This window comes from Streptomyces olivochromogenes (genome assembly GCF_021538895.1).
GTDB classification, from domain to species: Bacteria; Actinomycetota; Actinomycetes; order Streptomycetales; family Streptomycetaceae; genus Streptomyces; species Streptomyces olivochromogenes_A.
Window position 1 is genome coordinate 1 of sequence record NZ_JADDRL010000063.1, and the last position, 55,970, is coordinate 55,970.

At 72.1% G+C, this 55,970-nt stretch carries 52 protein-coding genes and 1 pseudogene; 32 read left to right on the top strand and 21 right to left on the bottom strand.

What is annotated here, in order from left to right:
* The coding region (locus tag IPZ69_RS28085; protein WP_235457367.1) for a glycerate kinase at positions 1 to 315 on the top strand (315 nt) is incomplete at its 5' end.
* A gap of 972 nt (positions 316 to 1,287) precedes the next feature.
* Here IPZ69_RS28085 and pssA read toward each other — a convergent pair.
* The 9 genes from pssA to IPZ69_RS28130 form a co-directional block, all read right to left on the bottom strand.
* Positions 1,288 to 2,109: a CDP-diacylglycerol--serine O-phosphatidyltransferase gene (gene pssA, locus IPZ69_RS28090; RefSeq protein WP_235457424.1), complete on the bottom strand. Its 822-nt coding sequence runs from the start codon at positions 2,107 to 2,109 to the stop codon at positions 1,288 to 1,290.
* Positions 2,110 to 2,131: 22 nt separating this feature from the next.
* The gene (locus tag IPZ69_RS28095) at positions 2,132 to 2,788 is read right to left on the bottom strand and encodes a phosphatidylserine decarboxylase (RefSeq protein ID WP_235457368.1); all 657 of its coding nucleotides are present in this window, start codon (positions 2,786 to 2,788) and stop codon (positions 2,132 to 2,134) included.
* A 170-nt stretch (positions 2,789 to 2,958) separates the two neighbouring features.
* Positions 2,959 to 4,164 (bottom strand): acyl-CoA dehydrogenase family protein, encoded by a 1,206-nt coding sequence (locus IPZ69_RS28100; RefSeq protein ID WP_235457369.1) that lies wholly within the window; start codon positions 4,162 to 4,164, stop codon positions 2,959 to 2,961.
* On the bottom strand, positions 4,164 to 4,691 hold the full coding sequence (locus tag IPZ69_RS28105; RefSeq protein ID WP_235457370.1) for a MaoC family dehydratase: 528 nt from the start codon (positions 4,689 to 4,691) through the stop codon (positions 4,164 to 4,166). Before IPZ69_RS28105 ends, IPZ69_RS28100 begins: the two co-directional genes overlap by 1 nt.
* Positions 4,692 to 4,706: 15 nt before the next feature.
* Positions 4,707 to 5,672 (bottom strand): HpcH/HpaI aldolase/citrate lyase family protein, encoded by a 966-nt coding sequence (locus IPZ69_RS28110; RefSeq protein ID WP_235457371.1) that lies wholly within the window; start codon positions 5,670 to 5,672, stop codon positions 4,707 to 4,709.
* Complete coding sequence (locus IPZ69_RS28115) at positions 5,669 to 7,735, bottom strand: protein meaA (protein WP_268835133.1); 2,067 nt, start codon at positions 7,733 to 7,735, stop codon at positions 5,669 to 5,671. The genes IPZ69_RS28110 and IPZ69_RS28115 overlap by 4 nt, the downstream gene beginning before the upstream one ends.
* A 133-nt stretch (positions 7,736 to 7,868) precedes the next feature.
* On the bottom strand, positions 7,869 to 9,206 hold the full coding sequence (ccrA, locus tag IPZ69_RS28120) for a crotonyl-CoA carboxylase/reductase (protein WP_374294098.1): 1,338 nt from the start codon (positions 9,204 to 9,206) through the stop codon (positions 7,869 to 7,871).
* Positions 9,207 to 9,649: 443 nt separating this feature from the next.
* Complete coding sequence (locus IPZ69_RS28125) at positions 9,650 to 10,486, bottom strand: TetR family transcriptional regulator (protein ID WP_235457374.1); 837 nt, start codon at positions 10,484 to 10,486, stop codon at positions 9,650 to 9,652.
* A gap of 118 nt (positions 10,487 to 10,604) precedes the next feature.
* Positions 10,605 to 12,410 carry a 3-hydroxyacyl-CoA dehydrogenase family protein gene (locus IPZ69_RS28130; RefSeq protein ID WP_235457376.1) on the bottom strand — a complete coding sequence of 602 codons (1,806 nt, stop codon included), beginning with the start codon at positions 12,408 to 12,410 and terminating at the stop codon, positions 10,605 to 10,607.
* A gap of 395 nt (positions 12,411 to 12,805) precedes the next feature.
* Between IPZ69_RS28130 and IPZ69_RS28135 the strand changes: the two genes are divergently transcribed.
* Complete coding sequence (locus IPZ69_RS28135; RefSeq protein WP_235457377.1) at positions 12,806 to 13,381, top strand: adenylosuccinate lyase; 576 nt, start codon at positions 12,806 to 12,808, stop codon at positions 13,379 to 13,381.
* 4 nt (positions 13,382 to 13,385) lie between these two features.
* Here the strand turns inward: IPZ69_RS28135 and IPZ69_RS28140 are convergent, their stop codons facing one another.
* The 4 genes from IPZ69_RS28140 to IPZ69_RS28155 form a co-directional block, all read right to left on the bottom strand.
* Positions 13,386 to 13,907, bottom strand: coding sequence for a GNAT family N-acetyltransferase (locus tag IPZ69_RS28140; RefSeq protein ID WP_235457378.1), 522 nt, complete (start codon positions 13,905 to 13,907; stop codon positions 13,386 to 13,388).
* Positions 13,904 to 14,302, bottom strand: a complete 399-nt coding sequence (locus tag IPZ69_RS28145) for a RidA family protein (RefSeq protein WP_235457379.1) — start codon at positions 14,300 to 14,302, stop codon at positions 13,904 to 13,906. Before IPZ69_RS28145 ends, IPZ69_RS28140 begins: the two co-directional genes overlap by 4 nt.
* 86 nt (positions 14,303 to 14,388) lie before the next feature.
* The gene (locus IPZ69_RS28150; protein WP_235457380.1) at positions 14,389 to 15,981 is read right to left on the bottom strand and encodes an alpha/beta hydrolase; all 1,593 of its coding nucleotides are present in this window, start codon (positions 15,979 to 15,981) and stop codon (positions 14,389 to 14,391) included.
* 134 nt (positions 15,982 to 16,115) lie between these two features.
* Entirely contained in the window at positions 16,116 to 17,195 is a 1,080-nt protein-coding gene (locus IPZ69_RS28155; RefSeq protein ID WP_235457381.1) for an Rv2578c family radical SAM protein, read from the bottom strand.
* Between the two features lie 134 nt (positions 17,196 to 17,329).
* Here IPZ69_RS28155 and IPZ69_RS28160 point away from each other — a divergent pair, with 134 nt between their 5' ends.
* From IPZ69_RS28160 to IPZ69_RS28200, 9 genes are all read left to right on the top strand, one after another.
* Positions 17,330 to 17,773 (top strand): SRPBCC family protein, encoded by a 444-nt coding sequence (locus IPZ69_RS28160; protein ID WP_235457382.1) that lies wholly within the window; start codon positions 17,330 to 17,332, stop codon positions 17,771 to 17,773.
* Between the two features lie 172 nt (positions 17,774 to 17,945).
* Complete coding sequence (locus IPZ69_RS28165; RefSeq protein WP_235457383.1) at positions 17,946 to 20,378, top strand: MFS transporter; 2,433 nt, start codon at positions 17,946 to 17,948, stop codon at positions 20,376 to 20,378.
* 173 nt (positions 20,379 to 20,551) lie between these two features.
* On the top strand, positions 20,552 to 23,029 hold the full coding sequence (locus IPZ69_RS28170) for a SpoIIE family protein phosphatase (RefSeq protein WP_235457425.1): 2,478 nt from the start codon (positions 20,552 to 20,554) through the stop codon (positions 23,027 to 23,029).
* A 136-nt stretch (positions 23,030 to 23,165) separates the two neighbouring features.
* Positions 23,166 to 23,909: a class I SAM-dependent methyltransferase gene (locus IPZ69_RS28175; RefSeq protein WP_235457385.1), complete on the top strand. Its 744-nt coding sequence runs from the start codon at positions 23,166 to 23,168 to the stop codon at positions 23,907 to 23,909.
* 64 nt (positions 23,910 to 23,973) lie between these two features.
* Positions 23,974 to 24,807, top strand: a complete 834-nt coding sequence (locus IPZ69_RS28180; RefSeq protein WP_235457387.1) for a M55 family metallopeptidase — start codon at positions 23,974 to 23,976, stop codon at positions 24,805 to 24,807.
* Positions 24,800 to 26,104 (top strand): M20/M25/M40 family metallo-hydrolase, encoded by a 1,305-nt coding sequence (locus IPZ69_RS28185; RefSeq protein WP_235457389.1) that lies wholly within the window; start codon positions 24,800 to 24,802, stop codon positions 26,102 to 26,104. Before IPZ69_RS28180 ends, IPZ69_RS28185 begins: the two co-directional genes overlap by 8 nt.
* Positions 26,105 to 26,208: 104 nt before the next feature.
* Entirely contained in the window at positions 26,209 to 28,161 is a 1,953-nt protein-coding gene (locus IPZ69_RS28190) for a dipeptidyl-peptidase 5 (RefSeq protein ID WP_235457391.1), read from the top strand.
* Positions 28,158 to 29,084, top strand: coding sequence for a S66 peptidase family protein (locus IPZ69_RS28195; RefSeq protein WP_235457392.1), 927 nt, complete (start codon positions 28,158 to 28,160; stop codon positions 29,082 to 29,084). Before IPZ69_RS28190 ends, IPZ69_RS28195 begins: the two co-directional genes overlap by 4 nt.
* Before the next feature lie 41 nt (positions 29,085 to 29,125).
* Positions 29,126 to 29,671, top strand: a complete 546-nt coding sequence (locus IPZ69_RS28200; RefSeq protein ID WP_235457393.1) for a GNAT family N-acetyltransferase — start codon at positions 29,126 to 29,128, stop codon at positions 29,669 to 29,671.
* On the opposite strand, the gene IPZ69_RS28205 is transcribed toward IPZ69_RS28200, so the two are convergent.
* Positions 29,649 to 29,996 (bottom strand): DUF6204 family protein, encoded by a 348-nt coding sequence (locus IPZ69_RS28205; protein ID WP_235457394.1) that lies wholly within the window; start codon positions 29,994 to 29,996, stop codon positions 29,649 to 29,651. The two genes, IPZ69_RS28200 and IPZ69_RS28205, sit on opposite strands and share 23 nt — an antisense overlap.
* 201 nt (positions 29,997 to 30,197) lie before the next feature.
* On the opposite strand from IPZ69_RS28205, the gene IPZ69_RS28210 reads away from it, so the two are divergent.
* Both IPZ69_RS28210 and IPZ69_RS28215 read left to right on the top strand, forming a co-directional pair.
* Positions 30,198 to 32,159: a DUF5107 domain-containing protein gene (locus IPZ69_RS28210; protein WP_235457395.1), complete on the top strand. Its 1,962-nt coding sequence runs from the start codon at positions 30,198 to 30,200 to the stop codon at positions 32,157 to 32,159.
* A gap of 119 nt (positions 32,160 to 32,278) precedes the next feature.
* A complete protein-coding gene (locus IPZ69_RS28215; RefSeq protein WP_235457396.1) occupies positions 32,279 to 33,511 on the top strand; it encodes a M48 family metallopeptidase in 1,233 nt (410 codons plus the stop codon).
* Between the two features lie 11 nt (positions 33,512 to 33,522).
* Here the strand turns inward: IPZ69_RS28215 and IPZ69_RS28220 are convergent, their stop codons facing one another.
* Positions 33,523 to 33,870 (bottom strand): VOC family protein, encoded by a 348-nt coding sequence (locus IPZ69_RS28220; protein ID WP_235457397.1) that lies wholly within the window; start codon positions 33,868 to 33,870, stop codon positions 33,523 to 33,525.
* A gap of 98 nt (positions 33,871 to 33,968) precedes the next feature.
* Here IPZ69_RS28220 and IPZ69_RS28225 point away from each other — a divergent pair, with 98 nt between their 5' ends.
* The 13 genes from IPZ69_RS28225 (at position 33,969) to IPZ69_RS28285 (ending at position 43,295) form a co-directional block, all read left to right on the top strand.
* Positions 33,969 to 34,403 (top strand): phage holin family protein, encoded by a 435-nt coding sequence (locus tag IPZ69_RS28225; protein WP_235457398.1) that lies wholly within the window; start codon positions 33,969 to 33,971, stop codon positions 34,401 to 34,403.
* A 167-nt stretch (positions 34,404 to 34,570) separates the two neighbouring features.
* A complete protein-coding gene (locus IPZ69_RS28230; RefSeq protein WP_235457399.1) occupies positions 34,571 to 35,980 on the top strand; it encodes an NAD(P)/FAD-dependent oxidoreductase in 1,410 nt (469 codons plus the stop codon).
* A complete protein-coding gene (locus IPZ69_RS28235; RefSeq protein WP_235457401.1) occupies positions 35,977 to 37,824 on the top strand; it encodes a transketolase in 1,848 nt (615 codons plus the stop codon). The genes IPZ69_RS28230 and IPZ69_RS28235 overlap by 4 nt, the downstream gene beginning before the upstream one ends.
* Positions 37,825 to 37,941: 117 nt before the next feature.
* The gene (locus tag IPZ69_RS28240; protein WP_235457402.1) at positions 37,942 to 38,334 is read left to right on the top strand and encodes a gas vesicle protein GvpO; all 393 of its coding nucleotides are present in this window, start codon (positions 37,942 to 37,944) and stop codon (positions 38,332 to 38,334) included.
* A 61-nt stretch (positions 38,335 to 38,395) separates the two neighbouring features.
* Positions 38,396 to 38,815, top strand: a complete 420-nt coding sequence (locus IPZ69_RS28245) for a gas vesicle structural protein GvpA (RefSeq protein ID WP_235457403.1) — start codon at positions 38,396 to 38,398, stop codon at positions 38,813 to 38,815.
* Positions 38,812 to 39,588 (top strand): GvpL/GvpF family gas vesicle protein, encoded by a 777-nt coding sequence (locus tag IPZ69_RS28250; RefSeq protein ID WP_235457404.1) that lies wholly within the window; start codon positions 38,812 to 38,814, stop codon positions 39,586 to 39,588. Before IPZ69_RS28245 ends, IPZ69_RS28250 begins: the two co-directional genes overlap by 4 nt.
* A 1-nt stretch (position 39,589) precedes the next feature.
* On the top strand, positions 39,590 to 39,850 hold the full coding sequence (locus tag IPZ69_RS28255) for a gas vesicle protein GvpG (RefSeq protein WP_235457405.1): 261 nt from the start codon (positions 39,590 to 39,592) through the stop codon (positions 39,848 to 39,850).
* Positions 39,851 to 39,853: 3 nt separating this feature from the next.
* Positions 39,854 to 40,489, top strand: a complete 636-nt coding sequence (locus IPZ69_RS28260) for a DNA primase (protein ID WP_235457406.1) — start codon at positions 39,854 to 39,856, stop codon at positions 40,487 to 40,489.
* Positions 40,486 to 41,646, top strand: a complete 1,161-nt coding sequence (locus IPZ69_RS28265) for an SRPBCC family protein (protein WP_235457407.1) — start codon at positions 40,486 to 40,488, stop codon at positions 41,644 to 41,646. Before IPZ69_RS28260 ends, IPZ69_RS28265 begins: the two co-directional genes overlap by 4 nt.
* The gene (locus IPZ69_RS28270) at positions 41,643 to 41,996 is read left to right on the top strand and encodes a gas vesicle protein (protein WP_235457408.1); all 354 of its coding nucleotides are present in this window, start codon (positions 41,643 to 41,645) and stop codon (positions 41,994 to 41,996) included. The genes IPZ69_RS28265 and IPZ69_RS28270 overlap by 4 nt, the downstream gene beginning before the upstream one ends.
* A 5-nt stretch (positions 41,997 to 42,001) precedes the next feature.
* Complete coding sequence (locus tag IPZ69_RS28275) at positions 42,002 to 42,814, top strand: GvpL/GvpF family gas vesicle protein (protein WP_235457426.1); 813 nt, start codon at positions 42,002 to 42,004, stop codon at positions 42,812 to 42,814.
* Positions 42,811 to 43,014: a gas vesicle protein gene (locus IPZ69_RS28280; RefSeq protein WP_235457409.1), complete on the top strand. Its 204-nt coding sequence runs from the start codon at positions 42,811 to 42,813 to the stop codon at positions 43,012 to 43,014. Before IPZ69_RS28275 ends, IPZ69_RS28280 begins: the two co-directional genes overlap by 4 nt.
* Positions 43,011 to 43,295 (top strand): gas vesicle protein K, encoded by a 285-nt coding sequence (locus tag IPZ69_RS28285; RefSeq protein WP_235457410.1) that lies wholly within the window; start codon positions 43,011 to 43,013, stop codon positions 43,293 to 43,295. Before IPZ69_RS28280 ends, IPZ69_RS28285 begins: the two co-directional genes overlap by 4 nt.
* Before the next feature lie 2 nt (positions 43,296 to 43,297).
* On the opposite strand, the gene IPZ69_RS28290 is transcribed toward IPZ69_RS28285, so the two are convergent.
* The 3 genes from IPZ69_RS28290 to IPZ69_RS28300 all read right to left on the bottom strand — a co-directional run bounded on the left by IPZ69_RS28290 (position 43,298) and on the right by IPZ69_RS28300 (position 45,980).
* Complete coding sequence (locus IPZ69_RS28290) at positions 43,298 to 43,468, bottom strand: hydrophobic protein (protein WP_235457411.1); 171 nt, start codon at positions 43,466 to 43,468, stop codon at positions 43,298 to 43,300.
* Between the two features lie 42 nt (positions 43,469 to 43,510).
* A complete protein-coding gene (locus tag IPZ69_RS28295) occupies positions 43,511 to 44,332 on the bottom strand; it encodes a methyltransferase domain-containing protein (protein WP_235457412.1) in 822 nt (273 codons plus the stop codon).
* Between the two features lie 154 nt (positions 44,333 to 44,486).
* Entirely contained in the window at positions 44,487 to 45,980 is a 1,494-nt protein-coding gene (locus tag IPZ69_RS28300) for a bifunctional phosphatase PAP2/diacylglycerol kinase family protein (protein ID WP_235457413.1), read from the bottom strand.
* A 71-nt stretch (positions 45,981 to 46,051) separates the two neighbouring features.
* On the opposite strand from IPZ69_RS28300, the gene IPZ69_RS28305 reads away from it, so the two are divergent.
* The 3 genes and pseudogenes from IPZ69_RS28305 (at position 46,052) to IPZ69_RS28315 (ending at position 48,762) form a co-directional block, all read left to right on the top strand.
* Positions 46,052 to 46,765 (top strand): histidine phosphatase family protein, encoded by a 714-nt coding sequence (locus IPZ69_RS28305; protein WP_235457414.1) that lies wholly within the window; start codon positions 46,052 to 46,054, stop codon positions 46,763 to 46,765.
* A gap of 50 nt (positions 46,766 to 46,815) precedes the next feature.
* Entirely contained in the window at positions 46,816 to 48,435 is a 1,620-nt protein-coding gene (locus IPZ69_RS28310) for an ABC-F family ATP-binding cassette domain-containing protein (protein ID WP_235457415.1), read from the top strand.
* 28 nt (positions 48,436 to 48,463) lie between these two features.
* Positions 48,464 to 48,762 (top strand): annotated as a pseudogene (locus IPZ69_RS28315) (DUF6158 family protein).
* Positions 48,763 to 49,003: 241 nt separating this feature from the next.
* Here the strand turns inward: IPZ69_RS28315 and IPZ69_RS28320 are convergent.
* From IPZ69_RS28320 to IPZ69_RS28330, 3 genes are all read right to left on the bottom strand, one after another.
* Complete coding sequence (locus IPZ69_RS28320; RefSeq protein WP_235457417.1) at positions 49,004 to 49,384, bottom strand: DUF2795 domain-containing protein; 381 nt, start codon at positions 49,382 to 49,384, stop codon at positions 49,004 to 49,006.
* Between the two features lie 131 nt (positions 49,385 to 49,515).
* Positions 49,516 to 51,738, bottom strand: coding sequence for a catalase/peroxidase HPI (gene katG / locus IPZ69_RS28325; RefSeq protein WP_235457418.1), 2,223 nt, complete (start codon positions 51,736 to 51,738; stop codon positions 49,516 to 49,518).
* 49 nt (positions 51,739 to 51,787) lie between these two features.
* A complete protein-coding gene (locus IPZ69_RS28330) occupies positions 51,788 to 52,225 on the bottom strand; it encodes a Fur family transcriptional regulator (RefSeq protein ID WP_235457419.1) in 438 nt (145 codons plus the stop codon).
* A 377-nt stretch (positions 52,226 to 52,602) separates the two neighbouring features.
* Here IPZ69_RS28330 and IPZ69_RS28335 point away from each other — a divergent pair, with 377 nt between their 5' ends.
* The 3 genes from IPZ69_RS28335 to IPZ69_RS28345 all read left to right on the top strand — a co-directional run bounded on the left by IPZ69_RS28335 (position 52,603) and on the right by IPZ69_RS28345 (position 55,797).
* Positions 52,603 to 53,394: an RNA polymerase sigma factor SigF gene (locus tag IPZ69_RS28335; RefSeq protein ID WP_235457421.1), complete on the top strand. Its 792-nt coding sequence runs from the start codon at positions 52,603 to 52,605 to the stop codon at positions 53,392 to 53,394.
* A gap of 198 nt (positions 53,395 to 53,592) precedes the next feature.
* A complete protein-coding gene (locus IPZ69_RS28340) occupies positions 53,593 to 54,378 on the top strand; it encodes a hypothetical protein (protein WP_235457422.1) in 786 nt (261 codons plus the stop codon).
* Positions 54,379 to 54,510: 132 nt separating this feature from the next.
* Positions 54,511 to 55,797 (top strand): aminotransferase class I/II-fold pyridoxal phosphate-dependent enzyme, encoded by a 1,287-nt coding sequence (locus IPZ69_RS28345; protein WP_235457423.1) that lies wholly within the window; start codon positions 54,511 to 54,513, stop codon positions 55,795 to 55,797.
* The last annotated feature ends 173 nt before the right edge of the window (positions 55,798 to 55,970 follow it).

The window sequence follows — 55,970 nt, forward strand, 5'->3', positions numbered from 1 at the left end:
ATGCTGGACGTGCTCGGCTTCGCGCCGGCGCTGGAGCGGGCCGATCTGGTGATCACCGGTGAGGGGTCGCTGGACGAGCAGACGCTGCACGGGAAGGCTCCGGCGGGGGTCGCCGCGGCGGCTCGGGCCGCGGGCAAGGAGGTCGTCGCGGTGTGCGGGCGGCTGGCGCTGTCCGCGGAGGCGTTGGAGCGGGCCGGGATCGGGCGGGCGTACCCGCTCACCTCGGTCGAGCCGGACGTCGCCAAGTGCATCGCGGATGCGGGACCGATCCTCGAACGCGTCGCCACCCACATAGCCGAGGACCACTTGGTCTGAGGCTCACCCTTTCCCATCCACCCACCCACCTCGGCCACCTGACAAGCGACCGTCGGGTGGGGACTCGACCCGCGGCCCCAGAGGCATCCGGGACCTGTCGCATCTTCAGTGGACCCGCGTGGCGGGATCGCCGCCCCGGCGGTCTCCGGACGGATCCTTCCGGAGATCCGCCGGATCGTTCCGGGCGTCTGCTTGGTGGCGGGTCACTCTGCGCGTTCGCCGGGCCGTTGCGGGTATCCGCAGGTTCGCGGGTCGCTCCGCGAGCCCGCGGGGCCGTTTCGGATGTGCGTTGGGCCGCGGGTCCTTCCACGTGTTCGCCGGGCTGTTCCGTGTCGCCGCGGGGTCGCGGTCGGTCCGTGCGCCTGCCGGGCTGTTTCGTGCATCCGCAGGTTCGTGGGTCCTTTCGCGCGTCCACCGAATCGTTCCGCGCAACCACAGGGCCGCGGATCCGCTTGCGCCTCCGCCGGGCTGTTCCGTGCCGGCACGGGGTCGCGGTCGGTCCGTGCGCCTGCCGGGCTGTTTCGTGCATCCGCAGGTTCGTGGGTCCTTTCGCGCGTCCACCGAATCGTTCCGCACATCCACAGGGCCGCGGATCCGCTCGCGCCTCCGCCGGGCTGCTCCGTGCCGGCACGGGGTCGCGGTCGGTCCGTGCGCCTGCCGGGCTGTTTCGTGCATCCGCAGGTTCGTGGGTCCTTTCGCGCGTCCACCGAACCGTTCCGCACATCCACAGGGCCGCGGATCCGCTTGCGCCTCCGCCGGGCTGCTCCGTGCCGCTACGGGGTCGCGGTCGCTCCGCCGTACGCAGGACCGTTTCGGACAGCCGCAGGCTCGCGGATCCCCCGGCCGCCCGCCGGACCGTTCCGACCGTCCGCGCATCCGTAAGGCCGCGGAGCACCCCGTACATCCGAAAGGGGCCCCGGACCGTTCCCGGTCCGGGGCCCCTTTCGGATGTTGTGCTCGCAGCGGCCGGCGTTACGGCAGCTGTGCGGCCCGCGCCTCGCGGCGGTTGTCGCGGAAGTTGTTCACTCGGCGGGCCGTGGCGAACAGGGGGATCACCGCGCCCATGACCAGCTGCAGGGCGCAGCCGGTCTGGAGGAGGAGCTGTCCGCTGGGGGCGTCGAAGGCCCAGGCGGCCAGGAGGCCCATGGACAGGACGATCCAGGCGAGCATCGCCCCGGCGAGCCGGCCCCGCGGCTTCGGGTACTCGACCCGGCTGACCATCAGCCACGCCGTGCCCAGGATCGCCAGGAGCGTCGCCACGAAGGGAAGCTCAAGGAGCACGATGGAGACCACCGTCAGCGCTCCGAACGGGCTCGGCATGCCCTGGAACATGCCGTTGGTCGGTGTCACGCAGGAGAAGCGCGCCAGACGCAGGACGACGGCCAAGAGCACCACGATTGCCCCGAGCGCCGCCATTCTCTGGTGTGCGTCGTCCGCCACCATGCCGTAGACCAGGACGAAGTACGCGGGCGCCAGCCCGAAGCTGATCAGGTCGGACAGGTTGTCCAGCTCCGCGCCCATCGGCGAGCTGCGCAGCTTGCGCGCCACCAGGCCGTCGAACAGGTCGAAGACCGCCGCGCAGAGCATCAGGATGACCGCGGTGGCGGCCGAGTGGCGGGCCATGCCGGCCGACTCGTCGTCGCCCGTGAGGTGCGGGATCAGGATGCCGGTGGTCGTGAAGTACACCGCCATGAAGCCGCACGTGGCGTTGCCGAGGGTGAGGGTGTCGGCTATTGAGAGGCGGAGAGAGAGGGGCATCTCCTCCTCGTCGTCCACCTCGTCGGCCTCGGGCACCCAGCCCGCCTGTGTCTCCGGATCAATCACGGTCAATGCGAGTCACCCCAGCCACGGTCTTCTGACCGACCTCGACCGCGACCTCCACGCCCTCGGGCAGGTAGAGGTCGACACGCGAGCCGAAGCGGATCAGACCGATTCGGTCGCCCTGCTCGACCTTCGTGCCCTGGGGGATGTAGGGCACGATGCGGCGGGCCACCGCGCCGGCGATCTGGATCATCTCGATGTCGCCGAGTTCGGTGTCGAAATGCCAGACTACGCGCTCGTTGTTCTCGCTCTCCTTGTTGAACGCGGGAACGAAGCCACCGGGGATGTGTTCGACGGACGTCACGGTGCCCGCGAGGGGCGCCCGGTTGACGTGGACGTTGAGCGGGCTCATGAAGATCGCGACGCGGGTGCGGCCGTCCTTCCACGGCATGATGCTCTGCACCACACCGTCGGCGGGCGAGATGACCCGGCCCGTGGCGATCTCGCGCTCGGGGTCGCGGAAGAACCACAGCATGCCCGCCGCGAGCGCGGTGGCGGGCACGGCGACGGCCTTGGCCGCGCCGGAGCGGCGTGCGCGGGCCAGGCTGAGGGCTGCGGTGGCGACGGTCGGGAGAAGCCACGGCGATGCTCCGCGCGCGAGGCGTACGCCGACCCGGCTGTCTCGTGGTGCAGAGGTTTGGCTGTGGGGCATGGATGACCTTCGTAGCGGATGATGCCGCGCAATGACGGGGGACGGCGGCTTTCCCGGGATCGTACCGGTCGCGGGCCGCAACTCGGCAAGCCAGGAAGCCGAGTCGGAAGCCGAAACGTGCCTACGGGGTGTGATCTTCTTCTCGAAGAAAACACCCCGTATCCACACAATCAGCCCTGGAACCGATACTCTTCGAGCAGCCGGCGCCCGATGATCATTTTCTGGATCTCGGCGGTACCTTCACCGATCAGCAGCATCGGTGCCTCGCGGTAGAGGCGCTCGATCTCGTACTCCTTGGAGAAGCCGTAGCCGCCGTGGATCCTGAAGGCATCTTCCACGACCTCCTTGCAGTACTCGGAGGCGAGGTACTTCGCCATCCCCGCTTCGAGGTCGTTTCGTTCCCCGGAATCCTTTTTGCGAGCCGCGTTGACCATCATGGCATGCGCGGCCTCGACCTTGGTGGCCATCTCCGCGAGCTTGAACTGGATGGCCTGGTGCTGGGCGATCGGCTTGCCGAAAGTGTGACGTTGCTGGGCGTACTGGACGCCGAGCTCGAACGCACGCTGCGCGACACCGCAGCCACGGGCCGCCACGTTGACCCGGCCGACCTCCACGCCGTCCATCATTTGGTAAAAACCTCGGCCGGTGACGCCGCCGAGCACCCGGTCGGCCGGAATGCGCAGGCCGTCCATGATGAGCTCGGTGGTGTCGACACCCTTGTAGCCCATCTTGTCGATCTTGCCGGGGATGGTCAGACCCGGGCGGACCTCGCCGAAGCCGGGCTCCTTCTCCACCAGGAAGGTCGTCATGGACTTGTGCGGGGCCGTGCCCTCGGGGTGTCCTTCGTCACTTCGGACCAGAACGGCCACCAGTGACGAGGTGCCGCCGTTGGTCAGCCACATCTTCTGACCGTTCAGGACGTACTCGTCGCCGTCCTTGACCGCCTTCGACGTGATCGCCGACACGTCCGAGCCGAGGCCCGGCTCCGACATCGAGAAGGCGCCGCGGATGTCGCCGGCCGCCATGCGGGGCAGGAAGTGGTCCTTCTGCTCCTGCGTGCCGTGCTGCTTGAGCATGTACGCCACGATGAAGTGCGTGTTGATGATGCCGGAGACCGACATCCAGCCACGGGCGATCTCCTCGACGCACAGGGCGTAGGTGAGGAGCGACTCGCCCAGGCCCCCGTACTCCTCGGGGATCATCAGACCGAAGAGGCCGAGTTCCTTCAGGCCGTCCACGATCTGCTGCGGGTACTCGTCGCGGTGCTCCAGTCCGGTCGCGACCGGAATGATCTCCTTGTCGACAAAGTCCCGAACGGTGGAGATGATCTCCTGCTGGACGTCGGTCAGACCGGCGGTCTGGGCGAGGCGCGCCATTACTTCTCCGTCTTCTTTTCCGCAGGTGCGGTCAGCTCCGGGCGGCCGGGCTGCTCGCCGCCGCGCTCCTTGATGTACGTCTCGGTGGGCACCATGACCTTGCGGCGGAAGACGCACACCAGGGTGCCGTCCTGCTTGTAGCCCTTGGTCTCGACGTAGACGATGCCGCGGTCGTTCTTCGACTTCGACGGCCACTTGTCCAGCACCGTCGTCTGACCGTAGATCGTGTCGCCGTGGAAGGTCGGCGCCACGTGCTTGAGCGACTCGATCTCCAGGTTGGCGATCGCCTTGCCCGAGATGTCCGGCACGGACATGCCGAGCAGGAGGGAGTAGATGTAGTTCCCTACGACGACGTTCTTGCCGAAGTCCGTCGTCTTCTCCGCATAGTTGGTGTCCATGTGGAGCGGGTGGTGGTTCATCGTGAGGAGACAGAACAGGTGGTCGTCGTACTCGGTGACCGTCTTGCCGGGCCAGTGCTTGTACGTCGCCCCGACCTCGAACTCCTCGTAGGTGCGTCCGAACTGCATCGCGCTCAGGGCTCCTTAGTTGGCGGGGGTCTCGAACGTGCTGGTGCGCTGCATGCCGGCGGCCCGGCCCTTGCCGGAGATGACCAGGGCCATCTTGCGGCTGGCCTCGTCGATCATCTCGTCGCCGAGCATCGCGGAGCCCTTCTTGCCGCCCGCCTCGGACGTGTAGTACTCGTACGCGTCCAGGATCAGCTCGGCGTGGTCGTAGTCCTCCTGGGAGGGCGAGAAGATCTCGTTGGACGCCTCGACCTGGCCCGGGTGCAGCACCCACTTGCCGTCGAAACCGAGCGCGGCGGCGCGCTGGGCGACCGCGCGGTACCCGTCGATGTTGCGGATCTGCAGGTAGGGACCGTCGATCGCCTGGAGGTTGTTGGCGCGGGCGGCCATCAGGATCTTCATCAGGATGTAGTGGTAGGCGTCCGCCGGGTAGCCGGGCGGCTGCTCGCCCACGACCAGCGACTTCATGTTGATGGACGCCATGAAGTCGGCCGGGCCGAAGATGATCGTCTCGACGCGCGGGGAGGCCTGGGCGATCGCGTTGACGTTGTTGAGGCCCTGCGCGTTCTCGATCTGCGCCTCGATGCCGATCTTGCCGACCTCGAAGCCCATCGTCTTCTCGATCTGCGTCAGCAGCAGGTCCAGGGCGACGATCTGCTCGGCGTTCTGGACCTTCGGCAGCATGATGCAGTCGAGGTTCTGGCCGGCGCCCTCGACCACCGTCACGACGTCGCGGTACGTCCACTCGGTCGTCCAGTCGTTGACGCGCACGACGCGCGTCTTGCCCGTCCAGTCACCCTCGTTGAGGAACTTGACGATGGTGTGCCGCGCCTCGGGCTTGGCCAGCGGCGCGCACGCGTCCTCCAGGTCCAGGAAGACCTGGTCGGCGGGGAGGCCCTGCGCCTTCTCCAGGAAGCGGGGGTTGCTTCCCGGGACCGCGAGGCAGGAGCGTCGCGGACGCAGACGGTTGACGGGCGTGGTCATGCGGGGACCTCCAGGGGGTCGAGCTTGTTCGCTTTCCGGATCTCGTCGACGATGCGCCCGATGATGCCGGTGATGTCGAAGTCCTTCGGGGTGAAGACCGCGGCGACTCCGGCGGCCCGCAGCTCTTCGGCGTCGCCATTCGGGATGATGCCACCGGCGATCACCGGTATATCTGTGGCACCCGCCACACGGAGGCGTTCCAGCACGTCCGGCACGAGCTGGGCGTGCGAGCCGGAGAGGATGGACAGGCCGACCGCGTGCACGTCCTCGGCGAGGGCCGCGTCCACGATCTGCTCGGGCGTCAGCCGGATGCCCTGGTAGACCACTTCGAAGCCGGCGTCACGGGCCCGCACGGCGATCTGCTCGGCGCCGTTGGAGTGCCCGTCAAGACCGGGCTTGCCGACCAGGAAGCGCAGCTTGCCGGTGCCCAGGTCGCGGGCGGTGGCGTCCACCTTGGCGCGGACCTCGGCCAGCGCCGAGCCCGCCTCCACCGGGACGGCGATCGGCGCGGACGACACGCCCGTCGGAGCACGGAACTCGCCGAACACCTCCCGCAGCGCGCCCGCCCATTCGCCGGTCGTGACACCGGCGCGGGCGCACTCCAGGGTGGCCTCCATGAGGTTGTCGGTGCCCTTGGCGGCCTCCTTCAGCCGGTCCAGCGCCTTGCACGGGCGCGGGTGGTTGAAGGGCGGCTGGTAGCGCGTGTCGCGCCAGCGGCCGATCGCCTCGACGACCTGCGCCTCCACGGCCGGGTCGACGGTCTGGATCGCGGTGTCCAGGTCGGCGGTCAGCGGGTTCGGCTCGGTCGTCTCGAAGATGTTGACGCCGACGATCTTCTCCTGGCCGGACTCGATACGACCCCGGCGCTCGGCGTGCGAGGAGACCAGCTGCGACTTGAGGTAGCCGGACTCGACGGCGGCCATCGCGCCGCCCATCTCCTGGATGCGGTCGATCTCCGCGAGGGACTCCTCGACCAGCTCGGCCACCTTCGCCTCGATGACGTGGGAGCCCTCGAAGATGTCCTCGTACTCCAGCAGGTCGCTCTCGTGCGCCAGCACCTGCTGGATGCGCAGGGACCACTGCTGGTCCCAGGGGCGCGGCAGGCCGAGGGCCTCGTTCCAGGCGGGCAGCTGGACGGCACGCGCGCGTGCGTCCTTCGACAGCGTCACGGCCAGCATCTCCAGGACGATGCGCTGGACGTTGTTCTCCGGCTGCGCCTCGGTCAGCCCGAGGGAGTTGACCTGGACGCCGTACCGGAAGCGGCGCTGCTTGGGGTTCTCGATGCCGTACCGCTCGCGGGTGATCTTGTCCCAGATGCGGCCGAACGCCCGCATCTTGCACATCTCCTCGACGAAGCGGACGCCCGCGTTCACGAAGAAGGAGATCCGGGCGACGACGTCGCCCATGCGCTCCTGCGGCACCTGGCCGCTGTCGCGCACCGCGTCGAGGACGGCGACGGCGGTGGACATCGCGTACGCGATCTCCTGCACCGGCGTGGCCCCGGCCTCCTGCAGGTGGTAGCTGCAGATGTTGATCGGGTTCCACTTCGGGATGTGGGAGACCGTGTACGCGATCATGTCCGTCGTCAGGCGGAGCGACGGTCCCGGCGGGAACACATGGGTGCCCCGGGACAGGTACTCCTTGACGATGTCGTTCTGGGTCGTGCCCTGGAGCTTGGTGATGTCCGCGCCCTGCTCCTCGGCGACGACCTGGTAGAGCGCCAGCAGCCACATGGCGGTGGCGTTGATCGTCATCGAGGTGTTCATCTGCTCCAGGGGGATGTCCTGGAACAGCCGGCGCATGTCACCGAGGTGCGAGACCGGCACGCCGACCCGGCCGACCTCGCCGCGGGCGAGGATGTGGTCGGGGTCGTAGCCGGTCTGCGTCGGCAGGTCGAACGCGACCGACAGGCCGGTCTGGCCCTTGGCGAGGTTGCGCCGGTACAGCTCGTTGGACGCCTCGGCCGTGGAGTGGCCGGCGTACGTGCGCATGAGCCACGGCCGGTCCTTTTCCCTTTGCGCCTGCGCTTGAGGGCGCTCTGTGCCGACGTCGACGTTCCTCAGCCCGCGGTCGCTACGCTCCCTTGGCTTCGTCTCTTTCGACGTCGACGCGCCCTCATTCGCAGGCGCGGACTCCCGCTTCGCCTCGGCGGGCTGACGCTCAGTCATCTGTGACCTCGGGGTGCTCGGGGGGCGCTCAGATGTTGCGGAAGCGGTTGATGGCGTCGATGTGCTTGGCGCGCAGCTCCTCGTCGCGCACGCCGAGGCCCTCCTCGGGAGCGAGGCACAGCACGCCGACCTTGCCCTGGTGGAGGTTGCGGTGCACGTCGAACGCGGCCTGGCCGGTGTCCTCCAGGGAGTACACCTTCGACAGCGTCGGGTGGATCTTGCCCTTCGCGATGAGGCGGTTGGCCTCCCAGGCCTCACGATAGTTGGCGAAGTGCGAGCCGATGATCCGCTTCAGTGACATCCACAGGTAGCGGTTGTCGTACTCGTGCATGTAGCCCGAGGTCGAGGCGCAGGTGGTGATGGTGCCGCCCTTGCGGGTGACGAAGACGCTCGCGCCGAAGGTCTCGCGGCCGGGGTGCTCGAAGACGATGTCGATGTCCTCGCCGCCGGTGAGCTCCCGGATGCGCTTGCCGAAGCGCTTCCACTCCTTCGGGTCCTGGGTGTTCTCGTCCTTCCAGAACTTGTAGCCCTCGGCGTTGCGGTCGATGATCGCCTCGGCGCCCATCGAGCGGCAGATGTCCGCCTTCTGGTCGCTGGAGACGACACAGATCGGGTTGGCGCCGCCGGCCAGCGCGAACTGGGTGGCGTACGAGCCGAGGCCGCCGCTGGCGCCCCAGATCAGGACGTTGTCGCCCTGCTTCATGCCGGCGCCGTTGCGGGAGACCAGCTGGCGGTAGGCGGTCGAGTTGACCAGGCCCGGGGCGGCGGCCTCCTCCCAGCTGAGGTGGCCGGGCTTCGGCATCAGCTGGTTGGACTTGACCAGGGCGATCTCGGCGAGGCCGCCGAAGTTGGTCTCGAAGCCCCAGATGCGCTGCTCGGGGTCGAGCATCGTGTCGTTGTGGCCGTCGCTGGACTCCAGCTCGACGGACAGGCAGTGCGCGACGACCTCGTCACCGGGCTTCCAGGCGTTGACGCCCGGGCCGGTGCGCAGGACGACGCCCGCGAGGTCGGAGCCGATGATGTGGTACGGCAGGTCGTGACGCTTGGCCAGGTCGTTGGTGCGGCCGTAGCGCTCCAGGAACCCGAAGGTGGACAGCGGCTCGAAGATCGAGGTCCACACCGAGTTGTAGTTGACCGAGGAGGCCATGACGGCCACCAGGGCCTCGCCCGGGCCGAGCTCGGGCACGGGGACCTCGTCGAGGTGGATCGACTTGCGCGGGTCCTTGTCGCGGGTCTGAAGACCCTCGAACATCTCCGTCTCGTCCTTGTGCACGGTGATCGCGCGGTAGGACTCGGGGAGCGGCAGGGCGGCGATGTCGGCCGGCGTCGATTCCGGCGACTGGATCGCGGCGAGGATGTCCTTCACGGTCACGTTGTTGCCTCCGGCGGTGAGCGCCCTGAGGGAGGGGCGCTGAGGGTTGCGTCGGTGCTGCTGAGGGTGGTGATGAAGGTGCCGTCGGTTCGGCTGGGTGGTGCTTCGGCAGCGCTTTGTGGCGCGGGAGGTTGCCTGTGACGCAGGCGTCCGGGCGAGCAGGCCATCGGCTTGCTGGGACAGCCGACGTGCGAATGGTCTCTGCACGCCGGCCGCCCGGACTCCTTCAACGTATGACACCGCGTGTCACCTCGCAAGGCACTGAGTGCCAGAACTTGCTCTCAGGTGAAATCTTTACGTAACAAATGAGCGATGATCGATCGAACAGCCTCTTAAATCTGCTCGAAAAGGTGCTCTGACATGCCAAAACGGCCACCCGGTGGGGTGGCCGTCATCACAGCGGGGCGCAGGGTCGCGCGGGGCGGTCGAGGGGCGTCTCAGCGGTCCTTGAGTGCCTGCTCGATGGTCCGCATCACCTCGTCGAGCGGGGCGTCGGTGCGGGCGACCGTCACCAGTACCTCGCCCATCTCGGAGACCGCCGCCGGGGCGGTCGCCGCCGGCTTGGGGGCCGAGGAGCGCCCGGCGCCGATCCCGTTGCCGAAGGTCTTGCGGACGATCGCGAAGGCGTGGTCGAGCTGCGCCTCCACGTCGCCCTGGCCGCCGGCCCGTAGCCAGCGCCGCAGGACGTGGTTGTGGGCGGTGACCACCGCGGACGCGGCGACCTCGGCCAGCAGCGGGTCGTCGTTGGCGTCGTCGTCGTGGGCGTGCTCGTCGAAGTGGCCGAGGAGGTAGCGGGTGAAGAGGCGCTCGTAGCGGGCCACCGACGCGATCTCGGCCTCGCGCAGGGTGGGCACCTCGCGCGTGAGCTTGTAGCGGGCGACCGAGATCTCCGGCCGGGCCGCGTACATCCGCATGACTTCCTTGATGCCGCGGCACACCGTGTCGAGCGGATGTTCGTGCGCGGGGGCGGCGTTGAGCACGGCCTCCGCCCGGATCAGGGTGTCGTCGTGGTCCGGGAAGATCGCCTCTTCCTTGGAGCGGAAGTGGCGGAAGAAGGTGCGGCGCGCGACCCCGGCCGCCGCCGCGATCTCGTCGACGGTGGTCGCCTCGTACCCCTTGGTAGCGAACAGCTCCATCGCGGCGGCCGCCAGTTCTCGGCGCATCTTGAGCCGCTGGGCGGCGGCGCGACTGCCTGCGGCACTTTCCGGCGCGTCGGGCGTAGCTGGTGTACGGGAGGACTTGGCGGGCTGGGACATGACCCGAACGTACTGCATGTGCGCAGCGTGATGCGCATGTCCAGGGTTTCCCCCGCCCGGGTGGGGCGGGGGTCCGCCGCTGGGGCCGAGCAGCCCGCCCCAGTCCGCGTCGTCGTCGAACCAGTCGCCGGATGCCTCAGCGGCGCGCATATTCGCGGAAGCCGCGGCCGGTCTTGCGGCCGAGGCAGCCCGCGGCCACCAAGTGCTCCAGGAGCGGCGCCGGGGCGAGGCCCGGGTCACGGAACTCGCGGTGCAGGACCTTCTCGATCGCCAGGGAGACGTCGAGCCCGACCACGTCCAGGAGCTCGAACGGGCCCATCGGGTAGCCGCCGCCCAGCTTCATCGCGGCGTCGATGTCGTCGAGGGACGCGTAGTGCTCCTGCACCATCTTGATCGCGTTGTTCAGGTACGGGAACAGCAGCGCGTTCACGATGAACCCGGCCCGGTCGCCGCAGTCGACGGCGTGCTTCTTGATGCGGCCGCAGACCTCGCGGACCGTGGCGTGGACGTCGTCCGCCGTCAGGACCGTGCGGACGACCTCGACCAGCTTCATGGCCGGCGCCGGGTTGAAGAAGTGCATGCCGATCACGTCCTGCGGACGCGAGGTGGCGCGGGCGCAGGCGACGACGGGCAGCGAGGACGTGGTGGTGGCCAGGACCGCGCCCGGCTTGCAGACCTTGTCCAGCGTCGCGAACAGTTGCTGCTTGATCTCCAGGTCCTCGGCCACGGCCTCGACGGCCAGGTCGACATCGGCGAAGGCCTCGTAGGAGCCCGCCGGGGTGACCAGGTCCAGGGTCTGCGCGGCCGCCTCGGCGGTCATCCGGCCCTTGTCCACGGAACGGGCCAGGGACTTGCCGATCCGGGCCTTGGCGGTCTGCGCCTTCTCCTCGCTGCGCGCGGCGAGGACCACCTGGTAGCCGGCCTTGGCGAAGACCTCGGCGATGCCGGAGGCCATCGTGCCGGAACCGGCGACACCGACCGAGCGGACGGTGCGGCCCGGGGTGAGGGAGGTGCCCTCCAGCGGGGTCAGCGCGTCCCGCACGACGGTGGCGCTGCCCGGGGCCTCGTACGAGTAGAAGCCGCGGCCGGACTTGCGGCCCGTCAGGCCCGCCTCGCTGAGCTGCTTGAGGATCGGCGCGGGGGCGTGCAGCCGGTCGCGGGACTCGGCGTACATGGCCTCCAGGACCGTACGGGCGGTGTCGACGCCGATCAGGTCCAGCAGGGCCAGCGGGCCCATGGGCAGGCCGCAGCCGAGCCGCATCGCCGCGTCGATGTCCTCGCGGGAGGCGTACTTGGCCTCGTACATCGCGGCGGCCTGGTTGAGGTAGCCGAACAGCAGCCCGTCCGCCACGAACCCGGGGCGGTCGCCGACCGCGACCGGCTCCTTGCCCAGCTCGATGGCGAGGTCGGTGACCGCGGCGACGGCCTGGGGCGCGGTCAGCACGGAGGAGACGACCTCGACGAGCCGCATGGCCGGCGCGGGGTTGAAGAAGTGCAGTCCGAGCACGCGCTCGGGGCGCGCCGAGTCGGCGGCCAGGCGGGTCACCGAGAGGGCGTTGGTGCCGGTCGCGAGGATCGTCTCCGGGCGGACGATGCCGTCCAGCTCACGGAAGATCTGGTGCTTGATCTCGTACGACTCCGGGGCCACCTCGATGACGAGGTCGGCCTCGGCCGCGGCCCGCAGGTCGGTGGAGGTACGGATCCGGGCGAGGGCGTCGGTGCGCTCCTGCTCGGTCAGCCGGCCGCGCTGCACGGCACGGGCGGTGGAGGACTCCAGGACGGCGACCGCGTGGGCGGCGGCGGCCTCGCTGATGTCGATGCCGACGACCTCGCGGCCGGCCTTCGCGAGGACCTCGGTGATGCCGGTGCCCATGGTGCCGAGGCCGACGACGGCAATGGTCTTGAGGTGGGACAGAGAGGTGTCGGACAGGGGAGTGGCCATCGCGGGACTCCAGAAATGAGGGGTGGTGACGACAAGAACGGCGCGCTGAGCGCGAGATCCGCACGGGTGCGCCGAGGGCGCACGCCGAGCGTGCTGAGTGCGGGTGTTGTTGCCGGGCTGCTGGCGCACACGCCCGGTGCCGTCCGCCGCGGGCGCGCACACGCCCGGGAAACGGCCTGGACCGACCGGCTCTGTCCCGGAGCCGAGTCGTACTGGTGGTACACGTGAGGTACCGAACCGACCTGCACTCACGACGGCTGCGTCACCAAACCGTCGTAAGCAAGCGCGAGTGGGTGACTCGCTCGAATGAGCTTAACCGGTGGGTAACGAGCGCGCTAGTCCCGAGTTTGTGATGAAGCTCCCCGGCTTCGCGCGACACCCCTAATCTGGGCTTCGTGGACGAAGAGTTGCGATCGCTCACGGAGCGTCTACGACAGGAGTCGCGCGGCACGTCGGCGTACGAGCGGCTGCTGGCGACCGAGGACCCCGACGAACTGGCGGACGTGCTCACCGCGGCCGCACAGCCGCTGTGGGCCAGGGAGTTGGCGGCGTTCCGGCTGGGCGTGGCCGGCGACCGGCGCGCCTTCGAGTCCCTCGTCCTGCTGCTCAACCACCGCGACCCGCCCCGCTGCGCCTCCGCCGCCCACGCGCTGGCCCGGCTCGGCGACCCCCGCACCGCCCGCGCGGCCGCCGCCCTCGCCACCAACGAACTGCGCGTCGCCTACGCCCTGCACCCCGTGCGGCTCCTGGTCGTGCTGCGGGCCCCCGAGTCCGTGCCGGCGCTGATCACGACCCTGGAGCGGCGGCTGCGCCCGCACGACCCCTATCGCCGGGTGGCCCTCGCCTGCGTGGAGGGGCTCGGCACGCTCGGCGACGTCCGGGCCCGGCGCGTCCTGAACGAGGCGCTGGCCCACCCGACGCTGGCCGAGGCGGCGGTGCACGCGCTGACGCGGATCCCCAGGCCGAGGTGACGCGTCAGCCGAGCGGTTCCTTGACGTAGCGCACCTCGGGCACGTCGACGCCCTTCACCTCGAAGGGCTCCTCCGCGCCGTCCGCGTGGAAGCCCGCTCGCTCGTAGAAGTGCCGGGCGCGCGTGTTCTCCTTCAGGACCCACAGGAACATGCGCGGCTGCGCGCGGCACTGCCGGACGGACCGCTCCAGCAGGATCCGGCCGACCCCGCTGCCGAGGTGCGCGGTGTCGACGTAGATCGCGTACAACTCGGCGTCCTCGGTGCGCACTTCGCCGTCCCGGTACGGTCCGTGCGCCGCCCAGCCGACGATCTCGCCGTCCCGCTCGGCGATCAGGTTCACCACGCCGTTCGTGGCGCGCGGAGAGAAGTGGGAGCGTCGCCACTCGGCGTCCCGCGCCACGCTGAGTCCGTCCAGATAGGACTGCGGCATCATGCCCCGGTAGGCGTGCTGCCAGCCACGGATCCGTATCTCGGAGACGCGGTCGCAGTCGGCGAGGGCCATCGGCCGCACCGTCAGCCCGGTCATGCGCCGACCACCGCGAACGCCTCGACCTCCATGAGGAACTCGGGGCGGACCAGCCCCGCCACCTGTACGGCCGAGGACGCCGGCAGCCGGTCCTCGGGGATGTGCGCGGCGCGGGCCGCGCGGAGGGCCGGCAGGTGGGCCATGTCCGTCACGAAGTAGGTGAGTTTGACGACGTCGGCGAAGCCGGCCCCGGCGGCGGCCAGGCAGCGCCTGAGGTTCTCGAAGACCTGGCGGGCCTGGGCCGCCGGGTCGCCCGCGCCGACCAGTTGTCCGTCCTCGTCCAGGGCGAGCTGGCCGGAGACGGCGACGAAGCGGCCGGTGGCCGCCACGACATGGCTGTACTGGGCGGCGGGGGCGACCCCGTCGGGGGCGGGAATCCTGGTCGGCTCACTCATGCGCCCATGGTGGACCATGGTCCGGCGACGCGGCCAACGCATTCGAGGCGGCCGACGCCCCCGACGGGCCGTCAGGCGGTGGGTGGTCAGCCGTGGTAGCCCAGCAGGCCGTGCAGGGCCGAACCACGGGACGACGTGGACGCCGCCTTTCCGGTCAGCGGCTTCGGGTCGGGGGTCCGCACGCAGACCGCGTCGGCCTCGCCGCCGTCGCCGCGCGGCACCGTGCCGTCGGTCAGATAGGCCGCCAGGTATTCGTCGAGGCAGGCGTTGCCGCTCAGCGTGATGCCGTGGTTCCCGCCGCCCTGCTCGACGACCAGGCTGGAGTCGGCCAGCAGCCGGTGGACCGCCGCGCCGCCCGGGTACGGGGTCGCCGCGTCGTCCGTCGCCTGGAACAGCAGCACCGGCGGCAGCTCGGCGTTGGCGATGTTCAGCGGCTGCCGCGACGGGGTCGGCCAGAACGCGCACGGCGCGTTGTACCAGGCGTTGTTCCAGCTGATGAACGGCGCCTTCTCGTGCACCGCCCAGGCGTCCTTGCGCCACTGGTTCCAGTCCCGCGGCCAGGAGGCGTCACGGCACTGCACCGCCGCGTAGACGCTGTAGCCGTTGTCGCCCGCGGTGTCGACGGCGCCGAACCGGTCGTACGCCTGCACCAGGAGGTCGGCCTTCTTGTCCCGGCTGTAGGCGGCGAACGCCTCGGCGAGGTAGGGCCAGTAGCCGTTGTAGTAGCCGCCGGGCATGAACGTGTCGTCCAGTTCGGAGGCCCCGACCTTCCCGCCCGCCGGCCTCTTGGCCAGCGCCGCCCGCATCGCGTACCACTTGGCCTCGACCTCGCTCGGGTCGTCGCCGAGGTGGTACGTCGCGTCGTACTGCGCGATCCAGGTCATCAGGGCCCGGTGACGGTCGTCGAAGGCGTAGTCCTGGCCGATGTTGTCGTCGTACCAGACGCCGGTCGGGTCGACGATCGAGTCCAGGACCAGCCGGCGCACCCGCTGCGGGAACAGCTTGGCGTAGACCGCGCCGAGGTAGGTGCCGTACGAGTAGCCGAAGTAGTTGACCCGCTCGGCGCCGAGCGCCGCGCGGATCGCGTCGATGTCCCGCGCGGAGCTGACGGTGTCGATGTACGGCAGGACGCTCGCGTACTTCTTGCCGCAGGCGTCGGCGAACGCCTTCACGCGTGTGAGGCCGGCCTGTTCCAGCTGGTCCGTGTCCGGCACGGAGTCGGGGCGCACCGCCTTGAAGTACTGGGGTTCGCAGGTGAGGGCGGGCGTGCTCCTGCCCACGCCGCGCGGGTCGAAGCCGATGACGTCGTACTGCGCGGCCACGTCCTTGGGCAGCGCGGCCGCGACGAATCCGGCGAGGGTGCGGCCGCTGCCGCCGGGGCCGCCGGGGTTGACCAGCAGCGGGCCCTGGTAGGTCTGGGCGGTGTGCGGGACGCGGGTCAGGGCGAGCGTGATCTGCCGCCCGCCGGGGTTCGCGTGGTCGAGCGGCACCTGGAGCGACGCGCACTGCAGCGTCGGATAGTCGGTCGTGCCGCACTTCTGCCAGGCGAGCCCAGCGGCCCCCGCGGTCTGCGCGGTCGGTGCGGTCCTTCGGATGACGGCGTCGGCGGGGGCGGCCGTGAACGACCCGGCCACGACGACGGCGGCGGCACCGCACAGCACGGCTGCGCGTGATCTCATGGGTCCTCCCGGGACGGAGGGTGATCGGACCGCGAAGGTCACGGTCCTCGCCGCATCGTCCCGAAAAGAGGGCCGGGAAAAACCGTTCTGTCAACACTTGACCCAATTGGGCCGGAAGATGCCCCCGAACGCTCTCAGATCAGCGTGAGTTGGGTAGGTTCGGAGGTTCCGTCGGCGGGCGCCGGTGTCGCTGCCGGTGTCGCTGCCGGTTCCGTGGCCTCCGGCGGGCGGATCCGCCGCGGCATCCCCGGGCGCGAGGGCCCGATGCCGTACTCCTGGGCCAGCTCGTGGACCTGACGGGTGATCCGGCGCTGGTACCACTTGGGCGCGTAGGCGCCGTCCGCGTACAGCCGTTCGTAGCGGCGCACCAGGTAGGGGTGGTGCCGGCCGAGCCAGGCCATGAACCACTCCCGGGCGCCGGGCCGCAGATGCAGCACCAGCGGGGTGACGGAGGTGGCCCCGGCGGCCGCGATCGCCCGCACGGTGGCCCGCAGTTGGGCCGGGTCGTCGCCGAGGAAGGGGATCACCGGCGCCATCAGCACGCCGCAGCCGATGCCGTGCTCGCCCAGGGTCCGTACGACCTCCAGGCGCCGCTCCGGCGCGGGCGTGCCCGGCTCGACGGTGCGCCACAGGCCCGGGTCGGTGAAGCCGACGGAGACCGAGATGCCGACGTCGGTGACCGCGGCGGCCTGCTTGAGCAGGTCGAGGTCGCGCAGGATCAGCGTGCCCTTCGTCAGGATCGAGAAGGGGTTCGCGTGGTCGCGCAGGGCGGCGATGATGCCCGGCATCAGGCGGTAGCGGCCCTCGGCGCGCTGGTAGCAGTCGACGTTCGTGCCCATCGCGATGTGCTCGCCCTGCCAGCGGCGGGAGCCGAGCTGGCGGCGGAGCAGTTCGGGCGCGTTCACCTTGACCACGATCTGGGTGTCGAAGTCGATCCCTGTGTCGAGGTCGAGATAGCTGTGCGTCTTGCGGGCGAAGCAGTACACGCACGCGTGCGAGCAGCCCCGGTAGGGGTTGACCGTCCAGTCGAAGGACATGCGTGAGACGCCCGGTACCCGGTTGATGATCGAGCGGGCCCGGATCTCGTGGAAGGTGATTCCGGCGAACTCGGGCGTGTCGAAGGTGCGGGTGGTGACGGCGTCCGCGCCGAACAGCGCGGCATCGGCCGCCCGGCTGTGACCGTCGGACTCCACTGTGAGGTTTTCCCAGCGCATGACGCCTCCTCGGTAGCGCTGGCCACAGAATAGAACATACGTTCCCATGATCGTGCGACCTCGATTTGGGCGGCCGGGTCGCGGGGTGATTGGCTTTGCCCAACCCCGAGAGTTCAGGTCCTTTAAGGAGTCCCATGGCGCAGGTCGAGGCCACTACGGAGCGGGTCGTCGCGGCGGACGCGGAGAAGGTGTTCGACGCCCTCGCCGACTACAGCGGCACGCGCGCGAAGCTGCTGCCCGAGCACTTCAGCGAGTACGAGGTGCGCGAGGGCGGCGACGGCGAGGGCACCCTCGTGCACTGGAAGCTCCAGGCCACCAGCAAGCGGGTCCGCGACTGCCTCCTGGAGGTCGCCGAGCCCACCGACGGCGAGCTGGTCGAGAAGGACCGCAACTCCTCCATGGTCACCACCTGGCGCGTCACCCCCGCCGGCGAGGGCAGCTCCCGCGTCGTGGTGACCACCACCTGGACCGGCGCCGGCGGCATCGGCGGCTTCTTCGAGCGGACCTTCGCCCCCAAGGGCCTCGGCCGGATCTACGACGCGGTACTCGCCAAGCTCGCCGCCGAGGTCGAGAAGTAGCCCAAAGGGCAATCGGGGAAGGCGCGTTGATCCCCTCACCGGTTCGAGTGGATCTCCGCGCCGACCGCCCTCGTGCCGTAACTCGTCGTGCCTGCCCGCAGTTGTCGATTTGCGCGTGATACGCGTGGATTTAGGCGGAAATCGTGCGGCAGCGCGACGAGGGGAGCGGTACGTGGGCGGGACGACCCTGGTGCAGTACGAGCCGGTGGTGGCGCCACCTCCTGAGGCCCCCGTCCCGCCGGCCGGGCCGGCCGGTGAACTCGGCGCGCGCCGGATCGTGTTGGTCTTCTTCGCGCTGATGCTCGCGCTGCTGCTGGCCGCCTTGGACCAGATGATCGTCGCCACCGCGCTGCCGAGGATCGTCGGCGAGCTGCACGGCCTGGACCGGATGTCCTGGGCGATCACCGCGTACCTGCTCACGGCCACCGTGGGACTGCCGGTCTACGGCAAACTCGGCGACCTGATCGGCCGCAAGGGCGTCTTCCAGTTCGCGATCCTCGTCTTCGTCATCGGCTCGGCGCTGGCCGGGCGGGCGCACAGCATGGACCAGCTGATCGCCTTCCGCGCGGTCCAGGGCGTCGGCGCGGGCGGACTCATGATCGGCGTGCAGGCGATCATCGCGGACATCGTGCCGCCCCGCCGGCGCGGTCGCTTCCTCGGCCTGATCGGCGCCGCGTTCGGCCTCGCCTCGGTCGCCGGACCGCTGCTCGGCGGCTACTTCACCGACCACCTCTCCTGGCGCTGGTGCTTCTACGTCAACGTGCCCTTCGGGCTGGTCACCCTGGCCGTCGTCACGCTGGTGCTGAAACTCCCCAAGCCCGCCGTCCGCGGCCCGCTCGACCTGCTCGGCATCCTGCTGCTCGCGGCGGCCTCCACCTGCCTGGTGCTGCTCACCAGTTGGGGCGGCACCGAGTACGCCTGGGACTCGCGCCCGATCCTCGGCCTCGGCGCGGGCGCGCTCGCCGCCACCGTCCTCTTCCTCGCCGCCGAGCACCGCGCCGCCGAACCCCTCATCCCGCTCCGGCTGTTCAGGGACTCCGTCTTCGTCGTCACCGGACTGGTGGGCCTGGTCATCGGCGTCGCCCTGTTCGGCGCCGCCAGCTATCTGCCCACCTTCCTGCAGATGGTCGACGGCGCCTCCGCCACCGAGTCCGGCCTGCTGATGCTGCCCATGATGGCCGGGATCGTCGGCGCCTCGATCGTCGCCGGACAGCTCATCACCCACACCGGCCGCTACAAGGTCTTCCCGGTCCTCGGCGGACTGCTCTCCGCCATCGGCATGTGGCTGCTGTCCCGGCTCGCCGTCGACACGCCCCGGCTGCACTACAGCATCTGGATGGCCGTCCTCGGCGCCGGCATCGGCATGGTGATGCCCGTCCTGATCCTCGCCGTGCAGAACTCCGTCCGCCCCGCCGACCTCGGCACCGCCACCAGCGCCAACAACTACTTCCGGCAGATCGGCGGCAGCGTCGGCGCCGCCGTCTTCGGCACCCTCTTCGCCGGCCGGCTCGCCGACGCCCTGCGCGACCGTCTTCCCGCGCGCGCGGGCACCCGGCTCCCGGACCCCGAGTCCCTCACCCCGCGGCTCGTCCACGCGCTGCCCCCGGAGCTGCGCGACGCCTACATCCGCGCCTACGCCGACGCGATGCCCCGGATCTTCCTCTACCTCGTCCCGGTGCTCGTCCTCGGCCTGCTCATCGCCTTCTTCCTCAAGGAGAAACCCCTGGTGTCCCACAACACCCCCGTCACCGACCAGGAGACCGTGCCGGGCAACGCCGCCATCCCGCAGGCCCGCCCCCAGCCTTCGGCCGGGGGGACCCCTCTCTCTCCTCGCTCGCCCCTCGCCGCCGGAAGCCCCGTCTGCGGGACGGTGCAGCACCCCGACGGGACCGTGGTGCCCCGCGCCGCCCTCACCCTCATCGACGTCGCCGGGCAGCAGATCGGGCGGGGCGCCAGCGGCGAGGACGGGCGGTACGCGCTGTCCACGCCCGGCTCCGGGTCGTACGTGCTGATCGCCGCGGCCGGCGGCCACCAGCCGCAGGCGGTCTCGGTGACCGTCGGCGAGCGGCCCGTCGAGCTCGACGTCGTCCTCGGCGGCGCCGGACGCCTCGCGGGCACCGTGCTCACCGCCGACGGCTCGCCCGTCCGGGACGCCACCGTCACGCTCACCAACGTGCACGGCGAGGTCGTCGCGAGCACCCGCAGCGGGCGCGAGGGCGGCTATGTCATCACCGAGCTGGTGGCCGGGGAGTACACCCTCGCCGCCAGCGCGCCCGCGTTCCGCCCGGCCGCCCTGCCCGTCACCGTGCAGGCGTCCCGGGAGACCCGGCAGGACGTCGAACTCGCGGGCGGCGCCCTGCTGCGCGGGACCGTGCGGGCCGGTGGCGGACGGCCCGTCCAGGACGCGCGGGTGACCCTGCTCGACGCGGCCGGCAACGTCGTGGACACGCTCACCACGGGCTCCGACGGTACGTTCCGGTTCGTCGACCTCTCCTCCGGCGAGTACACCGTGATCGCGGCCGGATACCCGCCGGTGGCCACGGTTCTGCACGTGGCGGGCGGCGGACGCACGGAACGGGACCTGCTGCTGGGGCACGACGACTGACGCAGCCTGACGCAGCAACCGGCTCACCGCCCTCGCGGGGCGCGGACCTGCGGGCCGAGGCGATCAAGTGAAACCAATTCCAGGATTGCCACACATCGCAACCGGACGTCCCCGTACGGTAGTGACGGGCGGCACAGATCTATGCGGAGCCGTGGGGAGAGAGGGCCTTGGCCATGGACCGTGGCAACGAGAGGGACGTACCTCCCAGCCGCGGAGCTGGGGACGGCGCGGGGGACGCCGCGACGGCCGGGCGTATCCCGCTGGCCGTCGTCGTCGTGGACCGGGACGGTCTGGTGTCCCATTGGAGCAGCGGCGCACGCCGGCTGTTCGGCGTGACGAGGGAGGACGCCGTGGGGCGTCCGGCGGGCGATCTGCTGCCGGTCTCCGGCGCGCTGCCCGACGGCCTCGACGCCGAACCGCGGCCGGACGCCTACGGACCCTACGAGGCGTACGACGGCCTGGGCCCCGATCTCGAGGCCTCGCTCGGCGGACGGACCGCCTACGCGACGGCGGGCCGGGCCCGGATCTCCGAAGACTCCAAGGACCGGGACGAGACCCGGCTCGACGTCCTGTGGTGGGCCTATCCGCTGGTCGGCCCCGGGCCCGAACGGCTGCTGGTGCTCGTCGCCGACGCCGCGCGACTGCGCGTCGAGCGCGGCTACACGGAGGAGGCCGTCGAGCGGATCGCGCCCGGCTTCGCCCGCTACACCGAGCTGCCCGCGTTCGACGAACTCGCCCGTCGGCTGCCCGAGATCCTGCCCAACATGGGCCCGGGCCTGAGCGGCCGCATCGTCTCCCAGGTGCTTGAACTAGGGTACCCCGTCCTGGAGTTCAGTCAGTACGACCGGGTGCCGGTGACACCCGACTGGGGCGTGCCGCGCCGCGCGGGACGCCCGCGCCCGCACACCGTGCCGCAGCAGCGGACCGCGGTCGACGTCCCGGTCGGCGCCGAGCACGACCTGGAGTACGTGGCCGTGCGCGAGCGGCTGGAGTTCCTCAACGAGGTCAGCTCCGGCATCGGTTCCTCGCTGGACCTGGGGGAGACCATCCGCGAGGTGACCAGCGCCGCCGTGCCCCGCTTCGCGGACTTCGCCGGCACCCATCTGCGTTCGGCGGTGCTGGCGGGCGAGGGCTTCCCGGACGGCCCGCCGGACGCGACGACCGTGATGCACCGCGTCTGGGTCGAGCACAACGACGAACCCGGCCGCTGGGACGACACCGTGCCGGTCGGCGAGACCTTCGCCTTCCCCGAACACACCCCGTTCTTCCAGTGCATGGTCACCGGCGAGCCGGTCCTCATCCCGAGGATCAGCGAGGAACTCGGCAACCGCATCTCCGGCGAGTTCGAGAAGCGCGACCTCAGGCCGCTGATCAACGGCCGCTCCCTGCTGATCGTCCCGCTCAAGGCGCGCAACGTCGTCCTTGGTTTCATGGTGCTGATGCGCCGCCCGGACCGCGAACCCTTCGACGGCATGGACCGCACCACGGGCGCCGAACTCGCCGCCCGGGCCGGTCTCGTGCTGGACAACGCCCGCATGTACACGTACCAGGAGAACGTCGCCGAGACCCTCCAGGACAGCATGCTGCCGCAGGTGAGCCCGCGCATGGCCGGGTGCGACGTCGCCACCCGGTATCTGCCGGGCACCCGGCTCGGCCGGATCGGCGGCGACTGGTTCGACACCATCAAGCTGCCCGGCTCGCGCACCGCGCTCGTGGTCGGCGACGTCATGGGCCACGGCCTCAACGCGGCCGCCATGATGGGCCAGTTGCGCACCGCCGTGCAGACCATGGCCACCATGGAGACGCCGCCCGCGCAACTGCTGCGCAACCTCGACGACCTGGCCCGGCGGCTCGGCGAGAACTACCTCGCCACCTGCCTGTACGCGGTGTACGACCCGATCCGCGGCGAAGTGCAGCTCTCCAACGCCGGACACATCCCGCCCGTCCTGGTGCGGGCCGAGGACGGCCGCAGCGAACTGCTCGACCTGCCGACCGGCGCCCCGATAGGAGTGGGTGGCGTCGCCTTCGAGTCCGCCGTCGTCCGGGTCTCGCCCGGGGACCGGCTGGTGCTGTGCACCGACGGACTGGTCGAGGTGCGCGGGGCCGACATCGGCGACGGACTCGCCGCGCTCTGCGAGTCCGCCGCGCACCCCGCGGCCTCGATGGACGCCGCCTGCGACACGATCATCCGGGCCCTCAACACGCACGGCGGACGCAAGGACGACGTCGCGCTGCTCATGGCCCGGCTCAACGGCATCCCGGCCGGCCATGTCGCCGAGTGGCAACTGGCCCGGGACGCACGCGAGGTGGGCCAGGCCCGTCGACTGGTCCGCGCACAACTGCTGGAGTGGGGACTGTACGACGCCGTGGACACGGCGGAGTTGTTGGTCAGCGAGGTCGTCTCCAATGCCGTACGGCACGGCGGCGGTGACTCGATCGGGCTGCGGCTGGTGCGCACCGACGCGCTGCTGTGCGAGGTCACGGACGACGAACCGGCACTGCCCACCCTGCTCGGCGCGGGTACCCACGACGAGTCGGGCCGCGGTCTGCGCGTGGTCAGCCGGCTGGCCCGCGAATGGGGCGCCAGCGCCTCCGGACACCACAAGACCGTCTGGTTCGAGCAGGCCCTGACGCCGTCCCGCGGGTTCTGACAGGGGCGCGCGGAGCGTGTGCGCGCGCCTCCTGGCGTGCGCTGGCCGGAACTTCTGGTGAAGGAGGGCGCCTTCCTCTTGCCGTGCCCCCCGGGACCGCGATACTCCGAGCACGGAACCGACTTGGGGAGCGGGCATGAACATTTCGGAGGACTACCGCAATGCCTGGGAGAGCTTTTGGCGGGATATCTCGGACGCGCCGGGTGAGGCGATCTGGGACTCGGATCCGTCGCTGACCGCCGTACCGCACAGCGAGTTGCTGCTGCCGTTCGCGGACACCACGCGCACCATCGTCGACCTCGGCTGTGGCAACGGCACACAGACGCGCTATCTCGCCAGCCGGTTCGCGCGCGCCGTCGGCGTCGACCTCTCGCACGCAGCCATCGAGCACGCCCGCCGCGCGGCCGCCGATGACGCCGGCGACGAGGCCGTCGAGTTCGAGCAGCTCGACCTGACCGACGCCGAGGCCGTGCGTGCCCTGCACGGCCGCGTCGGCGACAGCCACGTGTACATGCGTGCGGTCATCCACCAGAGTGAACCGCAGGCGCGCGCCCTGGTGGCCGGGGCGGTCGCCGAGATCATCGGCTCCGGGGGCCGGGCCTTCGTCGTCGAACTGACCTCGGGCTCGCGCCAGGTGCTGCGCCGCGCGGCGGCCGACCCGGACGGGCCGCCGCCCAAGCTGCGCCGGGTGTTCCACCACGGGCTCAAGCCGGCCGAAGCGGAGGACGAGGAGATCCCGAAGCTGCTGCGCGAGGCCGGACTCGACATCCTCGCCACCGGTGAGACGACCCTGCCGCAGACGGAGTACCTGTCGGACGGCACCCGCATAGACCTGCCCGCACGCTGGTTCGTCCTGGCGGGCGTCGGCGCGGCAGGCTGAGCGACGGCGCGGCCGGGAGCGCGGTCCTGGTCCGAGGGTGGCGCACCGCGTAGCGTGCGGTTTTATGAAAATCCTCATCAGTGCGGACATGGAGGGGGCCACGGGCGTCACCTGGCCGGCCGATGTGCTGCCCGGGACGCCCCAGTGGGAGCGGTGCCGGGCGATGTTCACCTCGGACGTCGATGCCGCGGTGCGGGGGTTCTACGACGGCGGCGCCGACGAGGTCGTGGTCAACGAGGCCCACTGGACCATGCGCAACCTGCTGCTGGAGCGGCTGGACGAGCGGGCGGCGATGCTCACCGGGCGGCACAAGTCGCTGTCCATGGTGGAGGGCGTGCAGCACGGGGACGTGGACGGCCTCGCGTTCGTCGGCTACCACGCGGGCGCCGGCATGGAGGGCGTCCTCGCCCACACCTACCTCGCGAACTCCATCACCGGGGTGTGGCTGAACGACGTACGGGCCAGCGAGGGGCTGCTCAACGCGCACGTGGCCGCCGAGTACGGGGTGCCCGTCGTGCTCGTCACCGGGGACGACGTGGCCTGCGAGGACGCGCTCGGGTACGCGCCGGAGGCGCTCAAGGTCGCGGTGAAGGACCATGTGTCGCGCTACGCGGCGGTGTGCCGTACGCCGGCCAGGACCGCCGCCGACATCCGCGCGGCGGCGAAGGAGGCGGCCGCGCTGGCGGTGCGTCAGGAGCCGGTCGCCGGGGGCCCGTTCACCATCGCGCTGGAGTTCGACGCCGAGCACCTCGCGCTCGCCGCCACCGTGGTGCCGGGCGTGGAGCGGATCGGGGAGCGGAGGGTGGCGTACACCAACGGCACCATGTACGAGGGGATCCGGACCTTCAAGGCGGTCACCACGATCGTCTCGGCCGCCGTGGAGGAGCAGTATGGCTGACGAACTGGCGCTGGACGAGGTCGTGCGGTTCACCTCCGACCTGATCCGGATCGACACGACCAACCTGGGCGACGGGGAGTGCCGGGAGCGGCCGGCCGCCGAGTACGCGGCCGAACGGCTGGCCGGGGCGGGGCTGGAGCCCCTGATGCTGGAGCGCACCCCGGGGCGGACCAACGTCGTCGCCCGGATCGAGGGCACCGACCCGTCCGCCGACGCGCTGCTCGTGCACGGTCACCTCGACGTGGTGCCCGCGCGCGCCGAGGACTGGCGTGTGCACCCGTTCTCCGGCGAGATCCTGGACGGGGTCGTGTGGGGCCGGGGCGCGGTCGACATGAAGAACATGGACGCGATGATCCTCGCGGTCGTCCGTTCCTGGGCGCGCGAGGGCGTACGGCCCCGGCGTGACATCGTCGTCGCGTTCACCGCCGACGAGGAGGCCAGCGCGGCGGACGGCTCAGGGTTCCTGGCGGACGAGCACGCCGGGCTCTTCGAGGGCTGCACGGAGGGCATCAGCGAGTCGGGCGCGTACACCTTCCACGACGGGAGCGGCCGTCAGCTCTATCCCATCGCCGCCGGCGAGCGCGGCACCGGGTGGCTGAAGCTCACCGCCCGCGGGCGGGCGGGGCACGGTTCCAAGGTCAACCGGGAGAACGCGGTGACCCGGCTGGCCGCCGCCGTCACCCGGATCGGCGAGCACGCGTGGCCGCTCCGGCCGACCCCGACGGTGCTGGCCGCCCTCACCGAACTCGCCGCCGTGTACGGCGTCGAGGCGGATCCGGCCGACCTGGAGGGATTCCTGTCCAAGCTCGGCCCGGCCGCCCAGCTCGTCGAGGCCACGCTCCGCAACAGCGCCAACCCCACGATGCTGGACGCCGGTTACAAGCTCAACGTGATCCCCGGGGAGGCGATCGCCTACGTCGACGGGCGCTATCTGCCCGGCGGCGAGGAGGAGTTCCGCGCCACCCTCGACCGGCTGACCGGGCCGGACGTGGACTGGGAGTTCGCGCACCGGGAGGTCGCCCTCCAGGCGCCGGTGGACACGCCGACGTACGCCCGGATGCGGGCCGCCGTCGAGGAGTTCGCGCCCGAGGGCCACGTGGTGCCGTACTGCATGTCGGGCGGCACCGACGCCAAGCAGTTCTCCCGGCTGGGCATCACCGGCTACGGCTTCGCGCCGCTGAAGCTGCCGGAGGGCTTCGACTACCAGGCCCTCTTCCACGGCGTCGACGAACGCGTCCCGGCCGACGCGCTGCACTTCGGCGTCCACGTCCTCGACCGGTTCCTGCGGACGGCCTAGGGTCCGTCCTCCGGTTCGGTTCGCCCGGTGGCGACGATGACGGATCACCGGCCGTGTGCTGGGCATGATCCGGAAGGACAGTGCCCCGGAAGGTGGGAGACGACGTGCGGACCCTGGCGTACGGTTCCTGGCCCTCGCCCATCGACGCGACGCTGGCCGCCGCGCACGACGGGCACCCCGAGTGGGTGGGCTTCGTCGGCGACGAGACGTGGTGGACCGAACCGCGGCCCGAGGAGGGCGGCCGTCGCACGCTCGTGCGGTGCCGCGCGGACGGCACCGAGGAGTCGGTGCTGCCGGCGCCGTGGAACGTGCGCAGCCGGGTCATCGAGTACGGCGGGCTGCCCTGGGCCGGCACGGTGGTGGACGGCCGAACCCTGGTGGTGTTCACGCACTTCGCCGACCAGCGGCTGTACTGGTACGAACCCGGAGGCCGGCCGCGCCCGTTGACGCCCGTGTCCGAGGTGGGTGGCGGACTGCGCTGGGCGGAGCCGCTGTTGGACCTGGAACGCGGTGAAGTGTGGTGCGTACTTGAGGAGTTCACGGGCGAGGGACCCGGGGACGTGCGCCGCGTCCTGGCGGCGGTGCCGCTGGACGGATCGGCGGCCACGGACCGGGACGCCGTGCGCGAAATCACCGACGCACGGCACCGGTTCGTGACCGGCCCGCGGATCTCGCCCGACGGGCGCCGGGCCGCCTGGCTGGCCTGGGACCACCCGCGGATGCCCTGGGACGGCACGGAGCTGGTCCTGGCCGACGTGAGCGCCGACGGCAGGCTGCACGGGGCGCGGACGGTCGCCGGCGGACCCGAAGAGTCCGTCGCGCAGGTCGACTGGTCGGCCGACGGGCGGCTGCTGTACGCCAGCGACCGCAGCGGCTGGTGGAACCTGTACCGCGACGGCCGGCCGCTGTGCCCGCGCGAGGAGGAGTTCGGCGGACCGCTGTGGAAGCTCGGCCACCGCTGGTTCGCCCCGCTGGACAACGGTCTGATCGCCGTCGTGCACGGCCGCGGGGCCACCGTCCTCGGGATACTGGATCCCGAGACCGGCGAGGTCGTCGACGCGGCGGGCCCCTGGACGGAGTTCGCGCCCACCCTCGCGGCCCACGGCGAACGGGTCGTCGCCGTCGGCGCCAGCCCGCGAACCGCCCACGAGATCGTCCAGCTCGACACCCGCACCGGCCGGGCCCGGGTGACCGGCGCCCGGCACACCGACCCGGTCGACCCCGCCCACTACCCGGAACCGCAGATCCGCGTCTTCACGGGCCCCGCCGGACGCGAGGTGCACGCCCGCGTCTACCCGCCGCACCACCCCGGCTGCGTCGCCCCCGGCGACGAGCTGCCGCCGTACGTCGTGTGGGCGCACGGCGGACCCACCGGCCGGGCGCCCCTGGTGCTGGACCTGTCGATCGCCTACTTCACCTCGCGCGGCATCGGGGTCGCCGAGGTCGACTACGGCGGCTCGACCGGGTACGGCCGGGAGTACCGGAACCGGCTGCGCGAGCAGTGGGGCGTCGTCGACGTCGAGGACTGCGCGGCGGTGGCGCTGGCCCTCGCCGCCGAGGGCACCGCCGACCGCGCCCGGCTCGCGATCCGGGGCGGCAGCGCGGGCGGCTGGACCACCGCCGCGTCCCTGACCACCACCGACGTCTACGCCTGCGGCACGATCAGCTACCCCGTCCTCGACCTCACGGCCTGGGCCTCGGGGGAGACCCACGACTTCGAGTCGCGGTACCTGGAGAGCCTGGTCGGACCGCTCGCCGAGGTCCCGGCACGGTACGCGCAGCGGTCGCCCGCCGCGCACGCCGACCGGATCACCGCGCCCTTCGTACTGCTCCAGGGCCTGGACGACGTCATCTGCCCGCCCGCGCAGTGCGAGCGCTTCCTCGCCCGGGTCAAGGGCCGGCAGGTGCCGCACGCGTACCTCGCCTTCGAGGGCGAGGGGCACGGGTTCCGGCGGGCCGGCACCCTGGTGCGCGCGCTGGAGGCAGAGCTCTCGCTGTACGCTCAGGTGTTCGGGCTGACCCCGCCCGGAGTACCGACGCTGGAGCTGGCCCCGTGAAACCCCTCGTACGACCGTCCCGGCTGGCCCCCGGCGCCCGGGTGGCGGTCGTCGCCCCCAGCGGACCCGTCCCCGAGGAGCGGCTGCAGGCCGGACTCGACGTGCTGCGCGGCTGGGACCTCGACCCCGTCGTGGCCCCGCACGTGCTCGACCGGCACGGCACGTTCGCGTACCTGGCGGGCACCGACGCGGACCGCGCCGCCGACCTGCAGAACGCCTGGTGCGATCCGTCCGTGGACGCGGTGCTGTGCGCCCGGGGCGGGTACGGGGCGCAGCGGATCGTGGACCTGCTCGACTGGTCGGCGATGCGGGCGGCCGGGCCGAAGGTGTTCGTCGGCTTCAGCGACATCACGACGCTGCACGAGGCCTTCGCCACCCGCCTGGGCCTCGCCACGCTGCACGGGCCGATGGCGGCCGGGATCGACTTCATCAAGAACGCGCGGGCCCAGGAGCACCTGAAGGCCACCCTCCTCGCCCCGGAGACGGTCCGGGTGATCGCCTCCGGCGGCACGGCCCTGGTCCCCGGCCGGGCCCGGGGCGTCACCCTCGGCGGCTGCCTGGCCCTGCTCGCGTCGGACCTCGGCACCCCGCACGCCCGGCCGTCGGCGCGCGGCGGGCTGCTGTGCCTGGAGGACGTGGGCGAGGAGACGTACCGCCTGGACCGCTACCTCACCCAGCTCCTGCGCGCGGGCTGGCTGGACGGGGTGCACGGCGTGCTGCTCGGCTCCTGGGAACAGTGCGACGCGCTGGACCGGGTGCGCGCCCTGCTCGTCGACCGCCTCGGCGCGCTCGGCGGCGTGCCCGTGGTCGAGGAGTTCGGCTTCGGGCACTGTGCGGGCGCGCTGACCATCCCCTTCGGCGCCGCGGCCGAACTGGACGCGGACGCGGGCACGCTGACCCTCGACGAGCCGGCGCTGCGCTGACCCGCCCGCCGCGCGGGGCCGGTGCGGCGTAGGGTGGCCGGATGCCGCACACCACGTCCCGCTACCTCGCCGAAGGCCCCCGTGTGGGCATACGCCACTTCACCTATGCGGACGGCGCCGAGTTCACCGCTCGCGCCCGGGAGTCCAAGGACCTGCACCACCCGTGGCTCTTCCCGCCGGCCACCGAGGAGGCCTACGCCGCGTACGCGGAGCGGCTGATCGAGGACCCCGAGCGGGTCGGGTTCCTGGTCTGCGAGAAGGACGACGGGGCCGTCGCCGGATTCATCAACATCAACAACATCGTCCGGGGCGGCTTCCAGAGCGGGGCCCTCGGCTACGGCGCCTTCGCGCACGCGGCCGGGCGCGGGCTGATGCGCGAGGGCCTCGACCTGGTGATCGGCCACGCCTTCGGGCCGATGCGGCTGCACCGGCTGGAGATCAACGCGCAGCCCGGCAACGCCGCCTCTGTCGCCCTCGCCCGCGGCGCGGGCTTCCGGCTGGAGGGCTTCTCGCCGAACATGATCTACATCGACGGGGCCTGGCGGGACCACGAGCGGTGGGCGATCACCGCCGAGATGCGGGCTTGACGTTGATCTTCATGGTGTCGAGATCGGTGACGGTCGACTTCAGACCGGTGAAGCCGTAGCCCAGGCCGCGCAGCGCGGTCTCGGCGCGGTCCTCCGCGATCGCCGCCGCCATCTCCTCGCCGTCGGCCGCGTCCGACACCACCACGTACCGCATCGAGAAGTGCTTCAGCGGCGACGGCTCGTAGGACAGCGAGCCCTCCTCGGTGAACCGCATGCTCGTCAGCCCGTGGTCCGCCGCCTCGGCCAGCAGCCGCGCCCGCGCCTCGTCGGTCAGCCCGTCCCAGGTGCCCCGGACGATGACCCGGTAGGTGTGCCGCTCGCTCATGCGCCGTTCCGTTCTTCACTCTTCACGCGATCCGATGGACGATCGACTCTACGGCCGGGTGTTTCGGCCGCACACCGAATTACGCCCCGCACCACCGCATCGCGCCCCGCCCCACCGGCCGCCAGGGCCCCGCCCGCACGGCGGCCTTTGCGCAATCCTGACCGGCAGCTCCCCTGGCCGGTTCGCCGGGCGGCGGGTTCCATGGTGATCGTGACGACGATCCGACGTGAGGTACTGACGCTGCCCGCAGCGGAGTTGGGCACGGACAACCCCCTGCCCGCGCTGCGGCCGCTCGACGAGGTCCACCGCATCGAGGACCGGGACCGGGAGGACCTGCCGCGCGACATGGCCCGGCAGCTCTCCTACGCCCCGCTGCGCAGCCTGCTGCCGGTCCGCGTGCGGGACGGCTACGGCAGGACCCGCGCGGCCCGCCCCGTCGACGCGCTGGTGATCGAGAACGACCGGCTGCGCGCCACCGTCCTGCCCGGCCTCGGCGGCCGGATCGCCTCCCTCGTCCACCTGCCGACCGGCCGCGAACTCCTGTACCGCAACCCGGTGTTCCAGCCCGCGAACTTCGCCCTGAACGGCGCCTGGTACTCCGGCGGCGTCGAATGGAACATCGGCGCCACCGGCCACACCACCCTCTCCTGCGCCCCGCTGCACGCCGCCCGCGTCCCGGCCCCCGACGGCGGCGAGATGCTGCGCCTGTGGGAGTGGGAACGGCTGCGCGACCTGCCCTTCCAGATCGACCTGTGGCTGCCGGAGGGATCCGACTTCCTGTACGTCGGCGTCCGCGTCCGCAATCCGCACGAGCGGCCGGTGCCCGCCTACTGGTGGTCCAACGTCGCCGTGCCCGAGGACCGCCGGGTCCTCGCCCCGGCCGACGAGGCGTGGCACTTCGGCTACGAGCGCAGGCTGCGCCGGGTGCCGGTCCCCTCGGACGACGGCATCGACCGCACGCACCCGCTCAACAGCCCGTACGCCGCCGACTACTTCTACGAGGTGCCCGACGGACGGCGTCGCTGGATCGCCGCGCTCGACGCGGACGGGCACGGGCTGGTGCAGACCTCCACCGACGTGCTGCGCGGCCGCAAGCTGTTCGTGTGGGGCGCAGGGCCGGGCGGCCGGCGCTGGCAGGAGTGGCTCACCGAGCCCGGAACCGGTGGCTACTGCGAGATCCAGGCCGGGCTCGCCCGCACCCAGCTGGAGCATGTGCGGCTGGAGGCGGAGAGCGAGGTGTCCTGGCTGGAGGCGTACGGACCGCTCGACACGCCCTCGGCGGGGGAGTGGGCCGAGGTCGTCGGCGCGGCCGAGGAACGGCTGGCGGCGGTCCTGCCGCGGGCCGCCGTCGAGGCCGCCCACGCGGCCTGGAAGCCGTACGCCGACACCGAACCCGGCCAGACGCTGGCCACCGGCTCCGGCTGGGGCGCCCTCGAAGTGCTGCGCGGCGGCTGGAAACTGCCCGGCACCCCCTTCGACGAGGCCACGCTCGGCGACGCCCAGGAGCCCTGGCGGGAGTTGCTGCGCTCCGGGTCGCTGCCCGAACCGCGCCGGGTGCGGCCGCCCGGGGAGACGCTGGTCGCCCCGCACTGGCGGGACATGCTGGAGACCGCGCCCGCCACCCCGCTCACCGAGTACCACCTCGGCGTGGCCCAGTGGCACGCCGGTGACCGTGCCCAGGCCGTGCGCAGCTGGGAGCGGGCCCTCGCCCTCGCCCCCTCGCTGTGGCCCCTGCTGCGCTGCCTGGCCGTCGCCGACCAGGCGTCCGGCCACCACGAGCGGGCCGCCGACCGGTACACGGAGGCCTTCGACGACCTGTGCCACGAGCGACGCGACGACGGCGAGCTGTGGACGGCCGCCACCGCCGCCCTGGGCCGCGAGGCGCTGGAGGCGCTGCTCAGGGTCCGGCGTGCGGCGGACGCGCGGTCCGTGTGGGAGCGGCTCCTGCCCGCGGTCCGGCCGCGGGGCCGGTTCCGGCTCCTGGAGGCCGAGTTGCTGCTCGCGGAGGGCCGGCCCGAGGCGGCCCGAGCCGTCTTCGACGACGGCTTCGAGGTGGCCGACCTGCGCGAGGGCGCGGAGACGGTCGGACGGCTGTGGGCCCGCCTGAGCGACGCGCCGCTGCCCGACCGCTACGACTTCCGCATGCGGCCGGAAGCGCCCTGAGACGTAGGGGAGTTGGTACCGCTCCGGGCGAACCGAACACCCGTCCCGGCACGTCGCCGACAGCACCCGGGACATCCGGGACCGGCGGGAACATCCGGGGCCGACGGGGAGGGACCGTCATGGGCGAACCGACGCAGAACTGCCCGCAGTGCGGGGCGCCCCAGCCCGTCGACGAGGGCTACCCGGCGTGGTGCGCCGCCTGCGACTGGAACGTGGCGCCCGAACTGTTCGTCTACGGCGTCGGCGGCACCGCGACCCTGCGCCGCGAACTCGCCGGCCGGGGTGCTGCCGCCGTGTTCGAGGAACTGGCCCGCGACGGGACGGCGGGACGACGCCCACGGCTGACAGCGGCTCATGTCGCCTCGTACGCACTGGCGTTGCTCGTGCACGGCTCCTCGCTGGTGCTGCTCGCCCTCGGCGCCTGGCTGATCGCGCGCGGCTGGCCGAACCCCCTCGCGGTCGTCGCCGGCGCCGTGCCGGTCCTGCTCTTTTCGGTACTGCGGCCCCGGATCCCCCGGCTCACCACGGCCCTGCCCCGGCTGCACCGCGCGGACGCGCCCCGGCTCTTCCGGCTCGTCGACGCGGTCGCCGGGGAACTGGGCACGCGGGGTGTCGACGTGGTGGTCGTCGATCCCTGGTGCAACGCCGCCGTCACCTCCTACGGCGTGCGCCGCCGCGTCCTGCGCCTGGGGCTCGGGCTGTGGTACGTGCTCACCCCGCAGCAGCGGGTCGCGCTCCTCGGGCACGAACTCGGTCACTTCGCGAACGGCGACACACGGCACGGCCTCACGGTGGGCACCGCGCTGCACACCCTGCAGGTGTGGGAGTACCTGCTGCGCCCCGAGCGCGCACGCCACCGCCCGGTCCGGGCCCTGCTCACCGTCCCGCACCACGCGGCCCGGTCGGCGCTGCGCCTCCTCGACCGCCTCGCGGTGCACGGCTTCCCGCGCCGCGAGTACCTCGCCGACGACCTGGCCGCGCGCGTCGCCTCCACCGAGGCGGCGCTCGGACTCACCGAGACGCTGCTGCACGCGGGGCGCGTGGAGGACGAGCTGCGGCGGCTGGCGCGGGAGGGCGGGGCGCCGCACGACGAGCGGCTGTGGTCGCTGCTGGCCGACAAGGTGGCCGCCGTCCCCGCGCGCGAACGCGAACGGCTGCGCCGGGTCAGCGAGTTGACCTGGACGCAGGTCGACGACACCCATCCGCCCACGCATCTGCGCCTGGCCCTGCTCGACCGGCGCGGCCCCGGCGCGCCGGGCGTCGTCTGCGACGCCCCGACCGCCCGGGCCGTCGAGCGCGAGCTGTGGCCGGCGGCACGGAGCCTGGCGCGCGCGGTCGCGCGGGGCGCCTGATCGCGCCCCCGTCAGCCCCGCTGGTCCACGTACTCGAAGACCGCCCCGTCCGGATGCATCGCCAGCAGATTGCGGCCCACCGGCGTGGGAACCGGCCCCGCGAGAATGTGCGCGCCGAGCTCGGTGAGCGTGCGGTGCGCCTCCTCGACGTCCTGCACGGCGATCGTCGCGGCCACCTTGCGCAGCACCTCCAGCTCCGCCTCCGGACCGCTCATCAGCAGGAACGAACCGACCGCGGCGACCTGCACACCACCACGGTCGAACCGGAGGGCTCTGCCGCCCGCGAGGCGTTCGTAGAAGGGGATCGCGGCTTCGAGGTCGTCGACGCAGATGCGCAGCGAGGCGCCCAGAATCTCCATGCGGACGAGCCTAGACCGTTGCCGCGCGCGGGCCACGGGTCGGAGCGCCACCGGAACGCCCCGCGTTATGCATAGCTATGTGCGGGTACGCGGTGGGCATGAAGCCCTTGGATCATCTTGAACATCTGGACAAGGAGCTGGTCGACGAGCTGGCCCAGGTGGCACGGGAGACCGTGCGCGACGAGCTGCGTGAGCAGACCCGCAAGCAACGCCGTACGGCCATGCTGTACGGCGCGTCCGGCGCCGTCGCCCTGTACGCGGGTGGGGCCCTCGCGCTCGCCCTGGGGCTGGCCCTGGCGACCGGCCTCCCCGGCTGGGCGGCGGCGCTGATCACGGCGGCCATCCTCGGCGTCGTGGCCTACGCGCTGCGCAGCGCGGCCCGCCCGAAGCACGCGCACGCCCCGGCCCACGTCATCGGCGGCACCCCGCCTGCCGGACCGCCCGGCGGACTGGGCACGCCGTACCCGCCCATGCCGACGATGGCCCCGCGCCAGGACGGCATCGACCCCGAGTCCCCGCACCACCGGGCCTGAGGAGGACCCTTTCCGGCACGGCGGCGGGCCACCGGCCCGCCGTCCTCGTGTTTCGGCGGCCCGGGGCGCCCGCCGCCGCGCCGAAACAGCCCGCTTCGCGGCGTTTGGAGGTCCGGACCAGGGGGACGCGGTAGGCCTCGGACGAGCCACACCGCCGGAGGCGTCCTGTGAGTCGACCCCGCATCGTGATCGTCGGTGCCGGCTTCGCCGGGTACCGGACGGCTCGCGCCCTGGCGCGGGCGAGCCGGTACAAGGCCGACCTCACCCTGCTGAACCCGACCGACTACTTCCTGTATCTGCCCCTGTTGCCCCAGGTCTCCGCCGGGATCCTGGAGCCGCGCCGGGTCACCGTCTCCCTGAGCACGCTGCGCGGCGTACGCCTGCTGCTCGGCGAGGCCGACCACGTCGACCTCGACGGCCGCACCGTGCAGTACACGGACCCCGAGGGCGCGAGCGGGACCCTGCCGTACGACCGGCTGGTCCTCGCCGCGGGCAGCGTCAACAAGCTGCTGCCGATCCCCGGTGTCGCCGAGCACGCGCACGGCTTCCGCGGCCTGCCCGAGGCGCTGTACCTGCGCGACCACGTGACCCGGCAGATGGAGCTCGCCGCCGCGGCCGACGACCCCAAGGGCGCCGTCGCGCGGTGCACCTTCGTCGTGGTCGGCGCCGGCTACACCGGCACGGAGGTGGCCGCGCAGATGCAGTTGTACACCGCCGAAATGGCCCGCAGGCGGCCGTTGCCGGGCGGCGTGCGGCCACGCTGGATGCTGCTCGACATCGCGCCGCGCCTGCTGCCCGAGCTGGACGAGCGGCTCTCGCGCACCGCCGACCGCGTACTGCGCCGGCGGGGCGTCGAGGTGCGCACGGGGACGTCCGTGCGGGAGGCCACGCACGACGGAGTGCTGCTCTCCGACGGCGAGTTCGTCGAGACGCGGACGCTGGTGTGGTGCGTGGGCGTACGGCCCGATCCGCTGGTGGAGGCCACCGGACGGCCACTGGAGCGGGGACGGCTGATCGTCGACCCGTACCTCCAAGTGCCCGGCAGTCCCGAGGTGTTCGCCTGCGGTGACGCGGCCGCCGTGCCCGATCTGAACCGGCCCGGGACGTTCACCCCGATGACCGCCCAGCACGCCTGGCGGCAGGGCCGGGTCGCGGCGCACAACGTTGCCGCCTCGCTCGGCATCGGCGAGCGCCGCCCGTATCGCCACCGCGACCTGGGCTTCCTCGTGGACCTGGGTGGCGTCCAGGCGGCCGCCGACCCGCTCGGCATCGCCCTGTCCGGCCCGCCGGCCGGCGTCGTCACCCGCGGCTACCACCTCGCGGCGATGCCGGGCAACCGCGTGCGCGTCGCCGCCGACTGGGTCCTGGAGGCCGTACTGCCGCGCCAGGCCGTCCAGTTGGGACTCGTCCGGTCCTGGTCGGTGCCCCTGGACACGGCGTCCCCGGAACTGGCCCGGGTGGCGGGCGGGCCGTGGCGGTCGGACCGGCAGCCCGCGCCCACCCCGGCCCCCAGCGAGCACCATCGCGGCCCGGGGCCCGTGAAGCGCTCCGACATCCCCGCCGAAGGAGACTCATGAACACCGACGAACTCGCCGAACTCGCCCAGCAGTTGCGCGTGGACAGCGTGCGGGCCGCCGCCGTGGCGGGGTCCGGGCACCCCACGTCCTCGATGTCCGCCGCGGAGCTGATGGCCGTCCTGCTCGACCGCCACTTCCGCTACGACTTCGAGCGCCCCGCCCACCGGGCCAACGACCGCTTCGTCCTCTCCAAGGGACACGCCTCACCCCTGCTGTACGCCGTGTACAAGGCGGTCGGCGTCATCGACGACGCCGAGCTGAACACCTACCGCAAGCTCGGCAGCCGGCTGGAGGGGCACCCGACCCCGCGGCGGCTGCCGTGGGTGGAGACCGCCACCGGCTCGCTCGGCCAGGGCCTCCCGGTCGGCGTCGGCATCGCGCTGGCCGGCAAGCGGCTGGACCACATCGCGTACCGCGTATGGGTGCTGTGCGGGGACAGCGAGCTGGCCGAGGGCTCCGTGTGGGAGGCCGTCGAGCACGCCGCGTACGAACACCTCGACAACCTGACGGCCATCGTGGACGTCAACCGGCTCGGCCAGCGCGGACCCACCCGGCACGGTCACGACCTGGACGCCTACGCCCGCCGCTTCCAGGCCTTCGGCTGGCACACCGTGGAGATCGACGGGCACGACGTGGACGCCGTCGACCGCGCCTACGGCGAGGCCCGGTCCACCCGCGGGCAGCCCACCGTGATCCTCGCCCGCACCCTCAAGGGCAAGGGCGTCGCCGCCGCGCAGGACCGCGAGGGGCTGCACGGCAAGCCGCTGTCGGATCCCGAGGAGGCGATCGCCGAGCTCGGCGGCCCGCGCGACCTGCGCATCCGGGTGCAGGAACCGCCCGTCGCCCGCCTGCTGCACTCCGTGCCCACCAACGCGCTCGTCCTCCCGCCCTACGAGAAGGGCGACGAGGTCGCGACCCGCGACGCCTTCGGCGCGGCGCTCGCCGCGCTCGGCAACGCCCGCGGCGACATCGTGGCCCTGGACGGCGAGGTCGGGGACTCCACCCGCACCGAGCTCTTCGCCAAGGAGCACCCCGACCGCTACTTCGAGTGCTACATCGCCGAACAGCAGCTGGTCGCCGCCGCCGTCGGCATGGCCACGCGCGGCTGGGTGCCCTACGCCGCGACGTTCGCCGCCTTCCTCACCCGCGCCCACGACTTCGTGCGCATGGCCGCGATCAGCGGCTCCGGCATCAACCTGGTCGGCTCCCACGCGGGCGTCGCCATCGGCCAGGACGGGCCCTCGCAGATGGGTCTGGAGGACCTGGCGATGTTCCGGGCGCTGTACGGCTCGACCGTGCTGTACCCGTGCGACGCCAACCAGACCGCGAAGCTCGTCGCCGCCATGTCCGGCCTGGACGGTATCCGCTACCTGCGCACCTCGCGCGGCAAGAGCCCGGTGATCTACGGCCCGGACGAGGAGTTCCCGGTCGGCGGCTGCAAGGTGCTGCGCTCCTCCGAAGAGGACCGGCTGACCGTGGTCGCGGCCGGTGTCACCGTGCGCGAGGCCCTGGCCGCCGCCGACCTCCTCGCGGAGGAGGACATCGCGATCCGGGTCATCGACCTGTACTCGGTCAAGCCCGTCGACCGGCCCACGCTGCGGCAGGCCGCCGAGGAGACCGGCTGCCTGGTCTCCGTCGAGGACCACCATCCCGAGGGCGGCCTCGGGGACGCCGTCCTCGACGCGTTCCTCGACGGCGGGCCCGTCCCCCGCCTGGTCCGGCTCGCCGTCCGGACGATGCCCGGTTCGGCCGCCCCCGACGAGCAGATGCACGCCGCGGGCATCGACGCCGACGCCATCGCGACGGCCGGCCGGCTGCTGGTGGAGGAGGCGATCGTGCGGTGACGACCGCCGCGGCGCGGCCCTCGGATCCGGCCGATGCCGACCGGACGCGTTGCGTGGTTGAACCGTGGTCGAAGGTTTGAGCAGGGGCCTGATGGCCACTCGACCACAGAGGTGGCCATGACGAACACAAAGAACACACCACAGGCACAGCGTTCACGGAACGCACAGGAACCGACGCGGGAAAAGGAACCGACGCGGGAACCGAGCAGGAGTGGCGAGACCCAGGCGGCAAAGGACCGGCCGAGCCCGATGGAAGTGTTGCGCCAGGCGCGCGGCCAGCTCGCGGAGCTGACCGGCATGGCCGCCGAGTCGGTGTCGTGCTTCGAGCAGACGGAGGACGGCTGGGCGCTGGAGATCGAGGTCCTGGAGCTGCCCAGGGTGCCCGACACGATGAGCCTGATGGCCAGCTACCAGGTTGAACTGGATCCGCGCGGTCAGCTCACCGGATACCGGCGTGTCCGCCGCTACGAACGCGGCCGCGCCGACGCACACAGGCCCGGCGGCCGCTAGGCCGCCCGCCCGCGGCGACGACCGCGGAAGACACATCCACGGAAGAGGAGGCGTGAGCGGCATGACCGTTGTCCCGGCACAGCAGGCCGGCGGTGGAGGCAGTGGAAGCCTCTACGACGTTCTGGAACTCGTCCTCGACAGGGGTCTCGTCATCGACGCCTTCGTGCGGGTTTCCCTGGTCGGCATCGAGATCCTCAAGATCGACGTACGGGTCGTCGTGGCCAGCGTCGACACGTACCTGCGCTTCGCCGAAGCGTGCAACCGGATGGACCTGGAGGCAGGTCCGCGCAAGCCCCCGGGGCTCGCGGACATCGTCGGCGAGGTCACCGAGTCCGGCGCCCGAGGCAAGTCCAAGGGGGCGCTGTCCGGCGCCGCACAGACCGTCTCCGACGCGTTCCGGCAGGCACGCGAGGAGGGTGAGGCCGAGCCCAGGCCGCGGTCCCGCAAGACGAACGCGCGCAGGAAGGAGGAGCAGGAATGAGCACGTACGTCTACGGCATCACGGCGCACGAGCACCCCGCGCTCCCGAAGGGCATGGACGGCGTCGGCGATCCGCCGCGTCCCGTGCGCGTCCTGGAGGAGGCTGACCTGGCCGCCTTGGTCAGCGACGCCCCGGAGGACCTGCGTGCCAAGCGCCGGGAACTGCTCGCCCACCAGAACGTGATCGCCGAGGCGGGCGCGGCCGGTTGTGTGCTGCCGATGCGCTTCGGCAGCGTCGCCCCGGACGACGCCACGGTTGCCGACGTGCTCGCCGAGCGCGCCGACCACTACCGGGAACGCCTGCAGGCGCTGGAGAACAAGGTCGAGTACAACGTCAAGGCGAGCCACATCGAAGAGGCCGTCCTGCACCGCGTGATGGCCGACAACCCGGAGATCCGCGCCCTGACCGAGGCCAACCGGCAAGCCGACGGCGGCACCTATGAACAGCGTCTGCAGCTCGGCGAGATGGTGGTGGCCGCCGTACAGGCCAAGGAGGCCGAGGACGCCATCGCGGTGGAGCGCGCCCTGGAACCGGTGGCCAGCGCCGTGAGCGTGGGCCCCGGCTCCACCGGCTGGCTGGCCAATGTGTCCTTCCTGGTGGACCGGGGGTCCGCCGAGGACTTCGTCGCAGCCGTGCAGCGGGCCCGGGAGGACCTGGCCCACCTGGAGCTGCAGGTCAACGGGCCGCTGCCGCCGTACAGCTTCGTGGAGCCCGGCCCGGCCGAGCCCGCGGGCACCACGGCGGGCGGCGGCCTGGAGCACGAGGAGAAGTGAGATGGCTGGGCTGTTCGGCGAAATCCTGCTGCTGCCGTTCGCTCCGGTGCGCGGCGCCGGCTGGGTGATCGAGCAAGTGGTCCGGGAGGCGGAGCGGCTGTACTACGACCCGGCCGCCGTCCGGGCCGAACTCGCCCAGCTCGAAGAGCGGTTGACGGCGGGCGAGATCGACGAGGAGGAGTTCGACCGGGTGGAGGACGAATTGCTCGACCGGCTGGAGATCGCTCTGCGCCGGAGTACGGAGACGGACCAGGGGACGTGACACATGAATCGCATGGGACTGGGCCTCGCCGTAGGGGCCGGATACCTGCTCGGACGGACGAGGAAGATGAAGTTGGCGTTCGCGCTCGGCACGCTGGCGGCCGGTAAGCGGCTGCCTCTGAGCCCCGGCGCGCTCGCCGAGGTGGTCTCGCATCAGCTGCGGGACAACCCGCAGTTCAAGGAGATCGGCGACCAGCTGCGCGAGGACCTGCGGGGCGTCGGCAAGGCAGCCTCCGGCGCCATGGTCGAGCGGCAGATGGACGCCCTCGCCGACCGGCTGCACGGGCGCACCTCCGAGGTGCGCGACCAACTCGAATCGGTTACGGGCCTCGCGAGCCCGGACGGGTCCGCGGACGAGGACGACGGCCGCGAGGACTCGGAGCCCGAGGAGGACGAGACGCGGCAGGGTGCCGATGGCGAACGGTCGGGCGAGTCCCGCCGGGCCTCCAAGGGGAGCGCGCGTAAGGCGGCCGACAGGTCCCCCGCCGGCAAGGCGACGACGAAGGCCTCGGCCAAGAAGGCCCCCGCCAAGAAGGCGGCGGCGAAGAGGACGACGACGGCCAGGAAGAAGACGTCCGCGGGCGGGAGTGCGGCCCGTGGCGGCAGGAACCGGCTTCCGAAGGGAGGCGAGGAGTCATGACCGACACCCTCGGAACCGCGCGCTCCACCGCGTCGTCCGCGGCGGGCGGCGCCACCGACGGCGGGCTCGGCCGGCTGGCACAGAGCGAGGCGGCGGACCGCCTGAAGGAAGAGGTGCAGGAGTACCTCGCCGCCCAGGCCCAGCGGTTGCTCGTCGGCGCCGGCCGCAAGCTCGGCGAGACCACGGTGAAGCTCAACGACATCGCGGAGGGCAACAGCCCCGGCTTCGGCCGGCTCGCCCTCGACGCCGGCCGCAAGTTCGCCGAGGGCAAGGGCCCGGTGCGCTCCGCACTGGAGCTCGGCGCCTCCCGGGCGAAGGACAACGTGATGGGCGCGCTGAAGAACCTCGGCGGCGGCAAGAGCAAGCGCAAGCGCGCCGCCGGCCACAAGCCCACCGTCATCATCGAGTACGTCGACGTCGGCGTGCCGCTGCGCACGGCCTACGACCAGTGGACTCAATACCAGGACTTCAGCACCTTCGCCAAGGGCGTCAAGAGCGCGAACCGCGCCGACGACACGACGTCGGACTGGAAGCTCAAGGTCTTCTGGTCCAACCGCAGCTGGAAGGCCCACACCACCGAGCAGGTCCCCGACTACCGCATCCAGTGGTCGTCGGAGGGCGCCAAGGGAACCACCAGGGGCGTGGTCTCCTTCCACGAGCTGGAGGAGAACCTCACCCGCGTGCTGCTGGTCATGGAGTACTACCCCAGCGGCCTGTTCGAGAAGACCGGCAACATCTGGCGCGCCCAGGGCCGCCGGGCCCGGCTCGACCTCAAGAACTTCGCCCGCTTCATCACCCTCAAGGGGGAGGCGGAGGACGGCTGGCGCGGCGAGATCCGCGACGGCGAGGTCGTCCGCAGCCACGAGGACGCGGTCGCCGAGGAGGAGGACGAGGCGCGTGCCGAGGACGCCGAGGACACGGACGAGGACGAGGAGCCCGAGTCCGACGAGCCGGAGGAGTACGAGGACGAAGAGGGCACCGAGGAGCCTGAGGAGGACGAGGAGGCAGAGGACGACGAGGACGCGGAGTACGACGCCGAGGACGAGGAGCCCGGGCGGTACCAGGACGAGGACGAGTCCGCCTACGAGGACGAGGACGAGGACCGGGACGAGGAGGAGGACGAAGACGCCTACGCCAAGAGCGGGAGCCGTCGATGACCACGCCTGGCCGGCTGCCCCAGCCCTACGGTCACGACGGGAGCGCCAACCTCGCCGACATCCTGGAGCGCGTCCTCGACAAGGGCATCGTCATCGCCGGTGACATCCGGATCAACCTGCTCGACATCGAACTGCTCACGGTCAAGCTGCGGCTCGTCGTCTGCTCGGTGGACAAGGCGAAGGAGATGGGCATCGACTGGTGGGAGACCGATCCGGCGCTGTCCTCGCACGCCCGTCGAGAGGAACTCGCCCGGGAGAAGCGCCGCGACGAACTCGCTCGGGAGAACGCCGAGCTGCGTGAGCGCCTGGCCGAGCTGGAGCCGGGGCGGGGGCAGGAGGAGGACCGATGACGGCGATGACCGGCCTGCGGTACGTCTACGCGATCTGCCGCCCGTTCGAGGCGGCCCTGCAGTCCCAGCTGACGGGCGTGGCGGGCGCCCCGCCGGGACTGCTGCGCCACCACGGGCTGGTCGCCGTCGTCAGTACGGTCCCGGAGCGGGACTTCGCCGAGGAACCGCTCCGCGCCCACCTGGAGGACCTCGACTGGCTGACCGACACGGCACGGGCCCACCAGGGGGTGATCGACGCGCTCACCACCGTGACCACGCCGCTGCCGCTCCGGCTCGCCACCGTCTTCCGCGACGACAGCGGCGTACGCGTCATGATGGAGACGGGCGAGGCCGGCTTCCGGCGCACCCTCGACCGGCTGGACGGCCGGGTGGAATGGGGCGTCAAGGTCCATCTGGACCCGGTGCGGGAGCCCGAGACGGTGGAGGACGAGCCCACCGACGCCGCGAGCCCGGAGAGCCGGCCCACCAGTGGCCGGGACTATCTGCGCCGGCGCCGGCAGCGCGTCCGGTCCGACGAGGACAGGTGGCGGCAGGCCGAGGAATTCGCGAGCCGACTTCACACGGCGCTTTCCGGGCACGCCGAGGAAGCCCGCCTGCACGCCCCGCAGAACTCGACGCTTTCCGGAGTGCCGGGACAGAATGTGCTCAACGCCGCCTATCTGGTGCCGCGCGCGGAATCCGAGGAATTCGTGGAACTGGTGGACCGTACGAAGGACGATGTTCTCGGAGTTCCCGGAGTTTCCGGAATTCGGGTGGAACTCACCGGGCCCTGGGCGGCGTATTCGTTCACCGGCGAGTTGTCCGGGGAGGAGCGGTGACCGTCGTCGAGCGCCGCGAGATCGCCCTGGTGGACCTGCTCGACCGGCTGCTGGCCGGCGGGGTCGTCATCACCGGGGACATCACGCTGCGCATCGCCGACGTCGACCTCGTACGGATCGACCTGAACGCGCTGATCAGCTCCGTGGGCCGGGGGGTGCCCGCGCTCTGGGAGGAGCCGCGGGACGAGGTGACGTCATGACCCGGCACGGCAACCGGCTGGACCTCGATCCCGACACGGTCGAGCGGGACCTCGTGAAACTCGTGCTGACCGTCGTGGAGTTGCTGCGCCAGCTGATGGAGCGCCAGGCGCTGCGCCGCGTCGACACCGGCGAACTGAGCGAGGAGCAGGAGGAGCGGATCGGGCTCACCCTGATGCTCCTGGAGGACCGCATGACCGAGCTGCGCGAGCGCTACGGGCTGCGGCCCGAGGACCTGAATCTGGACCTCGGGCCGCTCGGACCGCTGCTGCCGCGGAGCTGACGTCACCACCTGTACCAGCGGCTCCTGCCGCCGCCCGCGGTGGTGCCCCGCACCAGGAATCCCAGCAGCCAGATCACGAGAACTATCAACGCGATCCACCAGAGTAGTTTCACCGCAAATCCGGCACCGAAGAGAAGAAGCGCCAGAAGCAGTACCAGCAGGATGGGAATCATAATGTGAACCTCCTGCCATTCGTATTTCCCGAAAGGCGCGGATCAGGCTTCCTTACGGCACAGAATTTCTCCGTGCAGTACGGCGAACCAGCCGTCCTCCCGCTTTCCCCACTCCCGCCACGCCCGTGACACGGCCGCCAGTTGCCCGGTGGCCGCGTGCCCGCCCCCGGTGGCCCGCTCGGCGTACGCCGAGGCGAGGGTGCGGTCGGCCCACAGGCCGCTCCACCAGGCCCGCTCCTCGGGCGTGGCGAACGTCCAGGTGCTGGACGTGGCCGTGACGTCCGTGAGCCCGGCGGCCCGCGCCCAGGACGTCAGCCGCCGCCCGGCGTCCGGTTCACCGCCGTTGGCCCGGGCGACCCGGCGGTACAGGTCCAGCCAGTCGTCCATCCCGGGCACCGGCGGGTACCAGGTCATCGCGGCGTAGTCCGCGTCGCGGGCGGCGATGAACCCGCCCGGCCTGGTGACCCGGCGCATCTCGCGCAGCGCCCGCACCGGGTCGCCGACGTGCTGCAGCACCTGGTGCGCGTGCACCACGCAGAACGAGTCGTCCGGGTAGTCCAGCGCGTGCACGTCGGCGACCGCGAAGTCGACGTTGGTCAGCCCGCGTTCGGCGGCCGTGGCGCGGGCCCGGTCCAGGATGCCGGGGGCGTGGTCGACGCCGGTGACGTGCCCGTCGGGGACCAGCGCCGCCAGATCGGCGGTGATGGTCCCCGGGCCGCACCCGATGTCCAGGATCCGCATGTGGGGTCGGAGCGAACCGAGCAGATGGGCCGCGGAGTTGGCGGCGGTCCGCCAGGTGTGCGAGCGCAGCACCGACTCGTGGTGCCCATGGGTGTACACGGCGGTCTCCCGTTGCTCCGGCATGGCTGTGCCCCTCCTCGCGTTTTCGCATCGGCTCACGAGGCCCGCGGCCCCAGCCCTGCGGTACGCACCACCGTACGCACGCGTGCCGAATGATGAGACCCGCGTTTCACGATGTGGACAACTGGGTGATCGGGGCACCTACGGGTGGCGGCCGTCAGCCATGGGGCAGCGGACGGTAGACCGTCAGCGCCTCGGGCAGCTTCTCCACCGTCACCTCGCCCGAGACCTCGATGACTTCACCGTCGTACGCCAGGGGCGTGCCCGGCTCGACGCCGGCCAGGCGCAGCCGGCCCACCCGCACCGCCGCGTGCGCGGGGGAGCGGGTCAGCGGGCCCGCGACGGCGGCGGCGAGCAGCCGCAGCGCCGGCCCCTTGCCGCCGTGCACGACCCGTACGTCCAGCCGCCCGTCGGCCAGGTCGAGCCGGCGGCCGGAGGCGAGGCCCAGGCGGTGATAGGTGCAGTTGCCGACGAACAGCAGCCACAACGGGTGCCTCCGGCCGCCGAGTTCGAGCTCCAGGGGGTGCTCGCCCCGGCGCAGCACGCGCACGGCCGCCCGTACCTCGGCGGGCCAGCCGCCGATCCGGTGCGACCAGCGGTCCCGCTCCCGCACCAGCTCCGGATAGACGCCCAGGCTCAGGGTGTTGAGGAAGATGCCGTCCCGGCCGTCGCAGGCGAACCGGCCCACGTCCACGCGCACCGCCTCGCCCCGCCGGACCGCCCCGGCGAGGGAACGTACGTCCTCCACGCCCAGGTCGTAGGCGAAGTGGTTGAGCGTTCCGCCGGGCAGCACCGCCAGCGGCAGGCCGCGGCGCAGGGCGGCCGCGGCGGCCGCGTTCACGGTGCCGTCGCCGCCGCACACCCCCAGCACCCGCGCCCGCGTCGCCGCCTTGTCCAACTCGGCCCTGATGTCCGCGGGTTCCGCCTCGACGATCTCCGCCCCGGGCAGCGCGGCGCGCAGCGCGCGCACCCGGTCGGCGGTGCCCGCGGCCCGGTTCGTGACGAACACCAGACCCTCGCCGTCGGGCAGCGCGGGCGCGACGGCGCGCGGCCGGGCCGGCGGGGTGACCTGGGCGCGCGTCGGCACCAGGCCCCGTACGGCGAACGCGGCACCCGCGCCCAGCGCGGCGCCCGCGAGCACGTCGCTCGGGAAGTGGACGCCCGTGTAGACGCGGGACATGGCGACCGAGAACGCCAGCGGGGCCACCACCGCGCCCCAGGCCGGCGACTCCAGCGCGACCCCGGTCGCGAAGGCGGCCGCCGAGGCGGCGTGACCGGACGGGAACGACGTGGTGATGGGCTGCCGCTTCAGATGCCGTACCGCCGGCACCGGGTCCAGGACCGGGCGGGGGCGGCGCACCGAGCGTTTGCCGACGGTGTTGATGGTCAGGGAGGCCAGGCTCAGGGAGGCGATGCCGCGGGCGGCGGCCCGGCGGGCACGTGGGGTGCGGACCGCCGCCATCGCGGCGGCCGTCGCGAACCACAGCACACCGTGGTTCGCGCTGCGGCTCAGCCGCGGCAGTACGGGCTCGGCGCCCGGCCAGTTCCGCTCGGCGGCCACCTCGAACAACCGGCTGTCGAGCGAGAGCAGCCAGTCGCGCAGGGCGTGGCGGCCGGGTTTCGGGGCGGTGAGGTCGACGTCTGGGCTCATGTCGGGGCGGGTACCCTGATGTGGCCGTTTTCTGTGCGTCGGCGGTGCGATCGAGTGAGAGGAACCTCCGAATGCGCCTGCTCCTCGTCCGCCACGGCGAGACTTCGGCCAACGTCGACTACGTGCTGGACACCGCCGTACCCGGCACCGGTCTGACCCCGCTCGGCGAGCGGCAGGCCGCCGCCCTGCCGGCCGCGCTGGCCGACGAGGACATCGAGGCGGTCTACGCCTCCACCCTGATCCGCACGCAGCTGACCGCCGCCCCACTGGCCGCCGCCCGCGGACTCGACGTGCTCGTCCGGGGCGGCATCCGCGAGCTGTCCGCCGGGGACCTGGAGATGGCGCCCGGCGACTCCGAGCAGGGCAGGCTGTACATGCGGACGGCGTTCGCCTGGGCGGCCGGCGACACCGCGCTGCGGATGCCCGGCGGGGAGAGTGGCGCCGAGGCACTGGGGCGGTACGACGCCGTGATCGCCGAGGCCGCCGGCAGCGGGGCCGGGACCGTCGCCATGGTCAGTCACGGCGCGGCGATCCGGATGTGGACCGCCGCCCGCGCCGACAACGTGGACGTGCCCTTCGCCGCCGCCCACCCGCTGCGGAACACCGGCGTGGTGGTGCTGGAGGGTTCGCCGTCCGACGGCTGGAAGGCGCTGTCCTGGGCGGGAGCGGCCGTGGACCCCGCCGGGGAGGGCGGGCCGGCCGGGGAGGCGCTGGACGTGCGGGGGCGGCCACTGGGCGCCGGCGGACAGCCGTCGGGCGCGGCCGGGCGGCCGGACGCCGAGTAGCCGGATATCGGTTTGCCGCAGGTCGGGGGCGCCCCGCAGAATGCGTCCCCATGGGACATCTGGAAGCCGCGCATCTCGAGTACTACCTCCCCGACGGGAGGGCGCTGCTCGGCGACGTGTCCTTCCGGGTGGGCGAAGGGGCCGTGGTGGCCCTCGTCGGACCCAACGGCGCCGGCAAGACCACCCTGCTGCGGCTGATCTCCGGCGAGCTGAAGCCGCACGGCGGCACGGTCACCGTGAGCGGCGGCCTGGGCGTGATGCGCCAGTTCGTGGGGTCCGTACGGGACGAGACGACCGTACGCGACCTGCTGGTGTCCGTCGCGCCGCCCCGGATCCGGGAGGCCGCGCGGGCCGTCGACAAGGCCGAACACGGCATCATGACCGTCGACGACGAGGCCGCCCAGCTGCGCTACGCGCAGGCCCTCGCCGACTGGGCCGAGGTGCGCGGCTACGAGGCCGAGACCCTGTGGGACATGTGCACCATGGCCGCGCTCGGCGTGCCCTACGAGAAGGCGCAGTGGCGGCAGGTGCGCACGCTCTCCGGCGGCGAGCAGAAGCGGCTGGTCCTGGAGGCGCTGCTGCGCGGCACCGACGAGGTGCTGCTGCTCGACGAGCCGGACAACTACCTCGACGTGCCCGGCAAGCGCTGGCTGGAGGAGCGGCTGAAGGAGACCCGCAAGACGGTGCTCTTCGTCTCCCACGACCGCGAACTCCTCGCCCGGGCCGCAGAGCGGATCGTCTCCGTCGAGCCCTCACCCACCGGCGCCGACGCCTGGGTGCACGGCGGCGGATTCGCCACGTACCACGAGGCGCGGCGCGAACGCTTCGCCCGCTTCGAGGAGTTGCGCAGGCGCTGGGACGAGAAGCACGCCCAGCTGAAGAAGCTGGTGCTCAACCTCCGCCAGGCGGCCTCCATCAGCCATGAGCTGGCCTCCCGCTACCAGGCCGCGCAGACCCGGCTGCGCAAGTTCGAGGAGGCGGGGCCGCCGCCGGAGCCGCCGCGCGAGCAGGACATCACCATGCGCCTGAAGGGCGGCCGCACCGGCGTACGGGCGGTCACCTGCACGGGACTTGGGCTGACCGGCCTGATGAAGCCCTTCGACCTGGAGGTCTTCTACGGCGAGCGGGTCGCCGTCCTCGGCTCCAACGGGTCCGGGAAGTCGCACTTCCTGCGCCTGCTCGCCGGTGACGACGTGGCGCACACGGGACAGTGGAAGCTCGGCGCGCGGGTCGTGCCCGGCCACTTCGCGCAGACGCACGCGCACCCGGAGCTCCAGGGGCGCACCCTGCTGGACATCCTGTGGAAGGAGCACGCGCAGGACCGGGGCGCGGCGATGTCCCGGCTGCGCCGCTACGAGCTGACCCAGCAGGCCGAACAGACCTTCGAGCGCCTCTCCGGCGGCCAGCAGGCCCGCTTCCAGATCCTGCTCCTGGAGCTCGCGGGCGTCACGGCCCTGCTGCTGGACGAGCCCACCGACAACCTCGACCTGGAGTCGGCCGAGGCGTTGCAGGAGGGCCTGGAGGCCTTCGAGGGTACGGTCCTGGCGGTCACCCACGACCGCTGGTTCGCCCGCTCCTTCGACCGTTACCTGGTCTTCGGCAGCGACGGCCGGGTCCGGGAGACGCCGGAGCCGGTGTGGGACGAACGCAGGGTGGAACGGGAGCGGTAGGCGCCGCACGGAGGGCCCGGGGGCCGGAATGTTCGTACAGTGGAGGCGGAAGAGCGAACACGACGAGCGGGGCACACCATGACCGGAGTCGACCCGGACCGTCTGGACGACCAGCAGCTCATGAAGGAGCTGGAGACGATCCACCGCACGCGCCACGACACCCTGCTGTACGGCTCGAACGACGCGCTGCGCACGCACAACGAGCGCATGGCGCAGTTGGAGGGAGAGTTCTTGCGGCGCAACCCGCGCCGCCTGGTCGTCGCGGGACGCACCCGCGAGGGCGCCCGTGATCGCTGCTGTTCGGAGTCGGTGACTCCCGGCACCTGAGCGGACACGACGGGTCAGGCCGACGCGCACACGTCCAGGAACGTCTCGCAGCGGCCCCGCACACCGTCACCCGCTCGTCTACCCAGGTGCCGCCCGCCTACGACATGAAGAACTCCCGTACGAACGCGACGGCCTGGGGGGCCATCCGATCCGTGTCAGGGCGCGGCCGATCCGGCCGCCGCGCTGGTGGCGGCGGCCGGGTGGCGTCGGTGTCGACGCCGTCGCGGCGATCCCGTCGCGGCTAGGAGGCGGCCGTCACCGTCTCGGCCAGTTGCTGGATGTTGCCGTAGCGTGCGTGGCGCGGTAGCCGTCGTACCGCCTCGACCAGGTCGTCGGGCGCGTTGTCGTGGCGCAGGACGCCGGCCAGTTCGCCCGGCCCGGCCGGGAAGGCGGTGCGTCCCAGGTGCCGCGCCAGCTCCAGCCGTACCGACTCCAGGGTCGACATCCGGGAGTGCCCCGCCACCACCGGACCGCGAAAGACGCGGGGGTCGTCGTCGGCGGGGGGCTCCGGGTCCTGCCAGTCCTCGGTGCGGGTGGGGTGCCCGGACCGCAGCAGTTCCTGGAGCTCGTGCTTCATCTCGTCGTCCCGGTGAACGCTCAGCCGGTCACTGCCTCGCTGCATGTCTCCCTCCAGATCATTCGGGATGCGCACCGCGTACCCGAAGACCGGGGGCCGACACACGAACGGTCCGGCCCGGGGCTGCGGTGGCAGCCCCGGGCCGGACCGTCGGGAACGTCAGGCCGACGCCGGGATCAGACGAGGTCGAACCGGTCGAGGTTCATGACCTTGACCCACGCCGCGACGAAGTCCTTGACGAACTTCTCCTTCGCGTCGTCGCTCGCGTAGACCTCCGCGAGCGCGCGCAGCTCGGAGTTCGAACCGAAGACGAGGTCGGCACGGGTGCCGGTCCACTTGACCTTGCCGGAGGCGTCACGGCCCTCGAACGTGGTCTGGTCCTCGGAGGTCGACTTCCACGTCGTGCCCAGGTCGAGCAGGTTGACGAAGAAGTCGTTGGTGAGCCTGCCGGGGGTGTCGGTGAGCACGCCCAGCGACGACTGCTTGTGGTTGGCGCCCAGCACCCGAAGGCCGCCGACCAGGACGGTCAGCTCGGGGGCGCTCAGGGTCAGCAGGTTCGCCCGGTCCAGCAGCAGGTACTCGGCCGGCAGGTGGTTGGCCTTGCCGAGGTAGTTGCGGAACCCGTCGGCGGTCGGCTCCAGCGCCGCGAACGACTCGGCGTCGGTGTGCTCGTCCGTCGCGTCGACACGGCCCGGGGCGAAGGCCACCTCGACGTCGTACCCGGCGTCCTTGGCGGCCTTCTCCACGGCCGCGGAGCCGCCGAGGACGATCAGGTCGGCCAGGGAGACCTTCTTGTCACCGGCGGAGTCGAACTCCCGCTGGACGCCCTCCAGGGTGCGCAGCACCGTGGCCAGCCCGTCGGGGTCGTTGGCCTCCCAGCTGCGCTGCGGCTCCAGGCGGACCCGTCCGCCGTTGGCGCCGCCGCGCTTGTCGCTGCCGCGGAACGTCGAGGCCGACGCCCACGCGGTCGAGACCAGCTGCGCGACCGACAGGCCCGAGTCGAGGAGCTTGGCCTTCAGGGACGCGACGTCCGCGGCGTCGAGGGCCGCGCCCTCGGCCTCGGGCAGCGGGTCCTGCCACAGCAGGGTCTCCTCCGGGACCTCCGGGCCGAGGTAGAGCGACTTCGGACCCATGTCACGGTGCGTCAGCTTGTACCAGGCACGCGCGAAGGCGTCCGCGAACTGGTCGGGGTGCTCGTGGAAGCGGCGGGCGATCGGCTCGTAGATCGGGTCGAAGCGCAGCGACAGGTCCGTCGTGAGCATCGACGGTGCGATCCTCTTGGAGGCGTCGTGGGCGTGCGGGACGGTGCCCTCGCCCGCGCCGTCCTTCGGCTTCCACTGGTTGGCGCCGGCGGGGCTCTGGGTCAGCTCCCACTCGTAGCCGAACAGGTTGTCGAAGAAGTCGTTGCCCCACTCGGTGGGCCTGCCGGTCCAGGTGACCTCAAGGCCGGACGTGATGGCGTCCGCGCCCTTTCCGGTGCCGTACGTGTTGCGCCAGCCGAGGCCCTGCTCCTCGATCGGGGCGGCCTCGGGGTCCGGGCCGACGTGGTCCGCCGGACCCGCGCCGTGGGTCTTGCCGAAGGTGTGACCGCCCGCGATCAGGGCGACCGTCTCCTCGTCGTTCATCGCCATCCGGCGGAACGTCTCACGGATGTCGCGCGCCGCCGCGATCGGGTCCGGGTTGCCGTTCGGGCCCTCCGGGTTGACGTAGATGAGGCCCATCTGGACCGCCCCGAGCGGGTTCTCCAGCTCGCGGTCACCGGTGTAGCGCTGGTCGTCGAGCCAGGTGGTCTCGGGACCCCAGTACACGTCCTCCTCGGACTCCCACACGTCCTCGCGGCCACCGGCGAAACCGAAGGTCTCGAAGCCCATCGTCTCCAGGGCCACGTTGCCGGTGAGGATCATGAGGTCGGCCCAGGACAGGTTCTTGCCGTACTTCTTCTTGACCGGCCACAGCAGACGACGGGCCTTGTCGAGGTTGCCGTTGTCGGGCCAGCTGTTGAGCGGGGCGAAGCGCTGCTGGCCGGCGCCCGCGCCGCCGCGGCCGTCGCTGATGCGGTAGGTGCCCGCGCTGTGCCACGCCATCCGGATCATGAACGGGCCGTAGTGACCGAAGTCGGCGGGCCACCAGTCCTGCGAGGTGGTCAGCACCTCGGCGATGTCCTGCTTCACGGCCGCCAGGTCGAGGGACCGGAACGCCTCGGCGTAGTCGAACTCCTCACCGAGGGGATTGGCCACGGCGGGGTTCTTGGCAAGGATCTTCAGGTTGAGCCGCTCCGGCCACCACTGGCGGTTGCCGCCACCCTGGGTCGGGTGCGGGGCGCGCCCATGTGCGACGGGGCAGCCACCGGTGCCCTCCGCCTTGGCGTCGGTGACGATTGCATCAGGGTTCTCAGCCATGGGAATCCTTCCGGATCAGGTGGATCACTTTGCTCAAGAACTGCGAAGGTCAAGCACTGCGAGGGGTGGAGCAGTCGGGGCAGACGCCCCAGTAGACGACCTCGGCCTCGTCGATCGAGAAGCCGCGGTCGTCGGACGCGGTGAGACAGGGCGCGTCACCGACGGCACAGTCCACGTCGGCGACGACACCGCACGAGCGGCACACGACGTGGTGGTGGTTGTCGCCGACGCGTCCCTCGAACCGGGCCGGGCTGCCGGCCGGCTCGATGCGGCGTATGAGCCCCGCGGCGGTCAGTGCGTGCAGGGCCTCGTACACGGCTTGGAGCGAGACGTGGCCCACGCGCTCGCGCACGCCGGAGGCGATGGCCTCGACACCGAGGTGATCACCGTGCCGGACGGTCTCCAGCAGTGCGACGCGCGCGGCCGTCACCCGCAGGCCGGCACCGCGCAGCTCCTCGGCGGTGGTCGGAGTCGGGGATGCGGTCATGGCGCCAACCTACAGCCCCAAACACGATCGATTCAAGAAAACGAGTCATCCAAGTCTGGTGGCTTAATCGGGGATCTTTTGTCCTAGTTCGGCGTGTTACGCCGGTCGGCAGGCTACTCCCTCTCCCGCCCCGGCGGGAACTCCCGCACCGTCCGCCGAAGCAGGGGGATCGTGCCCGGCCCCGCTCCCGGAAAACGCTCACCGCGAGGACTCGTGTTTGTGCCCGAAGGCGGCGGGCAGGCGCACCGGCAGTGCTTCGGACCGGAGGCACACCCGTGGGAGCGGCGAACCGTCGCCCAGGGTGCGTCCGTCCGGCACGCGGACGCGCTCCCACGGTGACCGTCGAATCGAGCACCTCCAGGGGAGTTGCCAGACACATGCCGAAACGAGCGAGCACCAAGCACCCGCACGACGACGCGCCCGACACCGCGGGGGCCTTCCGCAGGCTGGCCGCGCTCGCGCCGGGACCGGAGCGCGACGCGCTGCGCGGCGAGATCGTCGAGGCCTGGCTGCCCATGGCCGAACGGCTCGCGGGACGCTTCCGCGGCCGCGGCGAGAGCCTGGACGACCTGCGCCAGGTCGCCGCCCTCGGCCTGGTCAAGGCCGTCGACCGGTACGACCCCGGGCGCGGCCACGCCTTCGAGAGCTACGCGGTGCCCACCGTCAGCGGCGAGATCAAGCGGCACTTCCGCGACCACCTGTGGACCCTGCACGTGCCGCGCCGGGTCCAGGAACTGCGCAACCGGGTGCGGATCGCCTGCCAGGACCTGTCGCAGACCGTGCCCGGGCGACGGCCCACCGTCGCGGAGATCGCCGAGCGGGCGAGGCTGAGTGAGGAGGACGTCCGGGTCGGCCTGGAGGCGCTGGAGAGCTTCACCGCGCTCTCCCTGGACGCGGAGCTGCCCGGCGGCGACGACGGCCACTCGCTGGGCGACACGCTCGGCGGGCCCGATCCGGCCCTCGACACGGTCGTGGACCGGGAGGCCGTCATCCCCCGGCTGGCCGCCCTGCCCGAGCGCGAGCGGGCCATCCTCTACCTGCGGTTCTTCGACGACATGACGCAGAGCCGGATCGCCGAACAGCTCGGCGTCTCGCAGATGCACGTGTCCCGGCTGATCAACCGCTGCTGCGACCGGCTGCGCGAGCAGGTGATGCGGGACGCGGCGTAGGGACGTGGCGCGGGGGACGCGGCGTGGGGGCATGGCGTAGGGGACGCGTTGTCGTGAGCGTCCCGGACGTCACCCAATAGGCCGTTCGCGTTCGCGCGAATGGGGCCCGGCCGCGCGCGAGGGGCGGCGCGGCGGGCTGTGATGGCTGCGGGGGCACGACCTCGTGCTCCCGCAGCCGTCCGTCTGAGGAGCCCGTCCATGCGACGCACCGCTCGCGCCCTCGTCATATCCATCCTGGCCGCCGGCCTCGGCACCGCCGTACCGGCCGCGGCCGCGATCCCCGCCGCGCGGGTGGGCCCAGGCAGCGAACGGCCGGGCGGCAGCGTCACCGTGTCCGAGACCTGTGCGGCGACCGACGGGACCCTCGGGATCGCCGGGATCCCCGGGATCGTGGGGACCGCGCCGGACACCGTGGGTGCGGGTGGGCAGAGCGGTGCGTCCGGGGCGTGCGGAGACGACCAGAGGAGCGCCCGGCCGGCGCCTCCGGTCGACGGTGGCGCGAGTGCGGCGCCGCAGTCGCTGCCCGACGGCCGGGACAGCGGTGTGCCGCTGTCGCTCATGGACAGGCAGGAGACCGGCGTGCCGGAGTTGTTCCCCGACGGCCGGGAGAGCGGTGTGCCGGAGCTCCTCGGCGACGGGCGGGAAGGCGGTGTGTCGCAGCCGCCCGCCGATGGCCTGGACGGCACCGGCACCGGCACTGGCAGCGGCACCGGCCCCGGCCGGGAGAGCGGTGCCCGGGAGAGCCAGGGCGGGGCGTGTGACGACTCCCGGGGTGCATCCTGTGGTGACGGCCGTGACTGTGCCGAGCCCCGGCCCGGCTCCAGCTGCGGACAGGCCACCGTCGAGCACGGTGTGGAGGCTGGTGAGGGGGGTGCGTTCAACGGGTCCGTCCCGGCGCTGGTCGTCGGCGGTCTGCTGATCGCGGGCGCGGCCGGTGCCGCCGTACACCGGCTCTGGTACCGCAGGTCGACCGGAGACGGCTGACGCCCCGCGCGCACCGCCCAGGGAACGGCGCGACACCGGGTACGACGGAGCCGACGCACGGAGCAGCCGACGACAGAGCACGGACCCGACCGGGACAGGACACGGAACCCCACGGACTGCGCGGAGGCGGACATGCGGCGGACGGACCCCCACGGTCGCCCCGGCGACCGCTCCGACGACCGTGCCCCCGAGGGGCACGGCCCCGTCCGCTACGGGCCACCCCTGCCCGACGACGGACTGCCCGTGCTCCCCGAACTGTCCGCCGTGCTCGCCGCCGCCGCGGGCCGTGCCGGGCAACAGCCCGTCGGCGGTGGCCCCGCGCTGCTCGACGCGGCCCGCGCCTACTGGGCGCGACGCGGACTGACCGCCGAACCGGACCGCGTGGCGGCCGGCCCCGGCACCCCGTCCCTGCTGCTCGCCCTGACCGCAGCGCTCGGCGGCGACGTCCTGGTGCCCCGCCCCTGCGCCGCCTGGTGGGCGCCGTACGCACGCCTGTTGGGCAGGCCGGCCTTCCATGTGCCGACCCCGGCCGAGTCCGGTGGCGTCCCCGACCCGTACGCCCTTCTGGAGACCGTCCGCCGGGTCCGTGCCGAGGGCGGCGACCCGCGGCTGCTCGTGCTGTCCGTGGCCGACGACCCGACCGCCACCGTCGCCCCGCCCGAACTGCTGCACGAGACCGTCGAGGCGGCCGAGGGCGAGGGGCTGCACCTGGTCAGCGACGAGACCTGGCGCGACACCCTGCACGACCCGCACGGCACGGTGCTGCTGAGCCCCGCCGAGATGCTCCCCGAACGCGTCACCGTCGTCACCGACCTGGCCGGCGCGTCGCTGCCGCCGGGCTGGCCCGCCGCCCTTGCCCGCTTCCCCGCGAGCGCCACCGGCGCGTCGCTGCACGCGCGCGTGCTCGACGTGCTCACCGCACTGGGGGCGCGCGTCGCCGAACCGGTCGCGGCGGCCGCCGCCTACGCGCTCGGCGAACCCGAGCCGGTCGTCCACCGCCGCGACCTGGCCGTACGCCTGCACGCGCGCGTGGCCGCCGCCGCGCACGCCGCCGTCGTCGCGGCCGGTGCCCTGTCCCGGCCGCCGCAGGCCGGGCGTCATCTGTACGTCGACCTCGGCCCGCTGCGTTCCGCGCTCGGCGCGCACGACGTCAGCGACGCCCAGGAGTTGGAGGACTTCCTCACTGTCCGGCTCGGCATGCCCGCGCCCGGTGGCCACCGTTTCGGCGACGACCTCGGGGAACTGCGCGTGCGGCTCGCCACGGGTCCGCTGCTGGGCGGCACGGACGAGGAACGCACGGAATGCCTCACGTCACCCTCACCGTTGGAACTGCCACACGTGCAACGCGCGTTGGTCACCCTGAGGTCGGTCTTCGACGATCTCCGCGACGACGCTCAGCGACGGGAGCCTCCTCGATGACGCAGCAGACGCAGCAGACGCAGCAGTTCGGGACCACCCCCACGACCGACATCGCCCCTACGACCACGGCCGTCACAGTCACGGCGACGACGACGGTCACCGCGGCCACGACCGATGCCATGACCACGATGGCCGCGGCTGCCGCCACGGCCGCGGCTGCCGCCACGACCACC

Bases quoted from the DNA above. Each gene is read 5' to 3' on its own strand.
- IPZ69_RS28300 (WP_235457413.1), bottom strand. From the start codon at position 45,980: ATGAGCCCAGACGTCGACCTCACCGCCCCGAAACCCGGCCGCCACGCC.
- IPZ69_RS28225 (WP_235457398.1), top strand. From the start codon at position 33,969: ATGAAGCCCTTGGATCATCTTGAACATCTGGACAAGGAGCTGGTCGAC.
- IPZ69_RS28215 (WP_235457396.1), top strand. From the start codon at position 32,279: ATGGGCGAACCGACGCAGAACTGCCCGCAGTGCGGGGCGCCCCAGCCC.
- IPZ69_RS28335 (WP_235457421.1), top strand. From the start codon at position 52,603: ATGCCGAAACGAGCGAGCACCAAGCACCCGCACGACGACGCGCCCGAC.
- IPZ69_RS28305 (WP_235457414.1), top strand. From the start codon at position 46,052: ATGCGCCTGCTCCTCGTCCGCCACGGCGAGACTTCGGCCAACGTCGAC.
- IPZ69_RS28330 (WP_235457419.1), bottom strand. From the start codon at position 52,225: ATGACCGCATCCCCGACTCCGACCACCGCCGAGGAGCTGCGCGGTGCC.
- IPZ69_RS28250 (WP_235457404.1), top strand. From the start codon at position 38,812: ATGAGCACGTACGTCTACGGCATCACGGCGCACGAGCACCCCGCGCTC.
- IPZ69_RS28285 (WP_235457410.1), top strand. From the start codon at position 43,011: ATGACCCGGCACGGCAACCGGCTGGACCTCGATCCCGACACGGTCGAG.
- IPZ69_RS28110 (WP_235457371.1), bottom strand. From the start codon at position 5,672: ATGACCACGCCCGTCAACCGTCTGCGTCCGCGACGCTCCTGCCTCGCG.
- IPZ69_RS28340 (WP_235457422.1), top strand. From the start codon at position 53,593: ATGCGACGCACCGCTCGCGCCCTCGTCATATCCATCCTGGCCGCCGGC.
- IPZ69_RS28265 (WP_235457407.1), top strand. From the start codon at position 40,486: ATGACCGACACCCTCGGAACCGCGCGCTCCACCGCGTCGTCCGCGGCG.
- IPZ69_RS28095 (WP_235457368.1), bottom strand. From the start codon at position 2,788: ATGCCCCACAGCCAAACCTCTGCACCACGAGACAGCCGGGTCGGCGTA.
- IPZ69_RS28255 (WP_235457405.1), top strand. From the start codon at position 39,590: ATGGCTGGGCTGTTCGGCGAAATCCTGCTGCTGCCGTTCGCTCCGGTG.
- IPZ69_RS28235 (WP_235457401.1), top strand. From the start codon at position 35,977: ATGAACACCGACGAACTCGCCGAACTCGCCCAGCAGTTGCGCGTGGAC.
- IPZ69_RS28220 (WP_235457397.1), bottom strand. From the start codon at position 33,870: ATGGAGATTCTGGGCGCCTCGCTGCGCATCTGCGTCGACGACCTCGAA.
- IPZ69_RS28170 (WP_235457425.1), top strand. From the start codon at position 20,552: ATGGACCGTGGCAACGAGAGGGACGTACCTCCCAGCCGCGGAGCTGGG.
- katG (WP_235457418.1), bottom strand. From the start codon at position 51,738: ATGGCTGAGAACCCTGATGCAATCGTCACCGACGCCAAGGCGGAGGGC.
- IPZ69_RS28270 (WP_235457408.1), top strand. From the start codon at position 41,643: ATGACCACGCCTGGCCGGCTGCCCCAGCCCTACGGTCACGACGGGAGC.
- IPZ69_RS28205 (WP_235457394.1), bottom strand. From the start codon at position 29,996: ATGAGCGAGCGGCACACCTACCGGGTCATCGTCCGGGGCACCTGGGAC.
- IPZ69_RS28125 (WP_235457374.1), bottom strand. From the start codon at position 10,486: ATGCAGTACGTTCGGGTCATGTCCCAGCCCGCCAAGTCCTCCCGTACA.
- IPZ69_RS28245 (WP_235457403.1), top strand. From the start codon at position 38,396: ATGACCGTTGTCCCGGCACAGCAGGCCGGCGGTGGAGGCAGTGGAAGC.
- IPZ69_RS28150 (WP_235457380.1), bottom strand. From the start codon at position 15,981: ATGAGATCACGCGCAGCCGTGCTGTGCGGTGCCGCCGCCGTCGTCGTG.
- IPZ69_RS28100 (WP_235457369.1), bottom strand. From the start codon at position 4,164: ATGGCGCGCCTCGCCCAGACCGCCGGTCTGACCGACGTCCAGCAGGAG.
- IPZ69_RS28185 (WP_235457389.1), top strand. From the start codon at position 24,800: ATGGCTGACGAACTGGCGCTGGACGAGGTCGTGCGGTTCACCTCCGAC.
- IPZ69_RS28160 (WP_235457382.1), top strand. From the start codon at position 17,330: ATGGCGCAGGTCGAGGCCACTACGGAGCGGGTCGTCGCGGCGGACGCG.
- IPZ69_RS28145 (WP_235457379.1), bottom strand. From the start codon at position 14,302: ATGAGTGAGCCGACCAGGATTCCCGCCCCCGACGGGGTCGCCCCCGCC.
- IPZ69_RS28240 (WP_235457402.1), top strand. From the start codon at position 37,942: ATGACGAACACAAAGAACACACCACAGGCACAGCGTTCACGGAACGCA.
- IPZ69_RS28320 (WP_235457417.1), bottom strand. From the start codon at position 49,384: ATGCAGCGAGGCAGTGACCGGCTGAGCGTTCACCGGGACGACGAGATG.
- IPZ69_RS28105 (WP_235457370.1), bottom strand. From the start codon at position 4,691: ATGCAGTTCGGACGCACCTACGAGGAGTTCGAGGTCGGGGCGACGTAC.
- IPZ69_RS28345 (WP_235457423.1), top strand. From the start codon at position 54,511: ATGCGGCGGACGGACCCCCACGGTCGCCCCGGCGACCGCTCCGACGAC.
- IPZ69_RS28130 (WP_235457376.1), bottom strand. From the start codon at position 12,410: ATGGCCACTCCCCTGTCCGACACCTCTCTGTCCCACCTCAAGACCATT.
- IPZ69_RS28295 (WP_235457412.1), bottom strand. From the start codon at position 44,332: ATGCCGGAGCAACGGGAGACCGCCGTGTACACCCATGGGCACCACGAG.
- IPZ69_RS28290 (WP_235457411.1), bottom strand. From the start codon at position 43,468: ATGATTCCCATCCTGCTGGTACTGCTTCTGGCGCTTCTTCTCTTCGGT.
- IPZ69_RS28310 (WP_235457415.1), top strand. From the start codon at position 46,816: ATGGGACATCTGGAAGCCGCGCATCTCGAGTACTACCTCCCCGACGGG.
- IPZ69_RS28210 (WP_235457395.1), top strand. From the start codon at position 30,198: ATGGTGATCGTGACGACGATCCGACGTGAGGTACTGACGCTGCCCGCA.
- IPZ69_RS28260 (WP_235457406.1), top strand. From the start codon at position 39,854: ATGAATCGCATGGGACTGGGCCTCGCCGTAGGGGCCGGATACCTGCTC.
- IPZ69_RS28275 (WP_235457426.1), top strand. From the start codon at position 42,002: ATGACCGGCCTGCGGTACGTCTACGCGATCTGCCGCCCGTTCGAGGCG.
- IPZ69_RS28180 (WP_235457387.1), top strand. From the start codon at position 23,974: ATGAAAATCCTCATCAGTGCGGACATGGAGGGGGCCACGGGCGTCACC.
- IPZ69_RS28140 (WP_235457378.1), bottom strand. From the start codon at position 13,907: ATGACCGGGCTGACGGTGCGGCCGATGGCCCTCGCCGACTGCGACCGC.
- IPZ69_RS28175 (WP_235457385.1), top strand. From the start codon at position 23,166: ATGAACATTTCGGAGGACTACCGCAATGCCTGGGAGAGCTTTTGGCGG.
- IPZ69_RS28200 (WP_235457393.1), top strand. From the start codon at position 29,126: ATGCCGCACACCACGTCCCGCTACCTCGCCGAAGGCCCCCGTGTGGGC.
- IPZ69_RS28155 (WP_235457381.1), bottom strand. From the start codon at position 17,195: ATGCGCTGGGAAAACCTCACAGTGGAGTCCGACGGTCACAGCCGGGCG.